We start from the raw sequence: 57,671 nt of genomic DNA on the forward strand, positions 1-57,671 counted from the left end.
TTCTGGGTACGGCTCTGGGTACGGCGTGGGGTACGGGGAAAGACGAGTTTTCATTGTACGGCTAAAGACACCCTTGGACAACGAGCAATTAAAAAACAAATAAAAACAACAAATTAAAATTTAAACCTGGATTTTGGAAGACATTACAAGATTCAGAGTTCGATTTACCCACCATATGGAAGCGGGCGTGCTATTGGAACGCAAAGCGTAACCCACCGCGTCAAATACAAAAAAAGCGAGCTCAATGGCTCGCTTTTTTTAATTTGATTCGTTTTGCTTATTCCGCAGAAGTCTTCTTGCTGACAAAACCTAACTTCTTACCAATCCAGGCGAGTAAGATCATTGAAACCATGATCGCAAAGAAGTTTGAGCCTGCTTCTGGGTATTGCGCTTTAATAAACGCAGAGTGGCCAAACGCACCTACGAAGAAACACGCCAAGCCAACTAATGGGATATCTTCTGATACCGGATTATTTAGGTACTCTTGGTAAAGAGCTTGTACAGCCAGTACGAGTGCAATCAATGGGAAAATTGAAAACGATACTTCACTCATGGTCAACCATGACAACAAAGCATCACCACACATACCTGCAACCAGTGCCAAAATCAGCGTTTTCTTTTCAGATTTATTTCCATTCGACATTATTCTATCCCGCCTTTTAATCGGTTACGTTCACGTTCTTTGCGATACCAATAGGCCCCTTTGGCTATCATTCGCAATTGCATGATCAATCGCTCGGCGAGTTCATCGCGCTCACGTCGATCTAAATCTAAAGCTTCAGCCCCCGAACTGAAAACCAAAGTCACAGACGCTTCTGCTTGAGTATACGCCTCTTCTCTGGTCACGCCGGTGCTCATTAAATACTCGGTTAATTCTGCCGCAAAATGCTGGATTTCTCGAGCAACAGCGGTACGAAATTCAGCAGAAGTGCCGGAGCGCTCACGCAACAACAAACGAAAGACGTTCGGACTACTTTCAATGAATTCCATAAAGGTTTCGACCGAGGTACGAATTACGCTACCTTCTTTCACAATACGTTGACGCGCCTGACGCATCAGTTGACGTAGTAGCAAACCGCCTTCATCGACCATAGTTAAGCCTAGCTCATCCATATCTTTGAAGTGGCGGTAAAAAGAAGTCGGTGCAATCCCTGCCTCTCGGGCGACTTCTCGCAAGCTAAGGCTGGAAAAGCTGCGATCCGCACTTAATTGACTAAATGCCGCATCGATCAATGATCGACGTGTCTTCTCTTTTTGCTGTGCGCGGATTCCCATCGATTTCATTCTTAACTTGCTCTTTTTCTGTAGGGTACAAGAGCCTCAATATAACGCAATTTGCTCCTACGGAGAAAGATATGTTACTTCGCTCGCTCTGAGCGCCGAGAACGTTACTATTGGCATGCATCTAATTGCAATGTTCTCGATGCAATTTATAGACATACAACATACCAAATCATCCTTTTGGTCGATTCTGCGTGATCACTTCCACTCTCTAAAAGGCATGACGTGTACCAATAGAGTAAATGAGTTAAAATCGCGCTAAAGCAATGTTAAGCAAATATAACAAGGAAGGCATCATGGCGCATGTTAATCACTATGACGTGATCGTAATCGGTAGTGGCCCTGGCGGAGAAGGGGCTGCAATGGGATTAACCAAAGCGGGACTGAATGTTGCCATTGTCGAGAAAGAAAGCAGTGTCGGCGGCGGTTGTACTCACTGGGGTACTATTCCATCAAAAGCACTGCGTCATGCCGTTAGCCGCATCATTGAATTTAATAGCAACCCGCTATTTTGTCGAAACAACACCAGCGTTCATGCAACATTTTCTGACATTTTAGGTCATGCTAAATCGGTCATTGATAAGCAAACTCGACTTCGTCAGGGCTTTTATGACCGTAACTCATGCACACTTTTGTTCGGAACCGCGCGATTTATCGATAACTACTCAATTGCAGTAATGCAAAGCGACGGCACAGAAGAAATCTATTCAGCGGATAAGTTTGTCATCGCGACGGGTTCTCGTCCGTATCAGCCTAACGACGTTGATTTCTTGCATGAGCGCATCTACGACAGTGATTCCATTTTGAGCCTGAAACACGACCCTCGCCATATCATCATTTACGGTGCAGGCGTTATCGGTTGTGAATACGCTTCTATCTTCCGCGGACTTGGAGTGAAAACCGACCTTATCAATACCCGCGACCGCTTGTTGGAGTTTTTGGATAACGAAGTGTCAGATGCGCTGTCTTACCACTTCTGGAACAGCGGTGTGGTAATTCGTAATGATGAGACCTATGAAAAAATCGAAGGCACAGAAGATGGCGTGATTATTCACCTACAATCTGGCAAGAAGATGAAGGCGGACTGTTTGTTGTATGCGAATGGTCGAACAGGTAACACCGATAAGTTGAATTTGGGTGCAGTGGGTCTGGAAGCGGATTCTCGCGGACAACTAAAAGTAAACCGTAACTACCAAACCGATATTGAGCACATTTACGCTGTAGGCGATGTCATCGGTTACCCTAGCCTTGCAAGCGCCGCTTATGACCAAGGGCGATTTGTCGCACAAGCCATTACGAAAGGTCAGGCAGAAAACTATCTGATTGATGATATTCCAACAGGTATCTACACCATCCCAGAGATTAGCTCTGTGGGTAAAACCGAGCAAGAGCTAACAGCTGCGAAAGTACCGTATGAAGTAGGACGCTCTTCGTTCAAGCATCTAGCTCGTGCACAGATCGCAGGGAAAGACATCGGCAGCTTGAAGATATTGTTCCATCGTGAAACCAAAGAAATTTTAGGGATTCACTGCTTTGGCGAACGTGCCGCGGAAATTATCCACATCGGTCAAGCCATTATGGAGCAAAAAGGCTCAGCGAATACCATCGAGTATTTCGTCAATACCACCTTCAACTATCCGACGATGGCCGAAGCGTATCGTGTCGCTGCGTTGAATGGTTTGAACCGCTTGTTCTAATCTATGCTTCTTGATAGCAAACAGAAAAACAGCAGGCTCTGACCTGCTGTTTTTATATCAACATTGTGCGAGGAAGGTATCCTTGCGCCATTGGTAGAGAAAGATAACCCCTAAACCACCCCCCCGCATCAACATAAAGCTCGTCATTGCAAACCACAGCGCGTGATTTTCCCACTCGGCGAATAAGTAAAAGACGACGAAGAAACTGCTGGTCGCGACAAACATACTATTGCGCATGTCTTTGCCTTTGGTTGCACCGACAAAAATGCCATCCAATAGAAAGCACCACATCGACGCAAGTGGCATCACCACCAGCCACGGTAGATACACCGCAGCTTGCTGTTGTACTGCCTCAATTGAAGTGATCATGGCGATCAACTGCGATCCCGCCAAACCAAAGAGCGCGGTCAGTCCTAAGCAAATAATCAAACTCCAAAAGAAAGTGCCGACAAGCGATGCACTCAATTGTTGCCTATCTTTGGCGCCAATCGCCTTCCCGACCATGGCCTCCATTGCATAAGCAAAGCCATCCATGCCATACGAGATAATCATCAGAAAACTCATCAGAACCGCATTTGCAGCGACAACCTCATCACCAAAGCTCGCGCCTTGGAACGTCATAAAGCTAAAAGCCGCTTGCAGACACAAAGAGCGTAAGAAAATATCGCGATTCAATTTCACGAAGCGCCCTAACCCGTGTTGAGTGCTGGCTAGCAACTTTTGAGGTGATGGTAATTGCCTCTCTCGCCAGGTTTTCCAGACACACATGAGACCAAAACCCATGCCTGAGTAGTCTGCAATCACCGATGCCAGCGCAGCGCCTTCTACTTTCCACCCCAAACCCATCACAAACAACAAATCGAGGGCAATATTAGTCACGTTAGTGATGATCACCATCCACATTGGTGCTTTGGAATTTTGCGTTCCGAGCAGCCATCCCAACAACACAAAGTTCATTAGCGCAGCGGGGGCACTCCACACTCGGATAGAGAAATATTGCATGCCGTAGTGCTTCACTTCAGCACTGGCGTCACTCCAACCAAAGATCAAATCAGCAATCGGGTTATGGGCAATAAGGAAGACTAACGCAAACAGTAGCGCCATGAGTGAGCCTTGCATGAACACCAAGGCAAGTTGTTTTCGGTCTTCACCGCCATAGGACTGCGCTGCCAACCCAGTAGTCGACATACGCAAAAAACCAAGCAGCCAAAATGTCACGCTGATCATGGTACTGCCCAACGCAACACCGCCCAAATACCAAGCGTGGTCTAGATGACCAATCACCGCAGCATCGACCAAACCGAGCAATGGAACAGTAATATTCGACAGCACCATAGGTATCGCTAAAGCTAAGACTTGGCGATGAACTTTTGGGTTAGATAAAGGAGAGAAGATTGAATTTGTCACAGGCACCTCATCAGTAAGATCGACGAGTGTACCTGAGCGCTTAACGACTAGCCAATTACCACTTGATATGAACGAGGACTGGCGTGAGGCGATGCTTCAACATTGGAATCTTATTAAGCCAACGCTGCCAAGCTTTCCAACGAGAACAGAATCTATCGAATGGCGAGAAAGCTTTCACCCACTGTGCCCATGGTAACCATTGCAATATCTGTTCTGCAGGCGCTTCAAAGCCATGAGCATAACGATCAGAGCCAAGCTTTTGTCCCCATTTGGTTTCCGTTAAATCTCCTGCCAACACCATACACAGTTCAGCAGAGACAAAATGTCGACCCAAGGTTTGAATAAATTTCGCGACTTGGCGCTCTGTGCAATCGAGCAGTGCCATTTCACATAAAATGAGTACTGGTGCTTGCTCTGGAATCGCTAACGTCTCTAGCCACGACATTTCATCCACACTGCCACAGCGATGTTCATAACGTTCATTTTTGTGGAACAAGCGCTGACGCCATACCAAATTTTCCGTCACATCCAGCTCTATCCAATGGCAGCGTCCATTATCCAAACGATAAAAGCGGGTATCTAACCCAGCTCCGACATTGATTATCCAAGCATCGGGATACTGCTGTAAGAAGTGACTAACTTGCTGGTCACAAAGCTGAGTCAGCGTCACGTGCAGCAATTGCTTCTGCGCAATATCACCACTCAAACAATCCGGCGCCATCTTACAGCTCAAACACGCTTTAGCAGCTATCGGATCATACACCAAGCCATTGTCGACCATGCTTTCACGGCTACGCAATAACAGTGGCTTTAATAAATGGTTAGGAACTTGATGTTTAGACTGAGACATGGGCATTTCCTGCGCCAGAGAGAAAACATAGACATTAATAAAGATGATAATGAATATCAATTACATTATCAAGCTTATAAATTGCTCAAAACAAACAAGGTCAAGATGATAAGCAAGCTTTTGGAGGAAGTAGAAAAAGAGAAAAGAAGAGAAAAGACAAAACAGCCCAGATGAACTGGGCTGCTTAAACACACTTACATCCAATCGGTATTACGAATAATACCAACGGCTAAGCCTTCAATCGTAAGGTGCTGAGACGTTAAGTCCACTTGAATTGGGGCAAACTCTTCATTCTCAGCATGCAGTAATATGGTTGAGCCTTTGCGCTCTAAACGCTTTACTGTCACATCATCATCAACGCGCGCAACGACAACTTGACCATCTCTCACGTCTTGGGTCTTATGCACCGCGAGCAAGTCACCATCCATAATCCCGATGTCTTTCATACTTTCGCCATTTACACGAAGTAAGAAATCCGCTTGCGGCTTGAACATCGCAGGGTCGACTTGGTAATGCGCTTCTACGTGTTCCTGAGCCAATATGGGCTCACCCGCAGCAACTTGACCAATCAAAGGCAAGCCCTGTTCGTCATTAGCGGCAGAGTCATCAAGTAGGATACGAATCCCACGCGATGCACCTGGGATAATTTCAATTGCTTGCTTACGAGCAAGCGCTTTTAGGTGTTCCTCTGCGGCATTCGCAGAGCGGAAGCCAAGCTCACGCGCAATCTCTGCACGAGTTGGTGGCATTCCGGTGTCATCGATTTTACTTTTGATCAAATCGAAGACTTGTTGTTGGCGTGGCGTTAACGGCTTCATGTCTCACCTGTCTTTTTATACAGTTAACTGTGAGTATATCCAGTAAATGCTCAAATGAAAACCCAATTGGTTGTTTTTTAATTTATTTGTGGAGTGCACTTCGTTTGCTGACTAAGTTCATTATTCATGCGTTTAAAACACCGCCTTTTCAGTTAATCAAAGTAAAGCAACAACTTAGGAGTTCGACTAATTTACAGCCAATAAAATTAAAAGGTTTGACCAGTTTCTGGTATCCTTGCTGCGCTTAAATTTTATCGCCTAGGCTTATTTCTTTTGCCGTACTCATTTCTTTTTCTATAGAAGACATGCAAAGCGGACACTGAAATAAGGTTAGGCCTGTTTGAATACCTATTGAGGCTGTGAACTTTATGTCTTCTGGACAATCATTTTCACGTTCATTACTAAAACTACCTTTATCGGTACTGGTAAAGGGCACCACAATCCCGTCGAACCCGATTGAAGATCTGAATATCGACCTCGCTAAGCCGATTGTATATGCCCTACCGTTCCGCTCGAACGTGGATTTGCTGACACTGCAAAAACAAGCCATGAGCCTTGGTCTACCCGACCCGCTCAGCCCGCTGGAAATCAATGGCAAAACGCTGAACCGTTTCGTCTTTATCGCTGCGCGTCCAACTGTGATGAACAACGATAATGATGTCCCAACCGATTCTGTCTCTCTGTTCACTGACTTACTGGAACTACATAAACTGGACAGTGAGTTGGATGTTCAAATGATCCCTGCAACCGTGCTTTGGGGTCGTAAGCCAGGTAAAGAAGAGAACCAAAAGCCTTACCTTCAACCGATGAATGGTCCGCAAAAAGCCAAAGCGGTAATGGCGGCAGGACGCGACTGCTTAGTTCGCTTTAGTCCCGTGGTATCTCTGCGTTATATGGCAAACTCTCACGGTACCGACAGCGCAATTGCGCACAAATTGGCTCGCGTGGCTCGTATCCACTTCTCACGCCAGAAACTGGCTGCTTCAGGCCCAAACCTGCCACAACGCCAAGTGTTGTTTGCTCGTTTATTAAAATCCCCAGCTATTGAACTGGCGATCGCTGACGAAGCCAAGAGCAAAAACATCTCGATTGATAAGGCACGTAAAGAAGCCCACGACATCATGGATGAAATCGCCGCCGACTTCTCCTACGGTCTAGTGAAAAACGGCGACCGCATCCTGAGTTGGCTATGGACAAAGCTATACCAAGGGTTGCACATCAATAACGCCTCGACTGTGCGTCGTTTAGCGCAAGACGGCCACGAAATTGTGTACGTTCCGTGTCACCGTAGTCACATGGACTACCTACTGTTGTCTTACGTTTTATACCATGAAGGCATGGTTCCTCCGCACATTGCGGCAGGCATTAACCTGAACTTCTTCCCGGCCGGTCCTCTTTTCCGTCGCGGTGGGGCGTTCTTTATTCGTCGTAGCTTTAAAGGTAACAAACTGTACTCGACCATTTTCCGCGAGTATCTAGCTGAGCTGTTTGCCAAAGGCTATTCAGTCGAGTACTTCAGTGAGGGTGGTCGTTCACGTACAGGTCGCTTACTGCAAGCGAAAACGGGTATGCTGGCTATGACCATCCAAGCAATGCTGCGTGGTTTAAACCGCCCAGTAACACTAGTGCCGGTCTACATCGGTTACGAGCACGTAATGGAAGTAGGCACTTACGCGAAAGAGCTGCGTGGCAAACGCAAAGAGAAAGAAAACGCAGGGCTTGTACTGCGTACTCTGCGTAAACTGCGTAACTTTGGTTTGGGCTATGTGAACTTCGGTGAGCCAATTCAGCTCAACCAATACTTGAACGAGCACGCTCCTGAATGGACGAAAGACATCGACAGCATGGGTGGTAACAAACCACAATGGATGAACCCTGTGGTGAACGACCTTGCTAATAAGATGATGACGCACATCAACGATGCGGCGGCAGCAAACGCGTTGACCTTGTGTGCAACCGCACTGCTTGCTTCTCGTCAACGTGCACTTTCTCGTGACTCGCTGATCAACCAGATTGAGTGTTACTTAAAGCTACTCAAAAACAACCCGTATTCAAGCACCTCCACTATCCCTACCGAAAGTGCTGAGGAGTTGGTCGATCATGCGATTTCACTTGATAAGTTCGTGATTGAAACCGATAGCATGGGGGACATCATTTCGCTGGATCGTAGCCAATCGATCCTGATGACCTACTACCGCAACAACATCATCCACTTGTTTGCTCTGCCATCATTAATTGCTCAGATGATCATTCGTCAGCGCAACCTTTCGGTAGAAAAGATTCAAGCGAATGTCGCGCAAATCTACCCATTCTTGAAGAAAGAGTTGTTCTTAAGCTATCAAGAAGACGAGTTGGATGAATTGGTCGTTAAAACACTGCATGAGTTTGCCGATCAGAAAATGATTAGCCTCGATGGTGATAAGCTGGAGATCAATCAGTCGAACAACCAGCCTTTGGTTCTGCTAGGTCGTACAATCACGGAAACACTGCAGCGCTACTCTATCGCGATGAACTTGCTTGTTGCTTACCCTGAGCTCGGTAAATCGGACCTAGAACAGAAGAGCCAAGATATTGCTCAACGTTTAGGACGCTTACACGGTATTAATGCGCCAGAATTCTTCGATAAAGGTGTGTTTACCGCTATGTTCAATACGCTCAAACAGCAAAAATACCTCGATAACGATGGTAACTGTGACACGAAGAAAACGCAGCAATTTGCACGATTACTATTCACTCTGCTTTATCCAGAAGTGAAACTGACGATCGAAGAGAGTATTCATCAACTTCAGTCGTAACCGTTTTACCTTCTTCCAAAATAAGAAAAAAGGCATCCAATCGGATGCCTTTTTGCTATTTCTTCGCTTACCAAAATGCGACCAATAACCCTATCGCTATCACCATGCCAACATAGTTGTTGTTGAGGAAAGCCTTAAAGCACAACTCCCGCTCACGGTGACGAATTAAGTGCTGCTGATAAACAAACAACGACGCTGCAATCAAAAGGGTCCAGTAGTAACTTTGTCCCAATTGGTAGAACTGCCCTAACCAAACCAACATCGCGAGCGTAATCAGTTGCAATACCCCAATGATGAGTTTGTCATGACGACCAAACAAAATTGCCGTCGATTTAATACCAATCTTTAAATCATCATCGCGATCGACCATCGCATACTGAGTATCATAAGCAATGGTCCATAAAGCGTTAATCAGAAACACAAACCAAACTATCAGTGGTAGCTCCCCGGTTTGTGCAGCCCACGCCATTGGAATTGCCCAGCTAAAAGCTAAGCCTAAAAAGAGTTGTGGAATATGAGTATAACGCTTCATAAATGGATAAATGAACGCCAACACGATGCCAGCGAAGGATAGCTGAATCGTCAACGGGTTCATAGTCAGCACTAACAAGAATGAGCTGATACCCAAAACCAAAAATAATCCAATCGCTTCTTTTGCTGTCACTTTCCCTGATGGCAGTGGGCGTTGCTTGGTACGTTTTACATGGCCGTCGACTTTGCGGTCAGCAAAATCATTAATCACGCACCCCGCGCTACGCATTAGGAATACACCCAATACAAACACGATAAATACATCCCAACTCGGCATCCCTTGGGCTGAGATAATTAGCGCCCAAATCGTTGGCCACATAAGTAACAGTGAACCAATCGGGCGATCCATGCGCATCAGTTGCCAATATGCTTTGGCTTTTTCTGCGGACATTTACACTGTCTCCTTAGCGTAAACTGGTGAATTAGATAAGAATAACTCGGCGACCAGCATCGGTTTGTGATTCATCCACAACCTTGAGCGTCGCGCTAACAAACGTCCTTCTGGTACGGCTACCCATCCCATTTGCAAAGAGTCTCGCTCAACGTTGTCTGCGCTGAACACTGTTAGTCCTAATGGGATATCCCCTTGTTGAGCCAAATCATACTGCTGATCAACTAAGGTTGAGCGAGGAATTAATGTCCGTCCGATAACCCAGTTATCATTGTCACCACACAAAATTACCTCTCGCAGTAAGCAATCTTGTTCGGACAATAACTGGCTTTCGTCCTGTTTTAACGTCGCCGCAGTGACGATCTGATTTTGTAGCAATTCTACCGTTAATGCTTGGCAGTGTTGCTTTAAACGACGTGACAAAGACCCTTGCTCTTCAAGCCAGTGCTTGGCAAATTCATTTGGAAATTCGAATTCGTCGGGGTTTTGCCACTCTACTTCCAATAAAGAAGCAAGATAGAGTGATGTTGGCTGATTCATACTAGTATTCAATTGGAGGCTTTATGCGTACAATAAAGCAACAACTTACCGTCCATAGTAATGTATGTAACCGTAAGTTCCGTTATTTGTTATAGACGGCCCATTGTATCAAGACTGAAGCGATTCGAATATCGCGATCCAGAGAAAGAAAAGTTAGAAATATGTACAAACGTTATATAGCCCAAATTATTTTTGCGTTAACCATACTGTTCGCCGCACCAAGTTGGGCTGAAACGGAAGAAGCTGGACCTAAGTTGGCATACTTTACCCTTGAGCCTGATCTCACTACTAACTTTTACACCAAAGGCAAAAAGTTAGGTTATGTGCAAGTGCGCATCGACATCATGGTAATGAGCCAACAAGATTTATCGATTGTTGAGCATCACCAACCTTTGATTCGCGATGCAGTAATTGAATTACTGGGTAAGCAAACAGAAGATACTATTAAGTCCCTTTCTGGCCGAGAAGATCTGCGCAAAACCTTAGTGACGACCCTCAACGAAACACTTTTGCCCGAAACAGGTAAAACCATCATTGCCGATTTGTTGTTTACAAAATACCTTTACCAATAAACCCAAATCGTTTTGAACATAAAAAAGACCGCTCTTGAGCGGTCTTTTCATTTCAGATTTAGGCTTGCTGTTGGTACTTCATCTTGCCTGAATCAAACAGCGCAATCGCCATCCCCGATAGTAAACCCACTAAGTGAGCGGTGTTTGCAATCGCCATGAACGGCTGCACAAAACCAAGAACTAACCATACCAACATAAAAACGATGATTGGCTTGGGTAGCGTAAGGCCTAAATGTGGCAAGCGGTAACCCAATATCCACAAATAGCCAAGCAACGCATAGACCACGCCAGACAAGCCGCCGAAGTTAGCCCCTTCAACATAGAACTGGCCTGCCCCTGAAAGCGCTGCCGACACCACAAAGAGTTGCAATAGCTTACCGGAACCGAGACGACGTTCGATGTCGCCCCCCAACTGCCACCACCATAGTAAGTTAAACACGATGTGAGTCACTGAAAAGTGCAGTAACGCATGACTTAGCCATCGCCACACTTGCCATTGTTGCCCCTCAAAAGCCGGGAAGTGCAACAACTTAAACACGCCATTGCCAAAGCCAAACATTTGTAACAAGTAGATGATGGTACACACCGTCATGATCAGCAAAGTCATTGGGCCTGCTTTTGCTTTGACCATGCTCATGATACTCGGGCTAGAATAATGAAATGTGCTCTTGCGAGTATCGGCAACGTCCCACGAGGCGGCGCTGTATTTTGAATCAGATGGGTTAGCGAGGAACTGCTTGAGTTCCGCTTCCGCTTCTATTTCATGCTGGCTATCAGTCAGCCACAGTGCAAATTGCCCGTCTCCTTCTGGCATCATTTCGATGTCAATTTGGCGAGAGGCCATATAATCAATAAAGGCTTGCGCCATACGTGGATTATTTAACGTTACCAATCTCTTCATTAACTTCTCACTATCGGTAGTTCTGCTCGGTGCCAGGCTTCAAAGCCACCATCCACACTGTACACCTGTTCAAAGCCTTGGTTAACTAAATATTGTGCGGCACCTTGGCTACTAATGCCGTGGTAACACATCACCAGAATGGGTTGTTCGAACTCCACTTCATCCATAAACGCAACGATCGTATCGTTGGTTAAGTGATACGCGGACTCCGCATGCGCAACGGCAAACGATTGAGGGTCACGGATATCTACAAGCTTCGCATCACCCTGCTCGAGCAGCGCTTGCGCACCTTGTACATCGATATGCTTAAACTGATCCATTTACTTTCTCATTCTCTTATTAATATACCCAAGCAACCTCGAACCTAACGTGCTAATCAGCACCCGTGGTACAGCATAAAATCTATATTTGAAGCCGCTTGGGTATACTGCCGCTATTGTAACCTATCCAACGACAAACTTAGACACATGGATAATCAGGGTTTTCAAAAGTGTACACATTCCAACCATTTGTGGATAAAGCTGTGAATTGCGTTGATAAAGTGTATTTGGATCTTTTGATCCACAATATGTAGTGATGATCCTGATCTAACTGTGTGTATATCTATAACTATCCCCAGATGGAAAAGTGCTTGAATCCCTTATTTTGTCCGGGTTTCGAACAGTTGATAAATAATTACTTCACAGAGTTATACACAGGTAGCACATAAAATCCGGATCGCAAACGCTATCGATTTTCGATCGACAATAAAAAAGCCGAGATCACATGATCTCGGCTTTCTATGAAAATCTTACTTTCTATTAGCAGTGGAAATTAAAATTCACCCACGGCCAATTTTAGTTTCTTCATTGCATTTTTTTCTAGCTGGCGAATACGCTCGGCAGAAACACCGAACTCATCAGCTAAGTCTTGCAATGTTGCTTTCTCATCATCTAACCAACGAGAACGCACGATGCGCTGACTACGCTCATCCAAACTCGCTAATGCATGACCCAGACGATTGTTGGTATGCATTTCCCAGTTTGCAGCTTCGATGTTGTCAGCCACATCAGACGATTTGTCTTCTAGGTACAGCATTGGCGCTGTGTAAGCGTTTGAGCTGTCGTCTTCGTCAGTTGGCATATCAAAGGTTGAATCCACCGCCGCTAAGCGTGATTCCATCTCGCGAACTTCAGAAGGCTCAACACCTAACTCACGCGCAACGGTTTCGACTTCACCGTTGTTAAACCAACCCAAGCGCTTTTTCGACTTACGCAAGTTGAAGAACAACTTACGTTGCGCTTTAGTGGTCGCAATTTTCACGATACGCCAGTTACGTAGCACGTATTCGTGGATCTCTGCTTTGATCCAGTGGACAGCAAAAGACACCAAGCGAACCCCTACCTCTGGGTTAAAACGCTTAACGGCTTTCATTAGACCGATGTTACCCTCTTGCACAAGGTCCGCCATTGGCAAACCGTAGCCAGAGTAACCACGAGCAACGTGAACAACGAATCGTAGGTGCGAAAGAATTAGACCTTTTGCAGCCTCAATCTCACCTTTGTAGTGTAATCGTTCTGCCAGCTCACGCTCTTCGTCTGCAGTCAGCATTGGGTAGCTGTTTACTGAGCGAATATAGCTATCAAGGCTATCTTGCGTGACTAGAGCCATCGGATACGCTTCTTTTGTCATTCAATTCCTCATCAATCTCTGATCTGGAGCATTACATTGCAAATTTAGCTTCGATATCTTGAACTCAAAATGAACAAGTTTCAAGAAGGGGAAGCAATTATCCATAAACATTCGGTCTAAACAAGGGATCCAGATTAGCTAGTGCTAATAAAATCCAAGTAGTAAGACCTTCATCACTTAAACTGGTTCAATTTCTTTTAAATGTCGTTGCGCAGAAAAGCGCGCCGCAATGCATCCCAAAAGACTACCAATGATGATTAATAGCAAAGATTCATCCCAGCTTAAACCAATCAGGCGAAACTGGCTGTCGTACAACGCAGCAAGATCTTCCACCGCACTATTCATAACAATGGTCACTAAAGCCGTTACCAACCACGCGATGGTGGCACCTAATACGCCAAACCACATCCCCGTGTACAAATAAGGACGCAGAATAAAACTGTCCGTCGCACCGATCAGTTTCATGGTTTGAATCTCTTCTTTATTCGCCAGCACATTAAATCGCAACGTGTTGCCAACGATTAAAAATACCGCACCGAGCATCAACACTGTCAGAGTAATGACAATAATACTCGCGAGAGTTTTGATCGCATCAAGACGCGCCAGCCAGTCTTCGTCAAGTCTCACATCGGTCACATCTTGTTGCTCTCGAACGTCTTTGGCTAATGACTGAATATCACTTTTTAGCTCCGAGTCTGGCGTAATCACCAACACACCGGGTAGCGCATAGCCACTTAAAAGGCTGATAGCTTGGTCGAACCCTGCATATTGGCTTAAATCAGATAGACCTTGTTGCGGTGAAATATATTCTACCTCTTTTACCAAAGGCCAAGTTTCAATTTGATCTTTGAGAACCATCACTCGCGCATCCGGCATGCCTTCAACTAAGTAAGCACTAACTTGTGAAGGAGAAGCGACATCTTCCGCTGCCCCTGCAACGTTTTTCCCCAATAGATACAAACAAGCTGGCATGGCAAGTGCCATGGAGATGACCGCTAGGGTCAGAATGTTGCCTAGTGGTCGTTGCCATAAGGCGCTAAAAGAGGATTTAGCTTGTTTTGCGTGGACAGAGAAAAAACCATCGGTATTCGCACGCTTGGCACTGCGGCCTTTCCCCTTCTTTTGGGAGTGCTTGTTACCTGCCATAGTCTTCTACCTCACTTAGGAAGCCTTGGTTCAATTCAAAATGACGATACTGTGGGCGAGTGTTTACTAACCCCACATCGTGCGTGGCAAGTAGGATAGTCACGCCCGCACGGTTAAATTCTTCGAATAGACGCAACACACGGTTGGATAATTCTGGGTCAAGGTTACCCGTAGGCTCATCAGCCACCAGCAACGTTGGTCGATTAACCACAGCACGGGCAATACCGACGCGCTGTTGCTCACCACCAGAAAGTTGACTAGGTAGACAACGAGCTTTATCGAGTAAGCCCGTTTTATCTAACGCCGCAGAAACACGGCGTTTGATTTCGTTTTCAGAAATCGATTCGATACGCATTGGCAGAGCGACATTGTCGTACACACTGCGATCCATCAATAGACGATGGTCTTGAAAAACAATCCCAATATTGCGGCGCAAAAAAGGGATGTCTTTGCTTGGAATGCGCGTGATATCGTGACCATTAAAATGGATTTTTCCATCGGTTGGGCGCTCTATCGCACAAATCAATTTCAGCAAGGTACTTTTACCAGCCCCGGAATGCCCGCCTAAAAACGCCATTTCACCGCGCCTCAGGTGAAAATCGACTTTTTGCAGTGCTTGTCGACCACCTCGGTAAGCTTTGCTCACTTGCTGAAATTTGATCACCGTTGATTTCCTCTAACTCTTTTTATTCTTCACGACTAAACAGTGCGTCAATAAACTCTTGAGTTTCAAATGGACGCAAGTCTTCGATACCTTCACCCACACCAATGTAACGAATTGGAATACCAAACTGTTCAGCAATAGCGAAAATTACGCCGCCTTTCGCTGTACCATCCAGCTTAGTCAAGGTAATCCCGGTTAGAGGGGCAACATCACTGAAAAGTTTCGCTTGGCTAATGGCATTTTGTCCAGTACCTGCGTCAAGCGTTAGCATGATCTCGTGTGGTGCAGAGTCATCAATTTTCTTCATCACACGTACAATCTTACGCAGCTCTTCCATTAGGTTCGCTTTGTTCTGTAGACGGCCCGCTGTATCAGCAATCACAACATCCACACCACGTGCTTTTGCCGCTTCAATCGCATCATAGATAACAGAAGCACTGTCTGCGCCAGTATGTTGAGCAATCACAGGAACATTATTACGTTCACCCCACACTTGTAGCTGCTCAACCGCTGCGGCACGGAAAGTATCGCCCGCTGCAAGCATCACTTTTTTACCTTGAGTTTGGAACTGCTTGGCAAGCTTACCGATGGTCGTGGTTTTACCCACGCCATTTACACCCACCATTAAGATAACGTAAGGCGTTTTGTTGCTATCGATTTCTAGTGGCTGCTCGACTTTAGAAAGAATCTCAGCCATTTCTTCTTTCAACAAACCATAAAGGGCTTCGCCGTCTTTCAGATCGCCACGTGTGGCTTTTTCTGTCAGGTTGTTGATAATTTTTGTTGTGGTATTCATGCCCACATCAGCAATAAGCAGTTGCTCTTCTAGCTCTTCAAATAAGTCTTCATCGATTTTCTTACCGCTGAACAGACCGAAGAAGCCAGCGCCGATGTTTGCTTTTGTGCGGCTTAGGCTGCGTTTGAGGCGAGCAAAAAAGCTTTCTGTTGGCTTTTCTTGTTCTTGAACACGAGGCGCGGCCGATACGACTTCTGGCTCCTCTGCTTCTGCTTCTGCTTCTGCTTCTGCTTCTGCTTCTGCTTCTGCTTCTGCTTCTGCTTCTGCTTCTGCTTCTGCTGGGGCAGCCTCTGATTGTTTCGCTTCTTCTTCAAGTTCTGGCGTTGCTTCCGCTTGCTCAGCAGCTGCGTCGGTTTGCTGCTCTTCAGAAGGCGCTTCCACTGCTTCTTCTTTTACTGTTTCTTCAGTTTTTGGTTTTGGGCTTTGTTCTTCGTCACCAAAACCTAGCCACGAAAGTAATCCGCGCTTCTTTTTTTCCGTCATCTGGGGCTATCCTAGATTGTTCTTTTATCTATTAATGACTCTTTTTTGACAAGATTATTATCTGTCTAAAAAAGGCTAATGACAAAGTTGTGAAAACTTTCCGATTAGGTAATTCTAATCTTATTAGTGTTACACTCTGTCATCTTGAATATTCTGGGCTGTATCCAAGCTCCAAGCTCACGGCTTGGGCGATTAGATATAGTATCACTTTATTAGCGGTCAAAAAATCTATGGTAAGACGTCGCCAGCAAAACTCATCACAAAAAAAGCCAACAACGGGCTTTGTTCGCATTATTAGTGGCTTATGGAGAGGCAGAAAACTTCCTGTACACGATGCTGAAGGCTTACGCCCAACGACCGATCGCGTCAAAGAAACGCTATTTAACTGGCTGGCTCAAGATGTGCCGCAAGCAAAATGTCTCGACTTGTTTGCCGGCTCCGGCGGCTTAGGCTTTGAGTCGGCTTCGCGCCAAGCAGAGCAAGTGACCATGGTCGAGCTGAACCCACAAGCTTTCCAGCAATTACAGAAGAACGTGACATCTCTTAACGCGAACAACATCCAAGTAGTGAATACCGACGCACTGAGCTTTTTAAAACAGCCGGGTACTGCGCACCATGTGGTGTTTATTGACCCACCGTTTCGTAAGGGACTATTGGATGAAACCGTGGCTCTGCTAGAACAAAATGGCTGGCTCGCGGAAGACGCGATGATTTATATTGAAACAGAAAAAGAACTCAATATTGCCGACTTACCAGAAAACTGGCAGTTACATCGAGAAAAAACAGCAGGCCAAGTGAGTTACCGTCTGTATGAACGTACCTCCGCATAGCGCCTCGATTTAAAAGGACACTTAAATGAAAGCATTAATTCTGCTGGCCAAAGCGGCTATCGCCTTTGTTTGGTTAGTATTGATCCTCAATATCTTTATGCCGTTTCCCGGTAATGCCGCGATTGCGCTGTACATCATGACCGCTTTTTTGTTCATCATGCACGGTTTACAAATGGCCATCTTCATTGGCGCATTTGGCGACAAAATTAAAATGAGCAGTTGGGAAAAATATTCCATCCTGATCTTTGGTATTTTTGCCCTGCTCGATATTCGTCGTAAACACATGATGTAATCGCCCAAATACTAAAAAGCCGCTCTCAAGAGCGGCTTTTTTATTGCGTTTATTCCGTCACCCAAGATAACTCTTAACACCATCCAAAAACATTTGAGTGGAGATCATCACCAGCAACAAGCCCATTAAACGCTCTACCGCTTTTAGACCACGCTCGCCCAACAAACGATTAAAGAAGCCATAAAACATTAGAATAAAAAATGTTGCGCCCCACGCAATCACAACTGATGCGGACATTTCCAACATTTTTTCTGGATGCTGTGAAGATAGCAAAAGCAATGCTGCAATCACTGAAGGGCCCGCGATCATAGGAATGGCCATCGGAACAATAAAGGGCTCCTCCCCTGCCGCCAGTCCAGTGATACTGCCAGCGCTCGGAAAGATCATCTTAATCGCGATAATGAAGAGAATAATGCCACCTGAAATGCTGAGCGTTTCTGGCTGGACATGTAAAAAACTTAAGATGCTTTGTCCTGCAAACAGAAACAACATCAAGATTAGTAAGGCAAACAGTAGTTCACGAATCAATACCTTACGGCGACGCTTAGGATCGATGTGCTTGAGAATAGACAACACAATCGGCAAATTACCGAGAGGGTCCATGATTAGAAACAGCATGGTCGCTGCAGAAAGAATGTCCATATTCTGGCCTCACCTAAAAAATGGCGGCCAGTGTATAGCAAACTGACAACGTGAGTACATGGTTGAGGGCGAAAACAGCATATTCACCCTCGCATCATAGCCGCCGCTTAGTGATTGCAGACACGCGCCATATTGACCACAAACTTACCTTCAAGCTCACGGATTTTGTCGCGCTTGAGCAAAAATGCTAGCAATGCATCTAAGTCTAGATCATTCAGTTTACAGGTGTGAAAGCGAACGGTGTTGCCAAAGTGCTGTGCCAGCGCTTCGCGATCCATTGGCGTTTCTCGAAGTAGGTTTAGCAGCTCGTGGGCATGGATTTCACTCATTATTGACTCCAGTCATCAAGAACAATACGTCCAGTTTACTGAAATCTTCGGGAGCTGCTTTGACTTAAATTAGTAAATGATAGAGGCAACAATGAGGGCGTGGGCAAAGAAGTAGCTGCCACTTACCCACAGATAGGCGTGTTTCATCGGTTTTCGGTAACCGTGTATCGCATACGCCAACGCCGAATAGATCAAAACTAGGGTTCCGCTGAAACCGATAGCATTGGCATAGCTCGGGGCCTGCAACCAAACTTCACCCGCCGCCCAAGCAAGCTGAACCAGCATCATCCCCATGATCACAACGGGAAACACCAGAGAGTCGAGTTGAGGTAGCAACAAAAAGAACGCCACGATACTCGCTGCGAGCAGTAGGGCCAACAGCCACCAGACAATCTCACCATTAAGCTGTACCCAAAATGACTTGCTGTAGCACACCTGAGCAAGCAAATACGCAGCAAAGTAAATTAGCTTGCGAGTTTTAAACGAGTGCAGCGTATCTGCCACCATAGACACAATAAGCCCACCCGCAATCCAGTAGGTATATGTTGCGGATGCGCCTTGAGTTAACACCAACACAAGAAGAAGTAGCAGAGTAAAGATTTTAAACACGAGGGATTGTGTCGGGTTAGCTTGTTTTGCTCCCAACACGGAATACACACCTGATAGCCCTATCGCCAGCCAACTCCACATGCCGTATACACCTTTTACTTAAACTCGCCGCTAGTCTAGGTAGACCAGTTTTGATGTAAAGACACAATCTGCGAAAGTTGGATCTCGCTAGCGATTCGAAACATTTTGTAACCCTCAGTCTGCACAACAATTAAGTCGATGAGCCTTAATGACGGCCATAAATATGGGGCAGAGCCCTATCCCATGAGCCAAGTTCATCAAATCACACGGCACAATAACCCGCGCTTAGTCAGGCCATTTAACTAAAAAGCAGCCCAATGGCCTTGGTAACCCATCACGTCAAAAACTGATGACTAAACCATCAGACTGTATACATCACAGGCAACAAGAATAAATAACAGACACAAAACAGAAAATCGTCTTGGTAGCGAGCTAAGATAGTAGAAACCACCGATGAACAGATTAGAACAACATGAAAAATCAAACTTAACTCAATAACAAAAACATCAAATAACGAACGTAAGCTAATGATAAATAAAGCCACATTATCAATAACCATCGAAAATACCGACTTCATAAACCATCAAATCACTAAACACTTTTTAAGCCCATATTTTCTCATTAGATAAGAAAATTCCCCTTCCACACCTCAACTCAATGATGCACCTCCATAGCACATCTTTTTATTTTCTCAATTTTTGAGAAACACAGACAAAATCGGCAATCAACATACCAACCGAAACAAAAAACAATTTCCAAGCCAACAACAAACCAAGATTGACACTTTAAAATCATACACTTAAACAAAATACGAACAACAATCACACAATACGAGCATTTTAAATACAACACAAAAAACACAGTTTCATTAGTCAAAAACACGTAAAAAAAGACAAGTTAAGTGTATTTTTTGAAAAGATTATCGAGCATATGTTGATCAAACCCCAAAAACAGTGCTATATTAAATTCATCGAGTTCATCAAAGATTAAGGGGTAGTGTTATGATTTCATCTTCTCAAAAACAAGGGCTGGTAATGATTGCAGTGGTTGTGGGTTTAATGACACTGCCAATGATGTACTAACCTACTGATTAAAAATAAAAAAGGACGCAAATGCGTCCTTTTTTATTTATCTGTGTTTTTCTACTGTATGTGTTTGGACAAGATATCCCAATGCATATAGTAGAAACCAAGAGCGGCGAGCGTAATCAACGTCATTAGCAAAATTGCTGCACGCCAAATAAAACGAGAGCTTCTTGGCGTTAGCTCTTTTTCACAAGCGTCACATGCCGCCATAAAGCCTTTCCGATCATCCAGCTTATAATCGTCTTCGTGAACCACTTTATTACGCACAGTAGCGATAAAACGAAGCTTCGCTATCACGTCATGTGGTAAACGTTCTTCACAACTATTAATAAGTTGGTGTAACCCTTTCCCTTCTGCATGGTACTGAGTACGCAAAAGTTTTTCGATCGTTCGGGTACGCATGACTACTTTTTCAATATCTGACATCGTAACCCTCCTTACCAGACCCTTCCCGTGTTCGTTATTTTTATTCTTCTATAAATTTAGAGCTTTTTCGAGCCGTTAAGTGCAATTTTACTTTCAATTTGTGCCCTTGAGCGCATATAGCCAGACAAGTGAAAGCTGCTTAGTTCAGCTTTAGTGACGTAGCTTGCAGATGAAGCAACGATTTCATCGCGTCCCCATTGAGGTAAACCGTGAAGTGCGCCGAATAAAATTCATGTCCCTTTCATTAGATTATGAATAAGTTATCTCAACTCATCGTTTCATCAATGAGTTCTGTAGAATAGAGCTCAATGAAACATCGGAGGTTAACATGCCAATCTCACTTATTGTCGCCCTGTTCACCCTTATTGCTTTGGGCGCATGGGTATTTTTTCGTTTCTATAGCAAGCACTATGTGGGCGAAGACGCTCCAGAACAAAGTGCACAGGTAACTATTTTAGATAAGCAAGCTATCGACGTCCCAGATGCACCACCAGGCCAAGACGACCAAGAATATTGGATTTATGTCCAACGCGGTTCTATTGGCCCTAAACGAGAGTTCCAAATTGGAGTGCACTACTACCATGCACTCAACCCTGGAGATAAAGGAACGCTAACCTATCGTGGTAACAAATTCCTTCACTTCGCCATCAAACGTTAAGGCAGTAACCAACGAGTCTTGGCAGAGCGAGAAAAGAGATAGCTCATCGCCAAGGCTCCAGCTCCACTGATAATGATCCAGACTGGAATCACCCATGCGGGATGTCCGGTGTACCAACCAAACGCTTTCATCGGCCATAAGAAAATTGGGTGAAGTAAGTAAATCCCCAAGCTGTGCTGACTGATCACACTCACCACTTTTTGTACTTTTGGTGACAAGCCTTCCCCAAAGTAACGACCGATCATGAAAATCATCGAAGCCGCTAGAATGACATTCAGTGTTTTGTAAGAAAGCCAGCGTCCAACCGTGTACTTCTCCACCTCTAAACTGTTTGTCACGACCATAGTAAATGTCACAGCCAACGCGACGAGACCAAACCCTGTAAATAAGGTCACCATAGAGCGGTTCAAAGGCACCTTTTGAAATAAAACATACCCCAGAGGAAGGTAACCCATGTAGAGCCACATTTGGTTACTCCACGGACCATCAATCTTGAACAAAAACAGCGTGCTGGTGAAAAGCCAAAATGCGAGATAGGTATACAACACATTGTCATCAACGTTGCGTACCATCCATTGGAACAACGGAATCACAAAATACAGCGGTATAAAGTAATAGAAAAAACCGAGGTGGTAATACGTTGCGTGGAATGGGCTATTGCTTAACACCTCTTTTACGGTTTCAAAGTCAAACCCTTGAGCCGTCCAGCCAGAGAGGTATGCATAAAACATCGACCAAATAAGAAATGGGACTAAGACTTTGCCTAAACGCCTTTTGATATAATACTTACCGTCAAATGGTCGAGTGTCACTGAGCATCAGCGCTCCTGTGATCAGAATGAAAACTGGCACCGCCCAGCGGGTAACGCTATTAACGCCTACCGCCGTCAACCATTGGTCAAACGGGATCACTCCTAACTCATTTCGATAAGGGGCCAAGACGTGAATGGCGATCACTGCCACCGCAGCAAAGCAGCGCAATAAATCAAAAAACAGAACCCTTTCTCTCATACCTTTCCCTACTTTGAGTCGCTTATCGTTTATAGCATAGGGTAAATCTCAGCCAGTGAAATGGTTAACAATCTGTTTTTGCTTATTTTTAACGCAACAATGACCTACAACGGGGATTTCATCACCACTCTAATCAATTAACGAGAACCAAACATCAGCATTCACTCTCGATGCCAAACCCACACAGTTTGATTACATCAACGGCGCATAAGAAACAAAAATGGCTCCGATTTGGAGCCATTTATACCATCTACAGATAGCAATACTGGGAATAGTTACGCAGTAGCAACGTTAGCTTTTGGCAACTTAATCGAAATCAGCGTCGTCAGCGCCAAGAAAGCAAAGGAGACCCATAAGCACGCCGCAAGACCAGCCTCTTGGTAGATCCAACCCGATAATACCGTGCCAATCAAACGTCCCATCGCATTGGCCATGTAATAGAAGCCAACATCCAGAGATACGCCATCGCCTTTGGCATAGCTCACAATCAGATACGAGTGCAGCGAAGAGTTAATGGCAAACACAGCGCCAAAAATCATTAACCCCACAACAATCACCAACTCAGGCTGCCAGCCGATTTGCACACCATAAGCAATACCGCCCGTAATTAACGCAAGAATTCCTGCCCATACTAATGCTGCACTACCATCAGGCACGCGACCTTGCGCTTTACCAGTAATACGCGGCGCAAAGCCTTGCACAAACCCATAAGCAATGACCCATGCGGCTAAAAAGCCACCGACCCACAAGTGATCCCAACCAAACACGCTGCCGAGATAAATAGGCAGAGCGACCACAAACCACACATCACGCGCCCCAAACAAGAACATACGTGCCGCAGATAAAATATTTATAGATTCGGACTTGGAGAAAATTTGGCGAAACTTAGGTTTGCTCTTTGCTTTACCCATGTCTGCTTCTAGCCAGATCATGCTGCAAACAAACACCAATGCCAGCACACTCGACATAATAAACATCGAGTTTTGGAAGCCCACCCAAGACAACAGCAAGCCACCAACAAAAAAGCCCGCCCCTTTGAGTGCATTCTTCGAGCCTGTCAAAATCGCCACCCATTTGTAGAGTGCGCCTTGCTGCTCGTCTGGTACTAATGTTTTAATCGCACTCTTGGCACTCATCTTGTTGAGATCTTTGGCAATCCCCGACAAAGCTTGCGCCGCCATCACCCAAGGAATCGTCAGCCATGCGTTGGGTACTGCCAGCATCAACAACGCAAACACTTGCATCGCTAAACCAATGTTCATGGTTTTGTTCAGGCCTAACCTTGCGCCCAACCACCCACCAATCAAATTGGTCACCACACCAAAAAATTCATAGAAAAGGAACAGTGAGGCAATAGCTAACGTGGAATAACCCAAGTCGTGAAAATAGAGCACCACCAGCATACGCAGCGCTCCGTCGGTCACGGTAAAGTTCCAATAGTTAAACGTCACTAACATGTACTGACGAATACTTTTGCTCAATTGAGAAATCATATTGACCTCTTATGTACAGCGATAGAAGTATTTAGATCATCATGTGCCAAATGCTTATTAACCTGTACACCAACCATAAGGCGATACAACCTTAGTTCGAATTCACAAACACACCGAAATTTACAAACGGAAAAATATAACCAATAAAAACAAAAACTTAAATTGAAATTTTTAGTTTTACTGCTGCCCTATTTTCCATTATATAAACTGGAAAATAGCTTTTGGATCATGATGTTCCAAAAGCTATTTAAGCTGATCAAGCGTCTTTCGCCACGCGTTCGATGTACTCAAGCTGCACCGGTTTTGTAAACGCACCAGGGCGAAGAGCTTGCACTTCTCGCACGATATCTTCTAACTGCCATTTCTTCTCTAGCAACAAGTGAGCCACAAACAAACCTGTGCGACCCGAGCCGCCCATGCAGTGCATCGCGACTTTGCCACCTTGAGCAAGAATCGCATGCAGTTCCGGACTGGCTTGGTGCCACTTCGCCGCAAATTCTTCACTTGGTGCGCAGTCATCTTCAATCTCGATCTGGAACCATTTCATGCCCAGCTGCTGAGTGGTGTCACCCAAAGCCGCAACGTCTTTCGCTGCTAACTCGCTATCGTCCAATGCAGTAACGACCGCTTGAACCCCCTGCTCCTTCAACTGTTCCAACGACGCTTTCAACTCGACGCCTTTGGTACCCGGGCACGGTGTTAGGACTAATGCACCAGAGTCCAAATCTAATTGCCATGTAGGATGAGACATTATGAACTCCGGTTATGCCAGACCAACGTTACGAACCAATTCTGCGGTGCGCGTTGCGTAACCCATTTCATTGTCGTACCACGCGTAAATCTTCACCATTCGTGAGCCAACCACCATGGTGGATTGTGCATCAACGATGGTTGAGCGTTGGTCGCCTTTGTAATCGATCGACACTAACGGACGTTCCTCAAAGCCAAGAATGCCTTTTAACTCCCCTTCCGACGCCTCTTTCAGCAAAGCGTTCACTTCTTCTGCTGTGGTATCGCGTTTTACATCGAAGATGATGTCGGTCAATGACGCATTCGCCAATGGTACACGTACCGCGTGGCCGTTAATCTTGCCTTTTAAATCTGGGAAAATTTCCACAATCGCAGTCGCACTACCGGTAGTGGTCGGGATAAGGCTCATGCCGCACGCACGAGCACGGCGCAGATCTTTGTGCGGTGCATCCAAAATGGTTTGCGTATTGGTCAAATCGTGAATTGTCGTGAAAGAGGATTGCTCAATGCCCAACTTCTCATGAATAACTTTCACCACAGGCGCTATACAGTTTGTTGTGCACGAAGCGGCTGTCACAATACGATGTTTTTCAGGATCGAAGATGTGGTCATTCACACCAACTACAATGTTCGCAATGCCTTCTTCTTTCACTGGCGCACTCACCACCACGCGCTTCACACCTTGATCGAGATATTGGTCTAGATACGAGGTTTTACGATGTACACCTGTCGCTTCAATCACAACATCGCAGCCAGACCAGTTCACAGCGTCGATATCACGTTGCTGAGTCGTGGCGATGCGCTTGCCATTGATGACGAGTTCATTGCCCTCAACCTGCACTTCATGGTGCCAACGACCTTGCACTGAATCGAACTCTAATAAGTGGCCAAGCGTCGCTGCATCACCTGCGACATCGTTGATTTGCACAAACTCTAACTCTGGCCAGTCGAATGCCGCTCGCAGTGCTAAACGACCAATTCGACCAAAGCCATTAATTCCTACTTTAATTGTCATAGTTTTACCCTTTAATCTTCTACCTTGAATCTCTGTTTGCTATTAACAGCAAGCCTCACGACTTTTATCGTGCAAGCGTGTGATGTCGTCTTGGTACTCTTGCTTCAAACAGTTTGATGCCACTAAGTCTTCAATCAGCTTACGCATCCAACCTGGTAATTGCTGCGATAACTCGTAGTACACCCATTGCCCTCGGCGTTTATCCACCAAGATGCCACTGGAGCGTAACTGAGCAAGATGACGAGAAACTTTCGGCTGACTCTCTTGCAACGCAAACGCCAAATCACCCACGCAAGTTTCGCCTTCACGGGCCACCAGCATTAAACAACGTACGCGCGTTTCATCGGATAACAGCTTGAAAAACTGATGTGGAAGCATAATAAACACACCTATATATGGATATGCGTATATGTTTATTTAACTCTGAGATGTCGTCAAGAGTGATCCCATCATCGTCATAAAAGTTTCACATCGAAACAGCCAATAAAGATTGAGAGAAGAACGGTTAGAGAGAATAAAGATACGGCAGAAATTTACGCGGTTGCGACGTTTTGACTCCAGCGAACCGCTTCGCCTAACGAGAGCTTGACCTCTTCCAAAGACAACCCCAACTGCGTCGTGATTTTTTCGACGCCTGACCAGTCGGCACGCTCGTAACACTCTTCCAGAGAAATCAGCGCACCATAAACCCCCTTGCGATGTAATAAGGCTTGTTGTACAGATTCGCTAAGTGGCAATTGCTTGACTAAAGATTCCACCGACAAATCAAGCATCGCATCTAAAATCGATAATAAGCCGACCATAAACCCTTGTTCGTTGAGGTGGGAAAATGGCTGATAACGCGACATTAATTGGCAGAACTGCGCTCGTTGTAATGAAAGGTGATACAGCTCTCGAGGCTTGTTACTAGAGATATACGACGCCACGACCAAGGAGACAAACTGCTTAAGATTATCCTGACCAAGGTAGATCAAGGCCTGACGAAACGAGCTGATTTCGACAGCGAGGTTTGGCGCTTGCGTATTTACAAAGCGCAATAATTTGTACGACAACGCGACATCTTGCGTAATGATGGTTTCAATACGAGTAAAGTCTGGCTCTGGTGAGCAGACTTCACGAAAAAGCTGTAGCGCTAACACTTGCTCAGGGCTCACGTATTTTGTTTGCGAAACTAATGGCTTACTAAAAAAGTAGCCTTGGAAAAACTTAAAGCCAGCCGCTTTGGCTTGCTCAAACTCTTCTGCGGTTTCAACACGTTCCGCCAAAAAGTGGTATTTGACGCGTTTAGCAAGGTGAGCTTTGACCAACGCACACGCTTTTTCCAGCCCCATTGCCATGATATCGAGTTTAACGATGTGCACGTAAGGTAAGAAGCGACGCCACTCCGGCGTTAAGGTGAAATCATCCAGCGCGATCAAATAACCTTCTCGATACAACTCGCGAATCGCATCGAGAAGATCATCGGTCGGCTGGCAAGTTTCCAGGACTTCGACGACGATTTTGTTTTTTGGCAAGCTGCGCGGTAAGCGGCGCACCAAGCTTTGATGAGGAAAATTGATAAAGCATCGCGAAGAAGCAATCACTGGGTTAGTGCCCAGAGATAGGAAATTCTCGACAATTAATCGGTATGTTGCTCGGTTTGACTCAATATGCGAAGGGTATGCATTACTCTCCCCATCTCGAAACAACAATTCATAACCCAGCGTCTGTCTTTTGCGGTTAAAGATCGGCTGGCGAGCAACATACGTTGTATTCATGCTAAAGAAGGACCTATAAATGGCTTATGACTTTGCAGCTGCTAATAATGCACCACAACCCATAAACATTGAACCGAAGACTTTGTTTATTTTCCCCATGATTTTATCGGAGCGAATAAAACGTCCCATTTGCGCCGCCAAGGTGGTGTAACCCAACATCACACACGCGTCGATCACAACAGTCGTAACACCAAGCACCAACAGTTGCGTCAGTTGGTCTTGTGCCGGGTCAATAAACTGTGGAAACAACGCCACCAGAAAAACAATCGATTTAGGGTTCGTCAGGTTAATCAAAATAGCTTTGTACAAGAGTGCCATGCCAGACATGTCTTTGTGGCTCTCAGCCGCCACCAAGCTGGAGGTGTCTCGCCATTTCTGAATACCCAACCAAACTAAATAAGCCGCACCAACCCATTTAATGACAGAAAATGCCGTTGCCGACTGTGCGACCAGCGCACCAATTCCCGCCCCAACTAACGCAATGTGAATGGCCAAACCAATTTGGAGACCGATCACAGCCCCCAAAGATTTGCGAGTACCGTAACTCAAACCATTGCTGATTGAGTTCACCGTGCCAGACCCCGGAGCCAAACTAAAAACGATTGCAGTTACTACATAAGCTAACCAGACGTGGGTATCCATTGCATTTCCTCACTAATTCTTCGATGATACATCGCGTAAACAACGTATCTTCAGGTAATCGACTAATGGCTACTAACCATTCACCTTTGACTTATACTCAAGAGTCATTATTTGAGCAAGCAATTGGTGGTCCGATCGCGGCACTTTGGCAAACTCGCCAAGAAGGCTTTGTTAAAGGAACTGAGAAAAAGAACATTTACTGGTGCAAACTGACCAACCCAGAACATAAAAAAGCCGTGCTCATCGTTAATGGGCGCATTGAGTCTTCCTGGAAATACCAAGAACTGTTTTACGATCTCTATCGCCAAGGCTTCGACGTCTATTCCTTTGACCACCGCGGACAAGGTTTATCAGATCGTCTATTGTCTGACTCAGATATGGGGCACGTCTATGACTTTACTGATTATATTGACGATATGGACGTGGTCGTAAACAAACACGACCTTAGCGACTATCAGCAATGTTTCATCATTGCCCACTCCATGGGCGGCGCAATCGCTACACGTTATCTGCAAACTCACCCAGAACATCCCTTTACCGGCTTGATTCTTAGTGCGCCTATGTTTGGTATTAATCTGCCATGGTACTTATCGCCAATAGCGATTCCTGTGACACAAATTATGTCAGCGGTATCCACTTTGCCACGTTATGCGCCAGGACATCAGGCCTACTTTCCTAAACCCTTTGAAGACAACCCGCTCAGCCAAAGCTATGGTCGCTACCAATGGTTCCGAAATCTCTATACGGAAAAACCGGAACTGCAAGTCGGTGGACCGAGCACTCGATGGGTATGGCAAGGGCTAATGGCAGCAAAACAATGCTTTTTATTGACTCGCCAAGTCAAAGTACCGGTGCTCCTGATTCAAGCTGGGAACGATCGTATTGTCAGCAATCTGGCACAAAAACGTTTTATCGATAAATTGCGTAAAACCAACCCACATGCGGAGCTGCTTTCTATCGAAGGCGCACAGCATGAGATCTTATTCGAGACCGACCTGTATCGTAATCAAGCACTCGATGCGATCTTCCGCTTTATGAATGACCCGAAATCATCGCCAAACGAAAAAACATAATAAGAACTCTAGGCGACCATTTCACGGCCATGATTAAAGAGGAAATGTCTGCACATTGATTTACCCTCTTTTTCATCCTCATTTTGACGTACACTGCTTGGGTCTGGTTGCGTTTAACAACGTAGATGCAACCGACCAAAGTTCCCCCGCATTCGGAGCAGTATGATCTAGTCAGTCTGCTGTACTCCGTTTGCAATTCACCTGTTCCACACTATCCAAACCGTTTACGAGGACTTCATGAGCACATCGCTACCTTGCAAAGAGATCACTAAAATCGTTGCCTCTGATCTGGATGGCACGTTACTCGCACCAAACCATCAGCTCAGTGCTTACTCAAAAGAGACGCTAAAAGCGCTGCATGAAAAGGGTTACACCTTTGTCTTTGCAACAGGCCGTCACCACGTAGACGTTGCGAGCATCCGTCGTCAGGTCGGTATTCCGGCTTACATGATCACCTCGAACGGTGCCCGTGTGCATGACCAGGAAGATCAGCTGATGTACAGCGAGAATGTCCCTGCAGAACTGGTTCAAGGCGTGATCGACACGATCAAGCACGATCAAGAAATACTTATCCACATGTATCAAAATGACAGTTGGTTGATGAACAAAGACGACGAAACATTGCGTGATTTCCATGACGAATTCACATACGTCTTATTCGATGAAGACCAAGCGCCAACTGACGGTATTGCGAAAATCTTCTTCACCCATCCAGCACAAGACCACGAACGCTTGGTGGTGTTTGAAAACAAACTACGTGAACAATTTGGCGATAAGCTGAATATTGCGTTTTCAACACCATGGTGCTTGGAAGTAATGAGTGCAGGTGTGTCTAAAGGCCATGCTCTTGAAGCGGTAGCGAAAAAACTCGGCCTCACGTTAGAAAATTGCGTGGCATTTGGTGATGGCATGAATGACGTAGAAATGCTGTCGATGGCAGGTAAAGGATTGGTCATGGGTACATCACACGAGAAAGTGATGAAAGCATTGCCAAATAACGAAGTGATTGGCAGCAATGCAGAAGATGCGGTTGCACACTACCTACAAGATCACTTGCTATAAGCAGCAATACTCCAAACAATAACAAAGGGCTGACATTCGCAGCCCTTTTCTTTTATCGCTGACTTGGCAACTTCTCTTTGCCAAGGATCGCTTCCCACTCTTCTTCTGCCACAGGCATGATCGACAAGCGATTTCCACGTTTCACCAATGGCATGTTCTCAAGTTCTGGCATCGCTTTCATCACCGATAACGGAATCACTCGCGTCGTTTTACGCACGAATTCGACATCCACCATAATCCAACGCGGGTTGTCTGGGTCTGACTTTGGATCGTAATAATCGCTTTCAGGATCGAACTGGAAATGATCGGGATAGGCTTCTCTCACGACTTTAGCAATACCGGCAACGCCAACATTCTTGCAAGAAGAGTGATAAATCAGGACTAAATCGCCCACCTTTACTTGGTCACGCATCATATTGCGCGCCTGATAATTACGAACTCCCTCCCAACATGAAACCTTTTGGGTTCGAAGCGTGTCAATAGAAAAGGTATCTGGTTCAGTTTTAAATAACCAATATGCCATAATGCCATCCGATGCCGATTGAGTAACAATAATGAGGAAGATATAACATGAAGGCTTTGAAAAACCCAGTGGCGCTTGCCACTCTGCTGGTTCTGCAAGCATGTAGTTCGCAGCCGCCACAATCTGGCGCTGCCGACCCAACTTCTCCACCAGCCACCTTAGATAAGCCTGACACCATTCAACCTCAAACCTTTATGCTACGTGGAAAAGTGATCGTCGGTCACGAGAGTCAATACATCATGCCTTGTGGCAGCGACAAGCAATATTGGTTACAACTGTCACCACAGCAAATGCAACGAGCAATTCAGTTAAATAACGAGCCTTACCAGACCATGTATGGCGAGGTTATCGGCCATCTCAACCCACCGGGCATCGATGGGTTCTCTGCCGATTTCGATGCTAACTTTGTCGTGGAACAAGTGAACTTCCTCACAACGGAAAATCCAAACCGTTGTCAGCAACCAAACAAACCAACTCGCGTGTTTGGTAATGAGCCTTCTTGGTCGGCAAGCTTTGAGGCTAATGGACTGACATTCCAGCAAATCGGCAAACAAACCAAAAAATTAGCGATTAAGAGCAGTCAACTTCAACCTCGCCAGCGCAAATATCAACTACAAGATGGTGAACTTCGCCTAACAGAAAACCTCTGCTCAGATACGATGAGTGATTCTTTGTATGGCTGGAAAGCGACGCTAAAACATGATGGCGACACTTATCAAGGTTGTGGTACGGCTGCAAACGTGGACGCTACGCTTAGCTGGGCCAATACCTATGTCGCGACTTCAACCCAATCACAAGGTTTTGAGGTGCAAATGACCTTAAACCCAGACCACAGCGCCACAACAAAATACAGTTACGCTAATGGGCAAGCACCGTTAATCGAGCGTGGGTACTGGCAACAATTAAGTCCGTCTCAGGTTCAAGTCGTCATGACGCATCATCAACAACAAAGACTGATGTCAGAGCGACTGTTTACGCGAGAAGGCAATCAGCTCAAAGCGACCAAAGAAAAAGTCGGTAACTTGGTATACCCAATCGCCGATGGTGGTTTAGTGCTTTACCCTGCCACCACTCGTGATGAGGGCATGATGCAACCAGCCGAGAAACGCGCTAACAAGCCCATCAGCAGTGCAGACGTACCTTCTAGTGCGGAGTTTGACTCCAAAGTAGATGCCGCCGTGCGCAACTACTTCTTCATTCACCAAACCAACCCCAACAACAACCAGTACCGTTGGCTAACTTATGACCTCAACGGCGATAGTAACGAAGAGCTATTAGTACAGCTGGATTGGTGTGGTTCCGGTGGCTGTACATTGCTGATATTTGAACATCACGAAAAAGAGTGGCGCTTCAATAGCCGCATCACACTGGTACAAAGCCCAATTATGCTCGGCCAACAAACCTCTCATGGCTGGCGAGATCTTATTTTTAATGTCAGCGGTGGCGGATCTAAGGCGGCCCAACACGTGATGCAATACAGTGGGGTTAGCTACCCACTCAACCCAAGCATGGCACCAACGGCAACGCCAAACCAAATCAGTGGCGTGCGTCTGTTCTCGGATGGGATTAGCCCGGTTCGCGAAGGAGTTCGTCTGTAATGTCGCAACCGTGTCCAAATTGTGGTTTTCAATTCAACTGTATGTGCTCACTGGTGCCGAAACTTACCAGCGAGCACAACATCTTGCTGTTGATGCATCCGAATGAACTGACGCGTGATACTAATACCGGCCAGCTACTAGAGCAGTGCCAACTCAATATTGAGCGAGTAACCTGGGACCGAAAACAACCACCAGCAGAATTGCTCGCTCGATTAGCTGATCCGTCGCTGTATCCAGTGCTTCTATTCCCAAGTGAAGAAAGCGTCACACTCGAACATGTGGCGCTCCAAAGCCAGCAACAAACCAAAACTCCGCTGTTTATTATTTTGGACGCTACCTGGCAAGAGGCGCGCAAGATGATCAACAAGAGCCGTTGGTTAGAAAGTATCCCTACTATGGCGCTGTCTACATCGGCAGACTCGCAATATCAGCTGCGACGCAACCAACAACAAGGTAACTTGTGCACGTTTGAAGTCGCCGCACATTTACTCGGACAACTAGGCGAGCAAAATAACCAGCAAAAAATGCTCACATTCTTTGCTCACTACCTTGCACTATTTCAAGCCGAAAAAAGTGGACACGCTCTCAAGCAATCACCGAGCTAACTCAACTAAAACCGAATGGCTCAAAATAAAAAACGCAGCCAAGGCTGCGTTTTTTATTGGAATGGTTTCACGTGAAACACAACTAAAACAAACGCGTAGGTTCACCCAAGTAGTAGCCTTGCAGATAGTCGACGCCCATATCCTGCGCGATTTTGCACACCTCTCGATTGTGCACAAACTCTGCGACCGTTTCTGCATTAAACACCTGGCACAAACGCACCAACTGAGAAGCTATTTTGCGCTGCTTTAAATCCTTATCGATGTCTCGAATCAAGCTGCCATCCAGCTTTATCACTTCCGGCTCCAGCTTTAGGATTTCATCAATATTGGAATAGCCTGAGCCAAAATCATCAACAATGATACGCGCTCCTAAGCTTCTGAAATGACTGCATACTTCGATCATTCGACCGTAGTCTTTGATTTGCTCAGATTCCAACACTTCCAAACCAATTCGCCTAGGGTCATTGAGCTGACAAATTTCATGCTCTAAAAGCATTAAAGTTTTATCACTAAGCAAATCTTGCGGCGACAAGTTAATAGAAAAGTCACCTTGCTTATCTCGCATGTAATGTAACGTAGAATGGATCATGTGCCGACTCAATCGAGTATAAAGATGCGTATCGGAAATAATAGGCAGGAAGCGCCCTGGCGTAATCACCGTTCCATCCTCCTCCAAAATGCGAACCAAACATTCTTGGCTTGCCAATTTATGGCTATCCGCATGCACTATCGGCTGGCTATAGGTGATGATGTTCTGTTTGAGAATGGCTTTACTGACGCAACTCAACCATCCAAGTTGCTCTTTACGTACATCCTCACTGACTTCGATGTCTTTCGCATTGCAGATATGGGTATTACTGCGCACACCGGAACGCCTCGCTTCAATGCCTTTGAGCAATAGCTCATCCGCAGAAGCTGATGGAAAATCTCGACGACTCACTAAGCCACCGCACAGCGAGATAGAAAGATAATCTATTTCGCGCAGACCAATTGGCTCAAAATTAGTTTGCTCTACCGCGTCGGCAAAACGAGTAAAGTGCTGTTTGATGGTTTCGCTGCTTTGGTCAGCTTTAAATATGAACGCCCACTCACCAACCCCAATACTATAAAGCTGCAAAGCCGTTGGCATGCCAAAACGCTTTCGCAGTCGATTCGTAAAATGCATTGAGAGGTCTTTAAGTAGCTGATCCCCTACTCTATAACCGTATTTTTCATTGATATGGCTGAAGTTAAGTAGCTTTAGAGTCAGCAAGTGCTCATCCAAATCGATGCTACTCAGCCGCTCTTGCAGCGCGACTCGGTTTTGTAATCCAGTGCGACTATCTCGCCGATAGCTTTCTTGTAACTTGCGCGTTTGGCGATCGAGTTGATACCCCATATGCGCGTTCATATGGTTGAGGTCGCCAATCGCATTTCGAATCAAGCTAAACAATGGTGAAATAGAGGAGCTAACGGGCGACTTAGGCAAGTTCAATGCTTGTACTTCATCTCCCTCTCGCATCGCTAAATACGTCAGACTGTGATGAAGAATTTCTGGCTGTCCAATACCGCCATGCAGTTCCCCCATACAATAACTACCAAACGTCGTCGCGATATCTTTGAAGGCTTGGACTTCGTCGCTGCTGTCAATAAAGTCTAACCGTGACGCGCAGTTAAAAATCATCACGACTTCAGGTTGGTGCATGGCTAACTCAACCACACCATGTCGCACCTGTTCGAGCGTTAATGAGGGGTGGTTATAGCAAAATTGTACTTCGTCACCAAGACACCAAGGCCTGTCGAAACTCATACTGCCATCAGCGTGCAGCTCCGTTACCGTACAAACTTCCTTGCGCCCCAAACTTTCTCGATACAAAGGAAAGCTGAGCAACTGACTCAGCGTCACATCATGGCCATCCGCCAAGTAACGCTTGTATACGTCCAACGCTTTCTTCTCACCTAAGCAATACAAGCGCGTTCCTTTTGCATGGGTGACTTTATGTGGCATGCCAATCGGGTTCCATTCCGAATACGCATCTGTCCATAGCTTCAAGGTATCGCTGTGCAAAGCTACGGCAACCACAGCGTTATCGTAAACTCGGTTTTGATATAGCACCCAGCATCCATCATCAATACTCTGCGCCAACCCTCCAGAGATCACGACTTCTTCACTAGCGAACGTTTGAAACAAGGGATAGTCACGTCGTTCAATTTGCACAGCAAAGCTGAGGATCACTTGCGAATTATGCTGCAACAGAAGCGAGCGTTTGAGCTCTCCACCATCAATATCGGGGGAGTAAGAGTAGGTTTGTACAGCAGAAGTAAGCGTGGTTTGTTCGAACTCAGTCACACTGATCAGGCAGCCAGAGGTAAATATCTCCCCCTCCAGAATGACATTACGCGTACTATGCCCCACGACATGAGCATTCGGCAGCAACAATAAAACAGCGTCCGCAAGTGTGGTCGTAAAGTCGCGTGATTGAGTCGACAATATTTGCACCAAATATTGTTTACTTGAAGATAACTGAGAAGTGACTAAAAAGTCATTTAACTGACTGACATCATAAACCAGTTTTGAAAAAGCTCGCATGCACCTACCACTGCCGTAACACTATCTTCACCACGACGTGTGGCGTTACTCTTTTTACTTAATAGTGAATAATTTACGTGGCTTTACGCTGCTTTTCTAGACACAAAATGAGATTAGAATGGATTAATGCGAAAGCAATTAAAAAAGTGTGAGTAACGGCTGCAAACTATTGATTTCAATATCAGGTAAAGTACGTGTTTTTGAATGGTTAATGACATTTTTATTCATATCATTGAACCAACAAGCCGCAAAACCAGCCGACTTTGCACCATGCACATCCGTGGTTAGGTGATCACCGACATGCAGAATATTCTCTGCTGGAATATCCAAGAACCGTTTCGCCTTAGTAAACATATCGGTGGCGGGTTTCGCTAACCCATCTGGCCCCGCTTTGAGTACACATTGAAAATATGGCGTTAAGCCAATTTTATCTAAATCGACGTTGCCGTTTGTGATCGCCACGAGCGGAACTCGCTCTCCCAGTTGTGTCAAAACATCTAAGCTTGATTGGGGCACTTCAAACTGACTGCGCCAATCCAAAGCGAGCTGCACACCCTCTTCAGCTGCGGCTTGAGCTTGCGCTTCATCATAGCCAACTGAAAGAAAACCATGCTTTAGCTGCACTAAACGCCAAAGCGTCACATCGCTTCTGAGATCCGGTCTCTGCTGGAGCACATGTTTTTTTACCTGCATCCAATCAGCCTTATCCATGTGCGCCACGGCAGGATGTGTTTGCTGCAACCAAGCCAGCAACTCACGCTCCATACGGATAATCACCGGGTAATTGTCATACAGCGTGTCATCAAGATCGAAGGTCATGGCCTTAATAGGCTCGATACGGCGATAAAATTTCATACTTCGGCTCACTCCCCGTTCTTTTTACGTGCGCGTGGGTGGGCTTGGTCGTAGGCTTGCGCTAAATGTTGGAAATCCAAATGCGTGTAGATTTGGGTCGTCGAAATGTTCTCGTGCCCTAAAAGCTCTTGCACCGCACGTAAGTTATTGCTGGATTCGAGCATATGTGTCGCAAACGAGTGACGCAATTTATGCGGACTAATATGGCTCGCCACAGACTGTTTCTGTCCCCATTCTGCCATACGTTTTTGCACGCTACGGTGCGAAATACGCGTTCCGAGTTTAGACACAAACAAGGCGGGTTCACCTGGTGCAGCAATGTCACCCCTGACTTTCAACCACTTGGCAACCCATTCAGTTGCCATGCCAGAAAATGGTACTTTACGTTCTTTATCGCCTTTACCGATAACACGAAGCTCGCCACTGCGCAGTTGTACATCACGTACATCCACACTCACCAACTCAGCCAAACGCAAGCCTGCACCGTACATCAGCTCCATCATGGCGCGATCACGCACAGCCAACGGGTCGTCTTCGTTGACCTCAAGCAGTTGGCTCACTTCATCAACATCGAGGTTTTTCGGCAACGGGCGCTTTTTACGTGGCGCTGAAACCCCTTTGGCAGGGTTAGCTGACATCTCGCCACGCAGAATAAGGAAATCGAAAAAGCTACGCAGCGATGAGAGGCGCGTCGCTAAACTGCTGGCTTTCATGCCTTCCCGCATGCCCTTACCTGCTAATTGGCGCACCCAGCCTGCATCAACTTGAGACCAATCTTTAAGTCCCATTTCAGCCAAGTGCTGCGCCATGGTTTCTAGCTGCTGTTTGTAATTGCGTTGAGTATGTAGGCTGAGCCCCTTTTCGCTTCGTAAGAATTCATAGAAGCGCTCAAGAGGCTTTTGCAGACTATTTGGCAGAGGAGTGTTGGGAGTTGTCGTCATCGTAACTTTGCCATACCAATGTTTGAGCGAGATGTGCCACTACTAATGATAGGTGACGCAAAAACAAGGTATCCATATCTGGTTGAAAATGACCGCCATCCTCACTAGAGAACGCTAGCACGCCCAGTGTTTGCTGTTTCACGAGCGGCAGTACCACATAGGACCCCATTTCCGGCACATCCATATTGCCAAACAAAGCTTCACGATCCACTTTGCGAAGACGTCCTAGGTACGCGTCTTTGCCATTTAAGTGAGTGGTCGCAAAACGTTGATAACTTTCCTTACTCAATTGAATCGATGCGTCGCATTGACTAAACAATCGAACAAACGCACGTAAGCCCAGTGCTTTAGCTTTCTCTTCAATAGAATGAATGACTTGTTTAAAGTCACCACACTTTAGAATCTGCCCCTGCAAATCCATAAATTCGTAAAAGGTGCGATCGTTGTTCGCCGCAAGCGACATCAGTGTGGTGATCTCTTCCTCTAACTCTTCAATGCGCTGACGTTGGCGATTCATTTGTATGTGCACCAAAGACACCGCACCCAAGTCTGAGTGTGGGAAAGATAGACGATCCACAAGCTCCGGACGCTGCACAAAAAAATCGGGATGATCTTTGAGGTACTCGGCCACCACTTCAGCCGTTAAGGCATCTGCTTCTACTTGAGACAAACCGTTTCCTTTTTCTTCTACTAGCAAGACAATTGACCATCAAATACATGCGTTGTAGGTCCGGTCATAAACAACGGCTTACCCGGACCTTGCCACGCAATTCGCAGTTCACCACCTGGTAGAGAAACCTTAACGTTTTCATCCAGCAGACCCTGAAGAATCCCTACCGCTACCGCCGCGCATGCGCCACTACCACAAGCTTGTGTTTCACCTGCGCCTCGCTCGTAAACTCGAAGACGAATATGGTCACGACTCACCACCTGCATAAAGCCAGCGTTGACGCGCTCTGGGAAACGCTCGTGTGACTCAAGCAGCGGGCCTAATGTATCGACATCAGCAGTATCCACGTCATCGACCACCGTCACCACATGCGGGTTACCCATGCTTACCGCGCCACAGAACAGCGTTTTTTCACCAGCGCGCATGATGTAGGTTTTCTCTTTTTGCTTGGCTTTGAAAGGAATTTTGTTCGGCTCAAACTCTGGCACACCCATGTTGACCGTCACTTCTCCATCATCTTCGATGTTGAGAATCATCTTTCCTTTTTTGGTGCTTACGCTGATGCTGTATTTATTGGTCAACCCTTTTAAGCGAACAAAGCGCGCGAAGCAGCGCGCGCCATTCCCGCACTGCTCGACTTCACTACCATCGGCATTGAAAATCCGATAATGGAAATCAGTTTCAGGGTCGTAAGGGGCTTCTACCACGAGCAATTGGTCAAAACCAACGCCGGTATAACGATCCGCCAAACGGCGGATCAGGTCTTGCGAGAAAAACACGTTCTGGGTAATACAGTCGACGACCATGAAGTCGTTGCCCAAACCGTGCATTTTGGAAAAGTGGAAATGCATTTGTTGTGTGTTACTCCGGTAGAATCTGTTCCAGCTGCCACAAACTGGTCAGCTCCTCACGCTGGCGAACTAAGTGGCTTTGTTTACCATCCACCATTACTTCTGCCGCTCGGGTACGAGTATTGTAGTTCGAAGACATCACAAAACCATAGGCACCTGCTGAACGAACCGCGAGTAGATCACCTTCTTGCAAAACGAGTGCGCGATCTTTACCCAAGAAGTCGCCGGTTTCACAAATAGGGCCAACCAAATCGTAAGTCTGTGCTTCACCCGTGCGCGGCGAAACTGGCACGATATCTTGCCATGCTTGGTATAGTGCAGGACGCATCAAGTCGTTCATTGCCGCATCGATGATGGCAAAGTTCTTGTGCTCAGTATGTTTTAAAAACTCAACACGCGTTAGCAAGATACCTGCATTCGCAGCAATTGCTCGGCCCGGCTCAAAAATCAGCTCCAAGTCTTGGTGATTTTCAAGACGACCTAGTAACGCTTTGGCGTAATCTGAAGGCTGAGGTGGTAACTCATCACGATAGACCACACCCAAACCGCCGCCGACATCAAGGTGACGAATGTTAATGCCTTGCGCTTTTAAATCATCAATCAGAGCTAATAAACGGTCTGTCGCGTCGATAAATGGGTCGATATTGGTCAGCTGAGAACCAATGTGGCAGTCGATGCCTTGCACATTCAAGTTCGGCAGGCTTTGCGCGAATTTATAAACATCTGGCGCACGATCAAACGCAATGCCGAATTTATTGTCGCGAAGACCAGTCGAAATGTAAGGGTGTGTTTTCGCGTCGACATCTGGATTGATACGCAGAGAAATAGGCGCAATCACACCAAGCTCACCCGCAACCTTATTCAAACGTTCTAGCTCAGGCTCAGATTCAACGTTGAAACATTTGATACCTAGCTCAAGAGCACGCTTCATTTCTGCAGGTGTTTTCCCAACACCAGAGAAGACGACTTTCTTCGGATCACCGCCTGCGGCAATCACACGCTCAAGTTCACCACCTGATACGATATCAAAGCCCGAACCCAAACGCGCCAGTGCGTTCAATACGCCTAGGTTTGAGTTCGCTTTCACCGCGTAGCAAACTAGATGAGGATGTTGACCCACAGCACTATCAAACGCCTTCCAGTGGCGCTCTAGCGTGGCTCGAGAATATACGTAAAGAGGAGTGCCATATTGCTCTGCAAGAGCTTGAAGTGGGACGTCTTCGGCCCAAAGCTGGCCATCATCCTGATAGTTGAAGTAATCCAAAATTCGCTTCCCTTATTTTATTCGACTGCTGAACCCTAATTTCACCCTAAGGCGCGGTTATTTATTGTGATTGCTCATTCTGTTGAGTGTCATCTGGAATGTATAGTGAGCCAGACTGGCCACATCCCGCTAACGTCGCGGCAACCATCACAAACAACACAGTAACTAATTTTTTCATTTCGCATATCGTGATTATTGAATCAATGCCCCCTATAATCGCACCACACTCAGGAAAAGCAATAGGATAGACGGATGAACGATACTGAATTTCATCAACTGGTGGATGCGCAGATGCAAATCATCGAAGAATCCATCGATGATTCAGGCGCAGACATTGATTACGAAGTCACTGGCAACGTAATGACATTGGAATTTGAAGACCGCAGCCAAATCATCATTAACCGCCAAGAGCCGATGCATGAGATCTGGCTAGCGTCCAAATCTGGTGGTTTCCACTTCAAACTTATTGAAGATAAATGGACCTGCTCAAAAACGGGCATGGAGCTATTTGAAATGGTGAAGCAAGAGTGTGAAAAGCACGCGGGCGAAGCCATTGATTGGGCATAATGCTGGTCAATCGTCACCAAAACAAAAGAGCACCGAAGTGCTCTTTTGTTTATTGATACGGGTTTAATTACGCGTTCACCGCTTTCGTCGGACGATGCGGCGAGCAACCATCATTACGATAAGGGATGATATAAGCATTGCCCTCTTCTGGATGGATAATCTGGTAGTACTGCGGCAGGTTAAAGTTGATAAATTTCGACGCAACACGACTGTCGTCTTTTACTGATGTGTAAAAGCTGTTCACGGACGAAATCATCTCGTCTTTGGAGCCACTGAATTGGTGATACACTTCAACTTGGTTTGACTCATCCAACACATAAATATTGAAGCCATCTTCATTATCTTCAAAGAAAAACTGCACCAGACCTTCACTAGCAAAACCATCCACCGCTTCTGGCATTTGATACTCTTGCTCACGATCGAGCATTAATAGCGGCGAGCCTTTAAGTTTGTTAGTAGAAATGCTGCGATAGAAATCAATGGAGTTTTCTAACTTCTGCACCGACACACCACGACGTTCAAAGAACAGCCCGTAAGTTTGGTTACCAAGGCGCATCGCTTTAAAGCGGCGACGTTTTTCTTGCTCTACTGGCTTCAAGCGTAAGTCGATACATTCCGCTAAAAGCTGGTAGACCATATTACGCATAACACCACGCATGTTCTTCGCATAACAGAACACATCCACCGATTCTGGTGGCAACGCGTCTTGGTGCATTTTGCCCAGAATAGTTTTCAGTGCGTCCAGCATCGCCGTTTCCCCTTTGAAATGCAGCGTACGCACTTCATGCCAGGAGTTACGGTAAACCAAGTCGACACTGCCGACTAAGTTTTTATGTTCCGGACCAAAACTGAAGATATCGGTATTTTTCACATCCACTTTCAGTGAACGGCCCGAAAGCTCTGACGTAGGATCATTTTCAAAGTTGATGAACATCGCTAGCTGGCTGATCTCACATGGGCTCGCTAATGCCTGCATCGTCGGACGGCGCTTACGCAGCGCAAAGGTATTTCGTAAGTCGCTCACCATTTGGTAGAACTTATCGATATCCAGTTGCGCTTCACGCACTACCGCGTGCAAACGAGTCGACTCGGTGATTAAACCATTAAAGAATGCCCAAGAGACTAACTTGCTCAAGTATTCATGATGTTCTAAGTATGGCTGCCCCAAAATGCGGTGCGCGATCAGAGGTTGTTTATAGAGATACCAACCAGACTTGTTCACACCACCATCTTTCACTTCGATGAAGCTTAAATCCGGTTCATGCAAATCAGGGGAAATCTGCGGGTTGAGCAACGTCACTTTGCCCGGCAATACTTCAAAAGCAGCGTAAAGCTTACGAGCCAAAATACTGATGTCTTGCGGGCTGATAGCGGAGGTAATGTCATTGCGACGCGCAAATTGAATCAAATTACGGTAGCTCTGCATCAACGCATCCAGCAACGCATGATGCACCACTTTTACCTGTTCAACTTTCCAGTTGCGGCGATCATCGAGCTCAGCAACAACGCTGGCATCCCAATCCCATTTTGCAATCATGTCGCTCAGCGCTTCACGGCGCCAAGCCACTGAACCGACATCTGGTTCACGCGACAACTTTTCATGGGTTTTGAGATAGAAGCAACGGCGCACCAAATCCAAACGAGTGTCGTCTTGGATTCGCTCTAAATAGCGGGTTACTTTTTCCAGCATTAAGTAGTACGCATCCATACCGTAGAGATCTGGCTCATGGGCAAAGAAACGACGTTTGGTGTCGATGCTTAGCAGTTGCGTATGCGGGTATTCCCACGAATAAGCTTCAAGCAGAATGGCTTTTAATACCGATTTGTAGGGAGAATCGATACTTTTGTATAGCTGCCACAAGTTCGAGCCGAAGTACTCTTCAGCAGGAATGCGGTTCAATTTACCAAAGTCGATCCATTCACTACAGTCGATGTAACCATCACTGCACAATTGAGAAACATACTCGTCGTAACACTCTTCCATTTCTGGCGGCACTATTTGCCATAATAAACGCTGTCCAGCAATACGCACCGCGCTGCGATAGAATTCATCAAGCAAAAGTAAGTGCTGAGATGAGCCACAGTTATCACCCGTCATCTCTTCAGAATGGTTGCTTCTAAAGCGTTCTTCATCCATTAAGAAGAAGTTCGCCTCCACCCCTTGGCTTTGTGCCCAGTCGGTGATCAGCAAGCATTTATTGGTCAGCAATTCTCGCTCGTCACAATCCATATCTGGCGAAATACACACCCAAATATCTAAATCACTAGAAGTACTTTGACCAATTGATGAGGTACTGCCCATGGTGTATAAGCCCAAGATAGCCGGCTTCTCTGCCGTCTTAAGTGGCTGACCAATCGCAAGTTGAATGTCATCAATGAATTGCTGCTGAATGCTATTTAGCGCCAGCCCATGCACACCAAACGGGACATCGGCATCGTAATAGCCAGGAATCACAGGGTGGTTGTAGTTCAACAAGGCAGGAATCAAGTGGAAGACTTGCTGGCTTTGCGAATCCATAAGCGCCAGCGCGCGATCAACTCGCTGCTGATTCAAATTATCTAGTCGCTGAATGATTTTTTGGGTGTAAGCCTGCAAGGGGAATTCCTTGGTTGAACAATCACGAAAATCTGCTGACGTTTTAAACCAAAACGGCCTAAAAACGTGATCAATTTAACACTTTTATTGGTGCGGGTAAAGTTTCACGCCCACGCACCACTCAGGATGCAAAACCATACTTTAGTCACAAAATTAATCGCGCGGTAGTGTCGCTCTTATTACCTATTACTAATAATAGTCCTTAGTCTAATTGAGAATCCAGTCACACTATTTTCATAACGTCATGTAATTCCATTCATAGCTCTCAGAGATAACGAACTAACAGTAAGCATTTCTTGATGAGAATGGTAGGATAAACCCAAATCCAAACAGCATTGAGAAGATCATGACACAATCCACACCTATTCGCATTGCAACTCGAAAAAGCCCTCTTGCTTTATGGCAAGCTTACTTTGTCAAAGACGCCCTTCAAGCCGCTCACCCTGGTTTGGAAGTCGAGTTAGTAACCATGGTGACCAAAGGTGACGTGATTTTAGATACACCGCTAGCAAAAGTTGGCGGCAAAGGCTTATTCGTAAAAGAGCTTGAAGTCGCAATGCTAGAAGGCCGTGCAGACCTTGCCGTTCACTCAATGAAGGACGTGCCCGTCGATTTCCCGGAAGGTCTTGGTCTCGTGACCATTTGTGAACGTGAAGACCCTCGTGATGCTTTCGTCTCCAATACCTATAGCAACATTGATGAACTCCCTCAAGGTGCAGTGGTTGGTACTTGCAGTTTGCGCCGTCAATGCCAACTGAAAGAATATCGTCCAGATATCATCATTAAAGAGCTTCGCGGTAATGTGGGCACTCGCCTTGGTAAACTAGATGCGGGTGAATACGATGCGATCATTCTTGCTGCGGCTGGCCTTAAACGATTGAAACTTGAAGAACGCATTCGTAGCTTTATCGAGCCAGAGCAATCATTACCTGCGGTAGGCCAAGGTGCTGTCGGTATTGAGTGCCGCCTTGACGATGAAAGGCTGCTTAAGCTACTTGAGCCGCTTAACCACCAAGACACCGTAGACCGCGTTTTGTGTGAGCGCGCAATGAACCTGACGCTAGAAGGCGGCTGTCAGGTACCTATCGGCAGCTATGCCCTGCTAGATGGCGATAACATTTGGCTACGCGCATTAGTTGGCGAACCAGATGGCAGCGAAATTGTTCGTGGTGAAATCCGTGGCCATCGTAAAGACGGCGAAACGTTAGGAGTGCAGTTAGCCAATGAACTACTGGATAACGGCGCTCGTGAAATCCTAACTAAGCTGTACGCAGATCACGAATAATCATGGCAGTGTTGGTCACTCGGCCGGGAGAGCAAGGCAGCGCGCTTTGCTCTCTGCTCGAAAGGCACGGCATTTCCGCATATCACCATCCTCTGATCGACATTGTCGCCGATCTCACGGACACGCACCTCTCTAAACACCTGCATCAAGCTCAAATTGTTATCGCTGTTAGTCGACATGCCGTGCAATGTGCACAGCAAATCTTAGCCAGCAACGAGACATCATGGCCGAAACAAGCCATTTACCTTGCCGTTGGTCAAAAAACAGCACACTATTTAAGCAAATGTACCCAACAGAAAGTACACTATCCCCAAGTCAGTGATAGTGAACATTTATTGCGACTGCCAGAGCTCAATAATGTGGCCCAACAACAGGTTCTTATCCTTCGTGGGAACGGTGGAAGAGAGCTGATCAAAGATGCATTGGTGAGACGTGGCGCAAAAGTTCACTATAGTGAGACTTACAAGAGAGAATTCATCCCATTCGATCCAGTAAGCTGTGTCTCACTATGGAAAACCCTACAAATTGACCAGATCATCGTCACCAGTGGTGAGCAACTGGATTATTTGTGCAGCCAATTGACGTCAGAGCAATTGACTTGGCTTAATCAACAAGAGTTGTATATCCCCAGTCAGCGTATCGCTGACATCGCACTTCAAAGGGGGTTCACTCGGGTGAGATGCACGGGAAGCGCATCCAACCAGGAATTACTGGCGGCTCTCCAGCCCTAGCTACACAGGATATAGGCATGACAAGTAAAAATAACGACCAAAAAAATAACGATAAAAACCTTTCCGAAGAAACCTCATCGGCACCGCTAGCCGAAAAAAGCACATCGCAGCAGGATGCGGCCCCTAAAAAAGAACAGCCAAAGGTGGCCGAGCCCCCAAAAACAGCCGAGCCAACCAAAGTCGAATTTGAAGAAAAACAAGGTAAGCGCGGAGTTAAACTAGGCACAGTCGCTATCATCTTATCGATTATTTTTGGCGGTGGCCTCGCATACAAGCTGCATCAGCAGCAAGCCGATTACCAAGCGCAGATCGCCCAACTAAAAAGTCAGCTAGAAAGCACTCAAGCTTCCATGAAGCAAGAGCTCAGCCGGGTACAAGAAGAAACCATCGAGAAAGCAACGACCGTGACACACAAAGCGGAAGTGGTACTTGGACAGCAACAGAAGAGCATTGAAAGCTTACAGCTTGCCGTTGCCGATGTGAAAGGTCGCCGACCAAACGACTGGCTACTTGCTGAAGCCGATTACCTCGTCAAATTAGCAGGTCGTAAACTGTTCTTAGAGCATGACGTAGAAAGCGCAACTCAACTAATGGAAAGTGCTGATCAACGCATTGCAGCACTGAATGACCCTAGCCTCGTCAAACTACGCAAAGCAATGGCGAACGATATCACCAAACTTCGTACTATCCCGCTGATTGACCGTGATGGATTGGTACTACGCTTAACTGCTCTGCAACAGCAAGTAGACAAGCTACCTCTCGCCAATGCACTACTCCCAGAAGCAGAAGCCGTAGAGAACACGGAAGTGTCAGAAGATATTGCAAACTGGCAAGATAACTTAATGACATCTCTGAAAGACTTTTCAGAAAACTTCATTACCTTCCGCACGCGCGATGGTAACGTCATTCCACTGCTTTCTCCTGAGCAACACTTTTACCTAAAAGAAAACATCAAAGCCAAATTGGAGACCGCAATAAAAGCGGTGTACCAAGAGCAAGGTAAAATTTACACCACGTCTCTAAAAACGGCCGACAAATGGGCATTAGCTTTCTTCAACCAAGACGATAATTCCGTTAAAGAGTTCAACAAAACTGTTAACCAGTTAAGCCAGCAAAACATTCAAGTGGAATACCCAACGAAACTGCAAAGTCAGTCTCAACTATCAGATGTCATCCGTGAGCGCCTACGTCGCGAAGTCACAACGATGACAGGTATGGAGGATAAGTAATGTTTCGTCTTATTTTCCTATTTGTTGTACTAGGTGCAGGACTATTTGTTGGCACTCAATTTTCTGGTCAGCAAGGCTATGTACTCATCTCCATCGCTGAGAAAACGATCGAGATGAGCGTAACGACATTGGTCGTATTCGTTATCGCAGCACTCGCAGGTCTTTTTCTACTTGAGTACCTAATTAAAAAGCTAGTTTACGCAAGTTCTACAACATGGAACTACTTCAGTGTGCGCAAAATGCGCCATTCCCGTCGATACACCAATGAAGGCATTATTAAACTCCTTGAAGGAGACTGGAAAGGTGCCGAGAAAAAAGTGACTCGTTGGGCGAATCATCACGATATGCCGCTACTTTGTTACTTAGTCGCATCTGAAGCTGCACAAGGTCAAGGTGATAAAGCAAAACGTGATCACTACCTGGAGCTAGCAAGCCAGCAAGAGAATGCTCATCTTGCAGTAGAGCTGACTCGAGCGAAACAATTTATCCGCGACAACGAGTTCGAGGCTGCTTTCGATACTTTGCAATCGTTAAAAGGTCAGTATGCGAGTAATTCGATTGTATTGAACTTGCTGAAAACAACGTACATGCAGCTAAAATTGTGGCAACCTCTTATTGACCTCTTGCCACAACTCACCAAAGCAAAACTCATCACGGAAGAAGAACACGCAGAGCTGATTCAAAAGGCGCAATGCGGCTTACTCCATGAAGTAGCACAGCAGCAAGGTAGCGAAGGGCTTATCTCTCATTGGAATGGCCTTGCACGCAAAGTAAAACAAGACACACACCTAGTCGCCTGTTTTGCTCGTGAGTTGATAGCCCGGAAAGCAGATGCTGAAGCCTTTACTGTGCTAAAAGAAGCATTGAAAAAACAACCGGCTCCTGAGCTTTATCAACTACTGCCAGATCTAAACCTGCCAGATATCCACCCTGTCGTGGTTTTCTTAGAGGGGGTAGTGAAGAAAGAGCCAGATAACGCCGCAGCGCATAGCGCATTAGCGCACTTCTATTTCCGTCAAGAGAAGTGGCAAGAAGCCCAAGACCACTTTGAGATCGCCTTAAAGCTTCGCTCTGACGTCTCTGATTATGCATTCCTAGCAGATACACTAGAGAAGCAGAATCTAACTAAAGCCGCTCACGAAGTCTCTCGTAAAGCTCTCACGCTCGTCCAGAACGACTAAGTAGCGGTCATCTAACCAAGCCGGCAGTTTACTGTCGGCTTTTTTATTGCCTGTCACTCATCAACACTACACAAACCTGCAATATCCACTAGAGCTAATGCCCTGTAATCGCCTAAACTTCTTTGGGAAGCCCCAGCAAAGCTTCTTTAGTTCGTTCCCAGAAGCACTCCATTAAGCTCACTAAAAGCCTCTAAAAGATAGCTTACTCACTTTCTTCAAGGCGAACAACCAAATATAAGTTTCTAGGAAGGAGCTCTACTAACAAAATACAGGTAACTTGAAATAGTGCAGGAAGCAAAATAGGTACATAAGCTCCGATACTCTCCATTCTCTTCAATGAAGGACTGTCCTATACAATGCTTAGAGCGTATTTATTGTACCAACTTGGGCAAGATAGCGAATAGCCATTAGGTAACACTAAGAGCGCTAACGCACGTAACATCGAGTAAAGAGTAAAGACAAGTCTCTTGTTAACAGAAACACTTCACCCTTAGAGGTAGGAATGCCAATACTCAGACTTGATGGTTCTCGTTAGAAGATAAAGTTATAGACTTCTGTCGCTGCACAACCCGTGGATAGCGAGAACGCGCTTAAAGCAAGGCTTCTCAAGTGACATAGTGCAGGGATACCTAGTCCGGGGATACGATCAACTAAGGGATGGATCCCAGTCCCTAACGAATTTCCAAGCGTCAGAAACGAAGAAAGCCTCGCTATTTCTAGCGAGGCTTCTGAATAGTGGCGGAGAGATAGGGATTTGAACCCTAGATACGCTATTAACGTATGCCGGTTTTCAAGACCGGTGCTTTCAACCACTCAGCCATCTCTCCACAAATTGTCATCAACAGATTAGTACACTGATGATGTTGTTACTTGTCTATGCAAATAACGATATTTAAAGCCTGGCGATGTCCTACTCTCACATGGGGAAGCCCCACACTACCATCGGCGCTATTTCGTTTCACTTCTGAGTTCGGCATGGAAGTCAGGTGGGTCCAAAACGCTATGGTCGCCAAGCAAATTCTTTAATCTGGAAAGCTGTTTTTGTGTTCTCTACACAATCAAGTTTTGTTCTTTCTTTGAGTCCATCAAAACCCCTTGGGTGTTGTATGGTTAAGCCTCACGGGCAATTAGTACAGGTTAGCTCAACGCCTCACAACGCTTACACACCCTGCCTATCAACGTCGTAGTCTACGACAACCCTTTAGGATACTTAAAGTATCAGGGAGAACTCATCTCAAGGCTCGCTTCCCGCTTAGATGCTTTCAGCGGTTATCGATCCCGAACTTAGCTACCGGGCAATGCGTCTGGCGACACAACCCGAACACCAGAGGTTCGTCCACTCCGGTCCTCTCGTACTAGGAGCAGCCCCTTTCAATTCTCCAACGCCCACGGCAGATAGGGACCGAACTGTCTCACGACGTTCTAAACCCAGCTCGCGTACCACTTTAAATGGCGAACAGCCATACCCTTGGGACCGACTTCAGCCCCAGGATGTGATGAGCCGACATCGAGGTGCCAAACACCGCCGTCGATATGAACTCTTGGGCGGTATCAGCCTGTTATCCCCGGAGTACCTTTTATCCGTTGAGCGATGGCCCTTCCATTCAGAACCACCGGATCACTATGACCTGCTTTCGCACCTGCTCGAATTGTCATTCTCGCAGTCAAGCGGGCTTATGCCATTGCACTAACCTCACGATGTCCAACCGTGATTAGCCCACCTTCGTGCTCCTCCGTTACGCTTTGGGAGGAGACCGCCCCAGTCAAACTACCCACCAGGCACTGTCCGCAACCCCGATAAGGGGTCGACGTTAGAACATCAACACTACAAGGGTGGTATTTCAAGGACGGCTCCACGCAATCTAGCGACTGCGCTTCAAAGCCTCCCACCTATCCTACACATGTAGGGTCAATGTTCAGTGCCAAGCTGTAGTAAAGGTTCACGGGGTCTTTCCGTCTAGCCGCGGGTACACTGCATCTTCACAGCGATTTCAATTTCACTGAGTCTCGGGTGGAGACAGCGTGGCCATCATTACGCCATTCGTGCAGGTCGGAACTTACCCGACAAGGAATTTCGCTACCTTAGGACCGTTATAGTTACGGCCGCCGTTTACCGGGGCTTCGATCAAGAGCTTCGACCGAAGTCTAACCCCATCAATTAACCTTCCGGCACCGGGCAGGCGTCACACCGTATACGTCATCTTGCGATTTTGCACAGTGCTGTGTTTTTAATAAACAGTTGCAGCCACCTGGTATCTGCGACTCTCAATAGCTCCATCCGCGAGGGACTTCACCGTCGAGAGCGTACCTTCTCCCGAAGTTACGGTACCATTTTGCCTAGTTCCTTCACCCGAGTTCTCTCAAGCGCCTTGGTATTCTCTACCCGACCACCTGTGTCGGTTTGGGGTACGATTCCTTACAATCTGAAGCTTAGAGGCTTTTCCTGGAAGCATGGCATCAATGACTTCACATCCGTAGATGCTCGACGTCGTGTCTCAGCCTTAGAAAGAGCCGGATTTACCTAACTCTTAAGCCTACGCACTTGAACCTGGACAACCGTCGCCAGGCCCACCTAGCCTTCTCCGTCCCCCCATCGCAATTGTAAGAAGTACGGGAATATTAACCCGTTTCCCATCGACTACGCCTTTCGGCCTCGCCTTAGGGGTCGACTTACCCTGCCCCGATTAACGTTGGACAGGAACCCTTGGTCTTCCGGCGAGGAGGTTTTTCACCCCCTTTATCGTTACTCATGTCAGCATTCGCACTTCTGATACGTCCAGCATGCGTTACCACACACCTTCAACCGCTTACAGAACGCTCCCCTACCCAATGTGCAAAAGCACATTGCCGCAGCTTCGGTTTACTACTTAGCCCCGTTACATCTTCCGCGCAGGCCGACTCGACCAGTGAGCTATTACGCTTTCTTTAAATGATGGCTGCTTCTAAGCCAACATCCTGGCTGTCTGAGCCTTCCCACATCGTTTCCCACTTAGTAGTAATTTGGGACCTTAGCTGGCGGTCTGGGTTGTTTCCCTCTCCACGACGGACGTTAGCACCCGCCGTGTGTCTCCCGGATAGTACTTACTGGTATTCGGAGTTTGCAAAGGGTTGGTAAGTCGGGATGACCCCCTAGCCTTAACAGTGCTCTACCCCCAGTAGTATTCGTCCGAGGCGCTACCTAAATAGCTTTCGGGGAGAACCAGCTATCTCCAGGTTTGATTGGCCTTTCACCCCTAGCCACAAGTCATCCGCTAATTTTTCAACATTAGTCGGTTCGGTCCTCCAGTTGATGTTACTCAACCTTCAACCTGCCCATGGCTAGATCACCTGGTTTCGGGTCTATATCCAGAGACTGAACGCCCAGTTAAGACTCGGTTTCCCTACGGCTCCCCTAGATGGTTAACCTTGCCACTGAATATAAGTCGCTGACCCATTATACAAAAGGTACGCAGTCACAGGACAAGCCTGCTCCTACTGCTTGTACGTACACGGTTTCAGGTTCTATTTCACTCCCCTCACAGGGGTTCTTTTCGCCTTTCCCTCACGGTACTGGTTCACTATCGGTCAGTCAGTAGTATTTAGCCTTGGAGGATGGTCCCCCCATATTCAGACAGGATATCACGTGTCCCGCCCTACTCGATTTCACTGAATATGCGTCGTCAGTTACGGGGCTATCACCCTGTATCGCCAAGCTTTCCAGCTTGTTCACCTAACGCCTATAAAGCTTAAGGGCTAGTCCAATTTCGCTCGCCGCTACTTTCGGAATCTCGGTTGATTTCTTTTCCTCGGGGTACTTAGATGTTTCAGTTCCCCCGGTTCGCCTCGTTATGCTATGTATTCACATAACGATACTTACTTATGTAAGTGGGTTTCCCCATTCGGAAATCCCAGACTCAAGTGGTTTTTACTACCTAATCTGGGCTTATCGCAAGTTAATACGTCCTTCATCGCCTCTGACTGCCAAGGCATCCACCGTGTACGCTTAGTCACTTAACCATACAACCCGAAGGAGTTTCGAATTGATGTTAAACAACCAAAGTTGTCTCTCATTATTTGAATGAGCGAGAGACATTCGATTTTGCCGGACTCAAATTCCAAGAACACTTGAATGTGTTTTTAGTTGTATTCCATAAGGAATACTTTGAGAACTTTACAAACAACAATAAATTGTTGTTTTGTCAGCTTTCCAAATTGTTAAAGAGCGAGATTTTCTGATGAAAACCATTTTTAAAGATTCTTTTTCAAGAACACTTAAAGATGGTGGAGCTATGCGGGATCGAACCGCAGACCTCCTGCGTGCAAGGCAGGCGCTCTCCCAGCTGAGCTATAGCCCCATCAAGGTGTCGATACTGTCGCCAATTTCTTGGAAAAGAAATTGGTGGGTCTGAGTGGACTCGAACCACCGACCTCTCGCTTATCAGGCGAACGCTCTAACCACCTGAGCTACAGACCCAGTATCGTCTCTTTACTTTATAAACCGTATCAATCTGTGTGAACACTCATCGCAATAATCATCGTATAAGGAGGTGATCCAGCGCCAGGTTCCCCTAGCGCTACCTTGTTACGACTTCACCCCAGTCATGAACCACAAAGTGGTAAGCGTCCCCCCGAAGGTTAAACTACCTACTTCTTTTGCAGCCCACTCCCATGGTGTGACGGGCGGTGTGTACAAGGCCCGGGAACGTATTCACCGTGGCATTCTGATCCACGATTACTAGCGATTCCGACTTCATGGAGTCGAGTTGCAGACTCCAATCCGGACTACGACGCACTTTTTGGGATTCGCTCACTTTCGCAAGTTGGCCGCCCTCTGTATGCGCCATTGTAGCACGTGTGTAGCCCTACTCGTAAGGGCCATGATGACTTGACGTCGTCCCCACCTTCCTCCGGTTTATCACCGGCAGTCTCCCTGGAGTTCCCGACATTACTCGCTGGCAAACAAGGATAAGGGTTGCGCTCGTTGCGGGACTTAACCCAACATTTCACAACACGAGCTGACGACAGCCATGCAGCACCTGTCTCAGAGTTCCCGAAGGCACCAATCCATCTCTGGAAAGTTCTCTGGATGTCAAGAGTAGGTAAGGTTCTTCGCGTTGCATCGAATTAAACCACATGCTCCACCGCTTGTGCGGGCCCCCGTCAATTCATTTGAGTTTTAATCTTGCGACCGTACTCCCCAGGCGGTCTACTTAACGCGTTAGCTCCGAAAGCCACGGCTCAAGGCCACAACCTCCAAGTAGACATCGTTTACGGCGTGGACTACCAGGGTATCTAATCCTGTTTGCTCCCCACGCTTTCGCATCTGAGTGTCAGTATCTGTCCAGGGGGCCGCCTTCGCCACCGGTATTCCTTCAGATCTCTACGCATTTCACCGCTACACCTGAAATTCTACCCCCCTCTACAGTACTCTAGTCTGCCAGTTTCAAATGCTATTCCGAGGTTGAGCCCCGGGCTTTCACATCTGACTTAACAAACCACCTGCATGCGCTTTACGCCCAGTAATTCCGATTAACGCTCGCACCCTCCGTATTACCGCGGCTGCTGGCACGGAGTTAGCCGGTGCTTCTTCTGTCGCTAACGTCAAATAATGCAGCTATTAACTACACCACCTTCCTCACGACTGAAAGTGCTTTACAACCCGAAGGCCTTCTTCACACACGCGGCATGGCTGCATCAGGCTTGCGCCCATTGTGCAATATTCCCCACTGCTGCCTCCCGTAGGAGTCTGGACCGTGTCTCAGTTCCAGTGTGGCTGATCATCCTCTCAGACCAGCTAGGGATCGTCGCCTTGGTGAGCCCTTACCTCACCAACTAGCTAATCCCACCTAGGCATATCCTGACGCGAGAGGCCCGAAGGTCCCCCTCTTTGGCCCGTAGGCATCATGCGGTATTAGCCATCGTTTCCAATGGTTATCCCCCACATCAGGGCAATTTCCTAGGCATTACTCACCCGTCCGCCGCTCGACGCCGTTATCGTTCCCCGAAGGTTCAGATAACTCGTTTCCGCTCGACTTGCATGTGTTAGGCCTGCCGCCAGCGTTCAATCTGAGCCATGATCAAACTCTTCAATTTAAGATTTTGTTCGGCTCAATGAATACTGAACATTACATAAAGTAATGTTTGAATTGACTGTGCTGAATCTTTCGATTCAATGGTCACTTCGTTTCATTGAAACCTAATTTGATACCGAGGTATCCAATTGCATTATCATCAACGAGTGCCCACACAGATTGATAGGTCTATATTGTTAAAGAGCTTGCTTTGCGAGAAGCTTTTCTCTCAAAGCGGAGGTGCATTCTAGCGATTTAATTGACAGTGTCAAACACTTTTTCAATTTTATTTTCGTAGAAGCTTTTTACCTCTCCGACCCTGCTGAAGCCTTATCGCGTCTGCCGTGTCGGTGGATGCGCATTATAGGGAACTCAGATCCGTTCGCAACCCTTTTTTGGAAAAAAATGGAAAAAACTGACTGTTCGATGACTATTTCATCAAAAAAGCAAAAAAGAGGGTAAAAAACCCTCTTTTTTTGCCTCATAAGCCGTATTTAAATGAATGCGTACGCGTCTGCGAACATACGTTCGCTCTTCGCTTTCTTGTTCTGAGTGAACTGTTCACGTGCTGCACCAGCCATTTCGAAGCGACCTGCAATATAGATATCGTAGTTTTCTAAGCTTTCGAAATCTTCACTCACCGCTTGTAGCACGTTACCAACCTTACCTTGCCAATCAGCAGGTGCTTCTTCTACTACTGGAACAAAGTGAACGTTAGTAAACTTATCAGCGATCTCGACCAGTTCTTCTTTTGCATAAAGTTGGCAGTTATCGCGCGCGCCCCAATATAGATAGATAGGGTTGGTTTTGTTCTGCGCTACGCAGTGATCCAGAATCGAGCGCACGTAACTAAAACCTGTACCACCAGCAATTAATAATAGTGGACGTTCACTTTCTTCTTGAACCCAAGCATCACCATGCGGGGCATCAATTTCAATCTGACCATCAGTTTCAAGCACCGCTTGCATTGCTTCGACAACTTCTTGAGCGTAAGCGTTGTGTTCCGCCGCACCGATATGCAGTTCAAGTTCACCTTCATGACGGCAAGGGCTGCTCGCGATAGAGAAAGGACGTTTGTCTTTTTCACCCATCACTACCATTAGGTACTGACCCGCTTTAAAAGGCACTGGTGATTCTGGGTGAAGAAGGATTTGGTAAGTATTACAAGCTAACGGCTGAATAGACTTTACTTTACATTGGATGGTCATGGTGTTCCTCTCGCTTACTCATCAAAAGTAAGCACTAAATTACTTTCTGTATAGGCTTGGCAAGGGAATATCCAACCTTGCTGTTGCTCTTTTTCGGTTAGCATCGGTTCGAGGTGGTAATTCACCTCGCCCGTTAGCTTTTTACACATGCACATGGCGCAAGCGCCAACTTGGCAACGGTGTGGGAAGCGAATATTGTTGTTGAGCGCAGCTTCCAACACCGTCTCCCCTTCTTTTACTGGAAACGTAACGTCCATTGGTAGAAGGTGGACTTGATGACTCATAGAATACCTAACTGGTCCCAAATCTCATCGACTTTAGCCACAAGTTTAGGATCTTTTTTGATAGGCGTACCCCACTCGCGCGTGACTTCAGATTCGAACTTGTTGGTCGCATCCAATCCTAATTTGGATGAACTCTCAGTATTACCACGCACTTGAGTTGTGTCTCTATCTGGGTCCATTCGAGTTGTCACAGCCCAAATGATGTCATTCCAATCTCGTGCATTAACGTCATCGTCGCACAAAATGATGAATTTGTTATCCGTGTACTGAGCAAAGAAGCCCCATAGATATTCCATCAATTCTTGGGATTGACCAGCTTGGTCTTTCTTCATTGTTACGACAGCAAACTGGTTGTTTGCTTTCGCTGGTAGATAGATATCGACAATGTCAGGACGTTGCTGTTTTAACGCCTCCAGATCCGCTTCGGGAATCGCTTTATTGTCACGTTCGTTGACCTTGATGCGTGTCGCCAGTTCAGCATCCCATTTAATGGTCGCATCTAAACCCATCTTGGAGCCAAGCCCGACCACAGGTGAAGCAAAGTCGAGCGAGTCGATTGGCGTGTTATCTATCATCAAGGTATCACGTACTGGGTCCATATGCTCTGACATGGCTTTCACGACATCATTCCAATCTCGTGCATTTACCGATTCATCGCACACAATAACAAACTTGGTGTACATGAATTGACGTAAGAAAGACCACACGCCCATCATTACGCGCTTGGCATGTCCTGGGTACTGCTTCTTCATGGTGACGACTGCCATTCGGTACGAACAACCTTCTGGCGGTAGATAGAAGTCTTCAATCTCTGGGAATTGTTTCTGCAGAATCGGCACAAACACTTCGTTTAATGCCACACCCAATACAGCTGGTTCATCTGGCGGACGGCCTGTGTAGGTGCTGTGATAAATAGGGTCTTTACGCATAGTAATGTGCGTAATGGTAAACACGTGGTGCTTTTCTTTTTCGTTGTAGTAGCCAGTGTGATCGCCATAAGGACCTTCATCAGCAAACTCGTTCGGGTCGATATAGCCTTCCATCACGATTTCAGCGCTCGCTGGCACTTCCAAATCATTACTAACTGACTTCACGACTTCAGTTTTGCTGCCACGTAGTAAACCTGCAAATGCGTATTCCGATAACGTATCTGGCACTGGCGTTACTGCGCCAAGAATGGTTGCGGGGTCTGCACCAAACGCAACCGAAACTGGGAAAGGTTTACCTGGATTGGTTTCCATCCAATCACGTAGGTCAAGCGCACCACCACGATGAGCTAACCAACGCATGATGATTTTGTTCTTGGCGATTTTCTGTTGGCGGTAAATACCTAGGTTCTGACGTTTCTTGTTTGGACCTTTGGTCACGGTTAAGCCCCACGTAAGCAGTGGTGCAACGTCTTCCGCCCAGCAACTCATTACCGGGATTTTGTCCAAGTCGACTTCATCACCTTGCCACACAATCTCTTGGCACGATGCTTTTCTTAAGCGCTTGGCTGGCATGTTCAATACTTGTTTGAACACTGGCAATTTTTCCAATGCGTCTTTGAAGCCTTTTGGTGGCTCAGGTTCTTTCAAATAAGCCAGCAGCTTACCGACTTCTCTTAATTCTTTAACATCTTCACGTCCCATACCAATCGCGACACGCTCTGGTGTACCAAATAGGTTGGTCAAAACAGGTACGTCGTAGCCAATTGGGTTCTCAAACAACAGCGCAGGTCCACCAGCACGCAAGGTGCGGTCACTGATTTCTGTCATTTCGTAAGCGGGGTCGACGGGGTGAGCAATGCGTTTAAGTCGACCTTTCTGTTCTAGGTGGTCGATAAATTCGCGTAAATCCTTAAAACTCATAGGCCTTCATGACTGGCTGATTAAACTGTCCGCAGTATAACAAATAGGAGGACGCTAAGATCCTCCTATTTTGTGTGGGTATGTGAGCCAGATTACTTTAATACTTGCTCTATCTGCCGGGTCTTCACTTGATGGTTGTTAGAGACTAACTCTTCCAACCAGGTTTGATGCCCTTGCTGCGCCAGCTCTCGAGCGACCATGGTAGCTTCTTCCGATAGTGCCATTTTGCTCACTAGAAACTGTTTCACTTGCGGAGATAAAGGGTTGGATTTTGTGAGTAGACTAATGGCTTCTGGTTTGAGTGACGGATTGACGGTGGAGTTCATCAATTGCTGAATTGAAAAAACGTCCCCAACCGTAGCTAAACGCTCGAGTTCGGACTGGCTGTTGTAATCCGCTCTCATCCGCCAGAGTAAGTTGTACACTTCCTCATCTTGACTTACTTGCGCTAATCTCACGATCACGGCTGTCGATGGTAGCCAACTGGTCACATTCGCTTTGGTTAACTGAGTGGTTAATGCGGCAAGCGCATGCGGTGATAAGCTGTCCAACTCTCGAATCAAAAGTGCTTCACGCG

Annotated in this window: 52 protein-coding genes, 3 tRNA genes and 3 rRNA genes (1 of these 58 only partly in view); 15 read left to right on the forward strand and 43 right to left on the reverse strand. The window is 46.4% G+C overall.

The window, feature by feature from the left end; translation table 11 throughout:
• Window positions 1–277: 277 nt before the first annotated feature.
• Together J8Z23_RS15525 and fabR are read right to left on the reverse strand one after the other, a co-directional pair.
• Window positions 278–643 carry a YijD family membrane protein gene (locus tag J8Z23_RS15525; protein ID WP_005378634.1) on the reverse strand — a complete coding sequence of 122 codons (366 nt, stop codon included), beginning with the start codon at window positions 641–643 and terminating at the stop codon, window positions 278–280.
• Complete coding sequence (gene fabR, locus J8Z23_RS15530; RefSeq protein ID WP_005378632.1) at window positions 643–1,284, reverse strand: HTH-type transcriptional repressor FabR; 642 nt, start codon at window positions 1,282–1,284, stop codon at window positions 643–645. The genes J8Z23_RS15525 and fabR overlap by 1 nt, the downstream gene beginning before the upstream one ends.
• Window positions 1,285–1,577: 293 nt before the next feature.
• On the opposite strand from fabR, the gene sthA reads away from it, so the two are divergent.
• Window positions 1,578–2,978 carry a Si-specific NAD(P)(+) transhydrogenase gene (gene sthA / locus J8Z23_RS15535; RefSeq protein WP_005393772.1) on the forward strand — a complete coding sequence of 467 codons (1,401 nt, stop codon included), beginning with the start codon at window positions 1,578–1,580 and terminating at the stop codon, window positions 2,976–2,978.
• Between the two features lie 57 nt (window positions 2,979–3,035).
• On the opposite strand, the gene dinF is transcribed toward sthA, so the two are convergent.
• The 3 genes from dinF to lexA all read right to left on the reverse strand — a co-directional run bounded on the left by dinF (window position 3,036) and on the right by lexA (window position 6,053).
• Complete coding sequence (gene dinF / locus J8Z23_RS15540) at window positions 3,036–4,385, reverse strand: MATE family efflux transporter DinF (protein WP_434634203.1); 1,350 nt, start codon at window positions 4,383–4,385, stop codon at window positions 3,036–3,038.
• Between the two features lie 55 nt (window positions 4,386–4,440).
• Complete coding sequence (locus J8Z23_RS15545; protein ID WP_005393777.1) at window positions 4,441–5,235, reverse strand: class I SAM-dependent methyltransferase; 795 nt, start codon at window positions 5,233–5,235, stop codon at window positions 4,441–4,443.
• Between the two features lie 194 nt (window positions 5,236–5,429).
• Window positions 5,430–6,053 carry a transcriptional repressor LexA gene (lexA, locus tag J8Z23_RS15550; RefSeq protein WP_005393778.1) on the reverse strand — a complete coding sequence of 208 codons (624 nt, stop codon included), beginning with the start codon at window positions 6,051–6,053 and terminating at the stop codon, window positions 5,430–5,432.
• Window positions 6,054–6,421: 368 nt separating this feature from the next.
• On the opposite strand from lexA, the gene plsB reads away from it, so the two are divergent.
• Window positions 6,422–8,848 (forward strand): glycerol-3-phosphate 1-O-acyltransferase PlsB, encoded by a 2,427-nt coding sequence (plsB, locus tag J8Z23_RS15555; RefSeq protein WP_167426145.1) that lies wholly within the window; start codon window positions 6,422–6,424, stop codon window positions 8,846–8,848.
• Window positions 8,849–8,915: 67 nt separating this feature from the next.
• On the opposite strand, the gene ubiA is transcribed toward plsB, so the two are convergent.
• Together ubiA and J8Z23_RS15565 are read right to left on the reverse strand one after the other, a co-directional pair.
• The gene (gene ubiA, locus J8Z23_RS15560) at window positions 8,916–9,770 is read right to left on the reverse strand and encodes a 4-hydroxybenzoate octaprenyltransferase (protein WP_005393780.1); all 855 of its coding nucleotides are present in this window, start codon (window positions 9,768–9,770) and stop codon (window positions 8,916–8,918) included.
• Complete coding sequence (locus J8Z23_RS15565) at window positions 9,771–10,310, reverse strand: chorismate lyase (RefSeq protein ID WP_080955994.1); 540 nt, start codon at window positions 10,308–10,310, stop codon at window positions 9,771–9,773. It lies immediately after the preceding gene.
• Window positions 10,311–10,471: 161 nt separating this feature from the next.
• On the opposite strand from J8Z23_RS15565, the gene J8Z23_RS15570 reads away from it, so the two are divergent.
• Complete coding sequence (locus tag J8Z23_RS15570; RefSeq protein ID WP_046874381.1) at window positions 10,472–10,882, forward strand: flagellar basal body-associated protein FliL; 411 nt, start codon at window positions 10,472–10,474, stop codon at window positions 10,880–10,882.
• Window positions 10,883–10,940: 58 nt separating this feature from the next.
• Here J8Z23_RS15570 and glpG read toward each other — a convergent pair whose 3' ends face one another.
• The 6 genes from glpG to ftsY form a co-directional block, all read right to left on the reverse strand.
• Window positions 10,941–11,783, reverse strand: a complete 843-nt coding sequence (gene glpG, locus J8Z23_RS15575) for a rhomboid family intramembrane serine protease GlpG (protein ID WP_005393785.1) — start codon at window positions 11,781–11,783, stop codon at window positions 10,941–10,943.
• The gene (glpE, locus tag J8Z23_RS15580; protein ID WP_005378691.1) at window positions 11,783–12,103 is read right to left on the reverse strand and encodes a thiosulfate sulfurtransferase GlpE; all 321 of its coding nucleotides are present in this window, start codon (window positions 12,101–12,103) and stop codon (window positions 11,783–11,785) included. The genes glpG and glpE overlap by 1 nt, the downstream gene beginning before the upstream one ends.
• A gap of 493 nt (window positions 12,104–12,596) precedes the next feature.
• Window positions 12,597–13,454: an RNA polymerase sigma factor RpoH gene (rpoH, locus tag J8Z23_RS15585; protein ID WP_005378693.1), complete on the reverse strand. Its 858-nt coding sequence runs from the start codon at window positions 13,452–13,454 to the stop codon at window positions 12,597–12,599.
• Window positions 13,455–13,631: 177 nt separating this feature from the next.
• Window positions 13,632–14,600, reverse strand: coding sequence for a permease-like cell division protein FtsX (gene ftsX, locus J8Z23_RS15590; protein WP_005378695.1), 969 nt, complete (start codon window positions 14,598–14,600; stop codon window positions 13,632–13,634).
• Entirely contained in the window at window positions 14,590–15,264 is a 675-nt protein-coding gene (ftsE, locus tag J8Z23_RS15595; RefSeq protein WP_005393800.1) for a cell division ATP-binding protein FtsE, read from the reverse strand. Before ftsE ends, ftsX begins: the two co-directional genes overlap by 11 nt.
• A 22-nt stretch (window positions 15,265–15,286) precedes the next feature.
• The gene (ftsY, locus tag J8Z23_RS15600; RefSeq protein WP_434634211.1) at window positions 15,287–16,543 is read right to left on the reverse strand and encodes a signal recognition particle-docking protein FtsY; all 1,257 of its coding nucleotides are present in this window, start codon (window positions 16,541–16,543) and stop codon (window positions 15,287–15,289) included.
• A gap of 230 nt (window positions 16,544–16,773) precedes the next feature.
• Here ftsY and rsmD point away from each other — a divergent pair, with 230 nt between their 5' ends.
• Window positions 16,774–17,373: a 16S rRNA (guanine(966)-N(2))-methyltransferase RsmD gene (rsmD, locus tag J8Z23_RS15605; RefSeq protein WP_114324084.1), complete on the forward strand. Its 600-nt coding sequence runs from the start codon at window positions 16,774–16,776 to the stop codon at window positions 17,371–17,373.
• Between the two features lie 25 nt (window positions 17,374–17,398).
• Window positions 17,399–17,665, forward strand: a complete 267-nt coding sequence (locus J8Z23_RS15610) for a DUF1145 domain-containing protein (protein WP_005393805.1) — start codon at window positions 17,399–17,401, stop codon at window positions 17,663–17,665.
• 57 nt (window positions 17,666–17,722) lie between these two features.
• On the opposite strand, the gene J8Z23_RS15615 is transcribed toward J8Z23_RS15610, so the two are convergent.
• The 4 genes from J8Z23_RS15615 to J8Z23_RS15630 all read right to left on the reverse strand — a co-directional run bounded on the left by J8Z23_RS15615 (window position 17,723) and on the right by J8Z23_RS15630 (window position 20,777).
• Window positions 17,723–18,307: a YhgN family NAAT transporter gene (locus J8Z23_RS15615; RefSeq protein ID WP_005393807.1), complete on the reverse strand. Its 585-nt coding sequence runs from the start codon at window positions 18,305–18,307 to the stop codon at window positions 17,723–17,725.
• A 107-nt stretch (window positions 18,308–18,414) separates the two neighbouring features.
• Entirely contained in the window at window positions 18,415–18,636 is a 222-nt protein-coding gene (locus J8Z23_RS15620; RefSeq protein WP_005393809.1) for a YecH family metal-binding protein, read from the reverse strand.
• A gap of 69 nt (window positions 18,637–18,705) precedes the next feature.
• The gene (locus J8Z23_RS15625) at window positions 18,706–19,326 is read right to left on the reverse strand and encodes a lysoplasmalogenase (protein ID WP_005393811.1); all 621 of its coding nucleotides are present in this window, start codon (window positions 19,324–19,326) and stop codon (window positions 18,706–18,708) included.
• A 1,082-nt stretch (window positions 19,327–20,408) separates the two neighbouring features.
• The gene (locus J8Z23_RS15630) at window positions 20,409–20,777 is read right to left on the reverse strand and encodes a hypothetical protein (protein WP_005393815.1); all 369 of its coding nucleotides are present in this window, start codon (window positions 20,775–20,777) and stop codon (window positions 20,409–20,411) included.
• A 328-nt stretch (window positions 20,778–21,105) separates the two neighbouring features.
• On the opposite strand from J8Z23_RS15630, the gene J8Z23_RS15635 reads away from it, so the two are divergent.
• Window positions 21,106–21,435, forward strand: a complete 330-nt coding sequence (locus tag J8Z23_RS15635) for a DUF2500 domain-containing protein (protein WP_301659815.1) — start codon at window positions 21,106–21,108, stop codon at window positions 21,433–21,435.
• On the opposite strand, the gene J8Z23_RS15640 is transcribed toward J8Z23_RS15635, so the two are convergent.
• The 7 genes from J8Z23_RS15640 to rhtB all read right to left on the reverse strand — a co-directional run bounded on the left by J8Z23_RS15640 (window position 21,432) and on the right by rhtB (window position 28,102).
• Window positions 21,432–22,445 (reverse strand): acyltransferase, encoded by a 1,014-nt coding sequence (locus J8Z23_RS15640; RefSeq protein WP_301659816.1) that lies wholly within the window; start codon window positions 22,443–22,445, stop codon window positions 21,432–21,434. The two genes, J8Z23_RS15635 and J8Z23_RS15640, sit on opposite strands and share 4 nt — an antisense overlap.
• A 275-nt stretch (window positions 22,446–22,720) precedes the next feature.
• Window positions 22,721–23,938, reverse strand: a complete 1,218-nt coding sequence (gene arsJ, locus J8Z23_RS15645) for an organoarsenical effux MFS transporter ArsJ (protein ID WP_145533187.1) — start codon at window positions 23,936–23,938, stop codon at window positions 22,721–22,723.
• A 256-nt stretch (window positions 23,939–24,194) separates the two neighbouring features.
• The gene (locus J8Z23_RS15650; protein ID WP_301659817.1) at window positions 24,195–24,689 is read right to left on the reverse strand and encodes a cyclin-dependent kinase inhibitor 3 family protein; all 495 of its coding nucleotides are present in this window, start codon (window positions 24,687–24,689) and stop codon (window positions 24,195–24,197) included.
• Between the two features lie 12 nt (window positions 24,690–24,701).
• Complete coding sequence (locus J8Z23_RS15655; protein WP_005393824.1) at window positions 24,702–25,703, reverse strand: ArsJ-associated glyceraldehyde-3-phosphate dehydrogenase; 1,002 nt, start codon at window positions 25,701–25,703, stop codon at window positions 24,702–24,704.
• Between the two features lie 42 nt (window positions 25,704–25,745).
• Complete coding sequence (locus J8Z23_RS15660; protein ID WP_005393826.1) at window positions 25,746–26,081, reverse strand: metalloregulator ArsR/SmtB family transcription factor; 336 nt, start codon at window positions 26,079–26,081, stop codon at window positions 25,746–25,748.
• A 155-nt stretch (window positions 26,082–26,236) separates the two neighbouring features.
• Entirely contained in the window at window positions 26,237–27,460 is a 1,224-nt protein-coding gene (locus tag J8Z23_RS15665; protein ID WP_005393827.1) for an EAL and HDOD domain-containing protein, read from the reverse strand.
• Between the two features lie 24 nt (window positions 27,461–27,484).
• The gene (gene rhtB, locus J8Z23_RS15670; protein ID WP_005393828.1) at window positions 27,485–28,102 is read right to left on the reverse strand and encodes a homoserine/homoserine lactone efflux protein; all 618 of its coding nucleotides are present in this window, start codon (window positions 28,100–28,102) and stop codon (window positions 27,485–27,487) included.
• A gap of 65 nt (window positions 28,103–28,167) precedes the next feature.
• Here rhtB and J8Z23_RS15675 point away from each other — a divergent pair, with 65 nt between their 5' ends.
• Together J8Z23_RS15675 and J8Z23_RS15680 are read left to right on the forward strand one after the other, a co-directional pair.
• Window positions 28,168–29,175 carry an alpha/beta fold hydrolase gene (locus tag J8Z23_RS15675; RefSeq protein WP_395356355.1) on the forward strand — a complete coding sequence of 336 codons (1,008 nt, stop codon included), beginning with the start codon at window positions 28,168–28,170 and terminating at the stop codon, window positions 29,173–29,175.
• A 237-nt stretch (window positions 29,176–29,412) separates the two neighbouring features.
• Complete coding sequence (locus tag J8Z23_RS15680; RefSeq protein ID WP_005393831.1) at window positions 29,413–30,237, forward strand: Cof-type HAD-IIB family hydrolase; 825 nt, start codon at window positions 29,413–29,415, stop codon at window positions 30,235–30,237.
• A gap of 52 nt (window positions 30,238–30,289) precedes the next feature.
• On the opposite strand, the gene J8Z23_RS15685 is transcribed toward J8Z23_RS15680, so the two are convergent.
• Window positions 30,290–30,760 (reverse strand): EVE domain-containing protein, encoded by a 471-nt coding sequence (locus tag J8Z23_RS15685; RefSeq protein ID WP_046874390.1) that lies wholly within the window; start codon window positions 30,758–30,760, stop codon window positions 30,290–30,292.
• A 47-nt stretch (window positions 30,761–30,807) separates the two neighbouring features.
• Between J8Z23_RS15685 and J8Z23_RS15690 the strand changes: the two genes are divergently transcribed.
• Both J8Z23_RS15690 and J8Z23_RS15695 read left to right on the forward strand, forming a co-directional pair.
• Window positions 30,808–32,358 (forward strand): COG3650 family protein, encoded by a 1,551-nt coding sequence (locus tag J8Z23_RS15690; RefSeq protein WP_434634221.1) that lies wholly within the window; start codon window positions 30,808–30,810, stop codon window positions 32,356–32,358.
• Window positions 32,358–32,963 (forward strand): tRNA-uridine aminocarboxypropyltransferase, encoded by a 606-nt coding sequence (locus J8Z23_RS15695; protein WP_046874392.1) that lies wholly within the window; start codon window positions 32,358–32,360, stop codon window positions 32,961–32,963. Before J8Z23_RS15690 ends, J8Z23_RS15695 begins: the two co-directional genes overlap by 1 nt.
• Window positions 32,964–33,045: 82 nt before the next feature.
• Here J8Z23_RS15695 and J8Z23_RS15700 read toward each other — a convergent pair whose 3' ends face one another.
• The 7 genes from J8Z23_RS15700 to lptM all read right to left on the reverse strand — a co-directional run bounded on the left by J8Z23_RS15700 (window position 33,046) and on the right by lptM (window position 40,291).
• Complete coding sequence (locus tag J8Z23_RS15700; RefSeq protein WP_434634224.1) at window positions 33,046–35,532, reverse strand: EAL domain-containing protein; 2,487 nt, start codon at window positions 35,530–35,532, stop codon at window positions 33,046–33,048.
• A 138-nt stretch (window positions 35,533–35,670) separates the two neighbouring features.
• A complete protein-coding gene (gene yigB / locus J8Z23_RS15705) occupies window positions 35,671–36,387 on the reverse strand; it encodes a 5-amino-6-(5-phospho-D-ribitylamino)uracil phosphatase YigB (RefSeq protein ID WP_006743011.1) in 717 nt (238 codons plus the stop codon).
• Between the two features lie 8 nt (window positions 36,388–36,395).
• Window positions 36,396–37,328, reverse strand: a complete 933-nt coding sequence (gene xerC / locus J8Z23_RS15710; protein WP_257897048.1) for a tyrosine recombinase XerC — start codon at window positions 37,326–37,328, stop codon at window positions 36,396–36,398.
• On the reverse strand, window positions 37,294–38,025 hold the full coding sequence (locus J8Z23_RS15715) for a DUF484 family protein (RefSeq protein WP_006743009.1): 732 nt from the start codon (window positions 38,023–38,025) through the stop codon (window positions 37,294–37,296). Before J8Z23_RS15715 ends, xerC begins: the two co-directional genes overlap by 35 nt.
• On the reverse strand, window positions 38,019–38,849 hold the full coding sequence (gene dapF / locus J8Z23_RS15720; protein WP_264910474.1) for a diaminopimelate epimerase: 831 nt from the start codon (window positions 38,847–38,849) through the stop codon (window positions 38,019–38,021). Before dapF ends, J8Z23_RS15715 begins: the two co-directional genes overlap by 7 nt.
• Before the next feature lie 10 nt (window positions 38,850–38,859).
• Window positions 38,860–40,113: a diaminopimelate decarboxylase gene (gene lysA, locus J8Z23_RS15725; protein WP_006743007.1), complete on the reverse strand. Its 1,254-nt coding sequence runs from the start codon at window positions 40,111–40,113 to the stop codon at window positions 38,860–38,862.
• 61 nt (window positions 40,114–40,174) lie between these two features.
• Window positions 40,175–40,291: an LPS translocon maturation chaperone LptM gene (gene lptM / locus J8Z23_RS15730; protein ID WP_005378746.1), complete on the reverse strand. Its 117-nt coding sequence runs from the start codon at window positions 40,289–40,291 to the stop codon at window positions 40,175–40,177.
• A 74-nt stretch (window positions 40,292–40,365) separates the two neighbouring features.
• On the opposite strand from lptM, the gene cyaY reads away from it, so the two are divergent.
• Window positions 40,366–40,680: an iron donor protein CyaY gene (cyaY, locus tag J8Z23_RS15735; protein WP_012841286.1), complete on the forward strand. Its 315-nt coding sequence runs from the start codon at window positions 40,366–40,368 to the stop codon at window positions 40,678–40,680.
• A 67-nt stretch (window positions 40,681–40,747) separates the two neighbouring features.
• Here the strand turns inward: cyaY and J8Z23_RS15740 are convergent, their stop codons facing one another.
• The gene (locus tag J8Z23_RS15740) at window positions 40,748–43,276 is read right to left on the reverse strand and encodes a class I adenylate cyclase (protein ID WP_006743006.1); all 2,529 of its coding nucleotides are present in this window, start codon (window positions 43,274–43,276) and stop codon (window positions 40,748–40,750) included.
• Window positions 43,277–43,622: 346 nt separating this feature from the next.
• Here J8Z23_RS15740 and hemC point away from each other — a divergent pair, with 346 nt between their 5' ends.
• From hemC to J8Z23_RS15760, 4 genes are read left to right on the forward strand one after another with little or no spacing between them, the layout of a single operon-like run.
• Window positions 43,623–44,561: a hydroxymethylbilane synthase gene (gene hemC / locus J8Z23_RS15745; protein ID WP_005393847.1), complete on the forward strand. Its 939-nt coding sequence runs from the start codon at window positions 43,623–43,625 to the stop codon at window positions 44,559–44,561.
• A gap of 2 nt (window positions 44,562–44,563) precedes the next feature.
• Window positions 44,564–45,292: a uroporphyrinogen-III synthase gene (locus tag J8Z23_RS15750; RefSeq protein ID WP_074190035.1), complete on the forward strand. Its 729-nt coding sequence runs from the start codon at window positions 44,564–44,566 to the stop codon at window positions 45,290–45,292.
• A gap of 17 nt (window positions 45,293–45,309) precedes the next feature.
• A complete protein-coding gene (locus tag J8Z23_RS15755; RefSeq protein WP_301659822.1) occupies window positions 45,310–46,521 on the forward strand; it encodes a uroporphyrinogen-III C-methyltransferase in 1,212 nt (403 codons plus the stop codon).
• Window positions 46,521–47,702 carry a heme biosynthesis protein HemY gene (locus J8Z23_RS15760; protein ID WP_005393852.1) on the forward strand — a complete coding sequence of 394 codons (1,182 nt, stop codon included), beginning with the start codon at window positions 46,521–46,523 and terminating at the stop codon, window positions 47,700–47,702. The genes J8Z23_RS15755 and J8Z23_RS15760 overlap by 1 nt, the downstream gene beginning before the upstream one ends.
• Window positions 47,703–48,438: 736 nt before the next feature.
• Here the strand turns inward: J8Z23_RS15760 and J8Z23_RS15765 are convergent.
• The 10 genes from J8Z23_RS15765 to J8Z23_RS15810 all read right to left on the reverse strand — a co-directional run.
• Window positions 48,439–48,529 (reverse strand) — tRNA-Ser (locus J8Z23_RS15765).
• A 70-nt stretch (window positions 48,530–48,599) separates the two neighbouring features.
• Window positions 48,600–48,716 (reverse strand): 5S ribosomal RNA (rrf, locus tag J8Z23_RS15770).
• Between the two features lie 92 nt (window positions 48,717–48,808).
• Window positions 48,809–51,698: ribosomal RNA gene (locus J8Z23_RS15775) — 23S ribosomal RNA — on the reverse strand.
• Between the two features lie 262 nt (window positions 51,699–51,960).
• A tRNA-Ala gene (locus tag J8Z23_RS15780) sits at window positions 51,961–52,036 on the reverse strand.
• Between the two features lie 42 nt (window positions 52,037–52,078).
• Window positions 52,079–52,155: transfer RNA gene (locus J8Z23_RS15785), tRNA-Ile, on the reverse strand.
• Window positions 52,156–52,221: 66 nt separating this feature from the next.
• A 16S ribosomal RNA gene (locus J8Z23_RS15790) occupies window positions 52,222–53,774 on the reverse strand.
• The 16S, 23S and 5S rRNA genes sit together here with 3 tRNA genes alongside, the layout of an rRNA operon.
• Window positions 53,775–54,246: 472 nt before the next feature.
• Window positions 54,247–54,960 carry an NAD(P)H-flavin reductase gene (gene fre, locus J8Z23_RS15795; RefSeq protein ID WP_434634234.1) on the reverse strand — a complete coding sequence of 238 codons (714 nt, stop codon included), beginning with the start codon at window positions 54,958–54,960 and terminating at the stop codon, window positions 54,247–54,249.
• A gap of 14 nt (window positions 54,961–54,974) precedes the next feature.
• Entirely contained in the window at window positions 54,975–55,244 is a 270-nt protein-coding gene (locus J8Z23_RS15800) for a 2Fe-2S iron-sulfur cluster-binding protein (RefSeq protein WP_012841284.1), read from the reverse strand.
• A complete protein-coding gene (gene ubiD / locus J8Z23_RS15805) occupies window positions 55,241–57,094 on the reverse strand; it encodes a 4-hydroxy-3-polyprenylbenzoate decarboxylase (RefSeq protein WP_434634237.1) in 1,854 nt (617 codons plus the stop codon). Before ubiD ends, J8Z23_RS15800 begins: the two co-directional genes overlap by 4 nt.
• A gap of 92 nt (window positions 57,095–57,186) precedes the next feature.
• A protein-coding gene (locus J8Z23_RS15810; protein WP_005398448.1) for a hypothetical protein crosses the window boundary here: on the reverse strand, window positions 57,187–57,671 show its final stretch. 508 nt of this gene lie beyond the right edge of the window; the window shows 485 of its 993 coding nt (coding positions 509–993); the start codon falls outside the window, past its right edge; the stop codon is at window positions 57,187–57,189.

The sequence above is a fragment of the Vibrio sp. SCSIO 43086 genome (assembly GCF_051132235.1).
Taxonomy (GTDB): Bacteria; Pseudomonadota; Gammaproteobacteria; order Enterobacterales; family Vibrionaceae; genus Vibrio; species Vibrio diabolicus.

What these genes read in the sequence shown, in the direction of transcription:
- J8Z23_RS15755 (WP_301659822.1), top strand. Translation starts at nt 45,310, where the DNA reads ATGACAAGTAAAAATAACGACCAAAAAAATAACGATAAAAACCTTTCC.
- J8Z23_RS15760 (WP_005393852.1), top strand. Translation starts at nt 46,521, where the DNA reads ATGTTTCGTCTTATTTTCCTATTTGTTGTACTAGGTGCAGGACTATTT.
- J8Z23_RS15675 (WP_395356355.1), top strand. Translation starts at nt 28,168, where the DNA reads ATGGCTACTAACCATTCACCTTTGACTTATACTCAAGAGTCATTATTT.
- J8Z23_RS15615 (WP_005393807.1), bottom strand. Translation starts at nt 18,307, where the DNA reads ATGGACATTCTTTCTGCAGCGACCATGCTGTTTCTAATCATGGACCCT.
- J8Z23_RS15685 (WP_046874390.1), bottom strand. Translation starts at nt 30,760, where the DNA reads ATGGCATATTGGTTATTTAAAACTGAACCAGATACCTTTTCTATTGAC.
- J8Z23_RS15750 (WP_074190035.1), top strand. Translation starts at nt 44,564, where the DNA reads ATGGCAGTGTTGGTCACTCGGCCGGGAGAGCAAGGCAGCGCGCTTTGC.
- J8Z23_RS15650 (WP_301659817.1), bottom strand. Translation starts at nt 24,689, where the DNA reads ATGTCTCATCCTACATGGCAATTAGATTTGGACTCTGGTGCATTAGTC.
- ftsY (WP_434634211.1), bottom strand. Translation starts at nt 16,543, where the DNA reads ATGACGGAAAAAAAGAAGCGCGGATTACTTTCGTGGCTAGGTTTTGGT.
- dapF (WP_264910474.1), bottom strand. Translation starts at nt 38,849, where the DNA reads ATGCATTTCCACTTTTCCAAAATGCACGGTTTGGGCAACGACTTCATG.
- J8Z23_RS15680 (WP_005393831.1), top strand. Translation starts at nt 29,413, where the DNA reads ATGAGCACATCGCTACCTTGCAAAGAGATCACTAAAATCGTTGCCTCT.
- fre (WP_434634234.1), bottom strand. Translation starts at nt 54,960, where the DNA reads ATGACCATCCAATGTAAAGTAAAGTCTATTCAGCCGTTAGCTTGTAAT.
- J8Z23_RS15545 (WP_005393777.1), bottom strand. Translation starts at nt 5,235, where the DNA reads ATGTCTCAGTCTAAACATCAAGTTCCTAACCATTTATTAAAGCCACTG.
- lptM (WP_005378746.1), bottom strand. Translation starts at nt 40,291, where the DNA reads ATGAAAAAATTAGTTACTGTGTTGTTTGTGATGGTTGCCGCGACGTTA.
- J8Z23_RS15525 (WP_005378634.1), bottom strand. Translation starts at nt 643, where the DNA reads ATGTCGAATGGAAATAAATCTGAAAAGAAAACGCTGATTTTGGCACTG.
- J8Z23_RS15625 (WP_005393811.1), bottom strand. Translation starts at nt 19,326, where the DNA reads ATGTGGAGTTGGCTGGCGATAGGGCTATCAGGTGTGTATTCCGTGTTG.
- fabR (WP_005378632.1), bottom strand. Translation starts at nt 1,284, where the DNA reads ATGAAATCGATGGGAATCCGCGCACAGCAAAAAGAGAAGACACGTCGA.
- glpE (WP_005378691.1), bottom strand. Translation starts at nt 12,103, where the DNA reads ATGGATCAGTTTAAGCATATCGATGTACAAGGTGCGCAAGCGCTGCTC.
- J8Z23_RS15630 (WP_005393815.1), bottom strand. Translation starts at nt 20,777, where the DNA reads ATGTCAGATATTGAAAAAGTAGTCATGCGTACCCGAACGATCGAAAAA.
- plsB (WP_167426145.1), top strand. Translation starts at nt 6,422, where the DNA reads ATGTCTTCTGGACAATCATTTTCACGTTCATTACTAAAACTACCTTTA.
- J8Z23_RS15665 (WP_005393827.1), bottom strand. Translation starts at nt 27,460, where the DNA reads ATGAATACAACGTATGTTGCTCGCCAGCCGATCTTTAACCGCAAAAGA.
- rpoH (WP_005378693.1), bottom strand. Translation starts at nt 13,454, where the DNA reads ATGACAAAAGAAGCGTATCCGATGGCTCTAGTCACGCAAGATAGCCTT.
- ftsX (WP_005378695.1), bottom strand. Translation starts at nt 14,600, where the DNA reads ATGGCAGGTAACAAGCACTCCCAAAAGAAGGGGAAAGGCCGCAGTGCC.
- J8Z23_RS15695 (WP_046874392.1), top strand. Translation starts at nt 32,358, where the DNA reads ATGTCGCAACCGTGTCCAAATTGTGGTTTTCAATTCAACTGTATGTGC.
- J8Z23_RS15700 (WP_434634224.1), bottom strand. Translation starts at nt 35,532, where the DNA reads ATGCGAGCTTTTTCAAAACTGGTTTATGATGTCAGTCAGTTAAATGAC.
- J8Z23_RS15610 (WP_005393805.1), top strand. Translation starts at nt 17,399, where the DNA reads ATGAAAGCATTAATTCTGCTGGCCAAAGCGGCTATCGCCTTTGTTTGG.
- arsJ (WP_145533187.1), bottom strand. Translation starts at nt 23,938, where the DNA reads ATGATTTCTCAATTGAGCAAAAGTATTCGTCAGTACATGTTAGTGACG.
- J8Z23_RS15620 (WP_005393809.1), bottom strand. Translation starts at nt 18,636, where the DNA reads ATGAGTGAAATCCATGCCCACGAGCTGCTAAACCTACTTCGAGAAACG.
- J8Z23_RS15635 (WP_301659815.1), top strand. Translation starts at nt 21,106, where the DNA reads ATGCCAATCTCACTTATTGTCGCCCTGTTCACCCTTATTGCTTTGGGC.
- J8Z23_RS15660 (WP_005393826.1), bottom strand. Translation starts at nt 26,081, where the DNA reads ATGCTTCCACATCAGTTTTTCAAGCTGTTATCCGATGAAACGCGCGTA.
- lexA (WP_005393778.1), bottom strand. Translation starts at nt 6,053, where the DNA reads ATGAAGCCGTTAACGCCACGCCAACAACAAGTCTTCGATTTGATCAAA.
- hemC (WP_005393847.1), top strand. Translation starts at nt 43,623, where the DNA reads ATGACACAATCCACACCTATTCGCATTGCAACTCGAAAAAGCCCTCTT.
- ubiD (WP_434634237.1), bottom strand. Translation starts at nt 57,094, where the DNA reads ATGAGTTTTAAGGATTTACGCGAATTTATCGACCACCTAGAACAGAAA.
- glpG (WP_005393785.1), bottom strand. Translation starts at nt 11,783, where the DNA reads ATGAAGAGATTGGTAACGTTAAATAATCCACGTATGGCGCAAGCCTTT.
- cyaY (WP_012841286.1), top strand. Translation starts at nt 40,366, where the DNA reads ATGAACGATACTGAATTTCATCAACTGGTGGATGCGCAGATGCAAATC.
- J8Z23_RS15800 (WP_012841284.1), bottom strand. Translation starts at nt 55,244, where the DNA reads ATGAGTCATCAAGTCCACCTTCTACCAATGGACGTTACGTTTCCAGTA.
- xerC (WP_257897048.1), bottom strand. Translation starts at nt 37,328, where the DNA reads ATGACGACAACTCCCAACACTCCTCTGCCAAATAGTCTGCAAAAGCCT.
- J8Z23_RS15565 (WP_080955994.1), bottom strand. Translation starts at nt 10,310, where the DNA reads ATGAATCAGCCAACATCACTCTATCTTGCTTCTTTATTGGAAGTAGAG.
- rsmD (WP_114324084.1), top strand. Translation starts at nt 16,774, where the DNA reads ATGGTAAGACGTCGCCAGCAAAACTCATCACAAAAAAAGCCAACAACG.
- ubiA (WP_005393780.1), bottom strand. Translation starts at nt 9,770, where the DNA reads ATGTCCGCAGAAAAAGCCAAAGCATATTGGCAACTGATGCGCATGGAT.
- J8Z23_RS15640 (WP_301659816.1), bottom strand. Translation starts at nt 22,445, where the DNA reads ATGAGAGAAAGGGTTCTGTTTTTTGATTTATTGCGCTGCTTTGCTGCG.
- rhtB (WP_005393828.1), bottom strand. Translation starts at nt 28,102, where the DNA reads ATGGATACCCACGTCTGGTTAGCTTATGTAGTAACTGCAATCGTTTTT.
- J8Z23_RS15570 (WP_046874381.1), top strand. Translation starts at nt 10,472, where the DNA reads ATGTACAAACGTTATATAGCCCAAATTATTTTTGCGTTAACCATACTG.
- J8Z23_RS15655 (WP_005393824.1), bottom strand. Translation starts at nt 25,703, where the DNA reads ATGACAATTAAAGTAGGAATTAATGGCTTTGGTCGAATTGGTCGTTTA.
- J8Z23_RS15690 (WP_434634221.1), top strand. Translation starts at nt 30,808, where the DNA reads ATGAAGGCTTTGAAAAACCCAGTGGCGCTTGCCACTCTGCTGGTTCTG.
- yigB (WP_006743011.1), bottom strand. Translation starts at nt 36,387, where the DNA reads ATGAAATTTTATCGCCGTATCGAGCCTATTAAGGCCATGACCTTCGAT.
- sthA (WP_005393772.1), top strand. Translation starts at nt 1,578, where the DNA reads ATGGCGCATGTTAATCACTATGACGTGATCGTAATCGGTAGTGGCCCT.